This window comes from Pseudoalteromonas sp. SG43-8, assembly GCF_014164245.1.
Lineage (GTDB): Bacteria > Pseudomonadota > Gammaproteobacteria > Enterobacterales > Alteromonadaceae > Pseudoalteromonas > Pseudoalteromonas distincta.
The window spans coordinates 1-57,671 of sequence record NZ_JACJEX010000014.1 but is presented as its reverse complement, the minus strand read 5'-3'; the positions used below and the strand labels follow the sequence as shown (position 1 = coordinate 57,671).

Sequence of the window (57,671 nt, the reverse complement as noted above, 5' to 3'; positions counted from 1 at the left end):
TGTTGATTTATGTCGTGAGTATTATCAAAAAGATAATCAAGATGTATTGCCACGTGCTATTGCTAACAAAACAGCCTTTATGAATGCAATGGTTGTTGATATTGCAATGGGTGGCTCGTCAAATACGGTATTGCATTTACTTGCTGCAGCGCAAGAAGCGGGCGTTGATTTTGATATGTCGCACATTGATGCGCTCTCTCGTAAAACACCATTTTTATGTAAAGTTGCACCAGCGACACCTGAATATCACATTGAAGATGTGCACCGCGCAGGCGGCATGATGGCAATCGTACGTGAACTTGGCAAAGCAGGCTTAGTTGATATGTCAGTTAATCATGTTGCTGGGTCAACTATGGCTGAGCTCGTTAAAAAATGGGATGCAACAGATCCTACTAACGAAGCGGCGCGCAAATTTTACCGTGCTGGCCCTGCGGGCATTCGTACCACTAAAGCAATGAGCCAAGAGTGTCGTTGGGACGAGGGTGATAACGACCGTGTTAATGGGTGTATCCGAAGTGTCGAACACGCTTTTCGTCAAGATGGTGGCTTAGCTGTACTTTCGGGTAATTTAGCAGTTGATGGCTGTATTGTTAAAAGCGCTGGCGTTGTTGATGAAATGCTACATTTTGAAGGTACTGCAGTCGTGTACGAATCACAAGATGATTCTGTAGAAGGTATTTTAAACGATGAAGTAAAAGCCGGCGATATCGTGGTTATTCGTTACGAAGGCCCTAGAGGCGGCCCAGGTATGCAAGAAATGCTATACCCAACTAGCTACTTGAAATCAAAAGGCCTAGCTGAAAAATGTGCACTTATTACTGATGGTCGCTTTTCGGGTGGTACTTCGGGTTTATCAATTGGTCATGTGTCGCCTGAAGCGGCAAGTGGTGGTGCAATTGCTTATGTTGAAAATGGCGACAAAATCATTATTGATATCGCAACCCGTGAAATTACGTTAGCGTTAAGTGATGAAGAGCTTGAAGCACGTAAACAAAAACAATTAGCACGCGGAAAACTGGCGTACAAACCAGTTGATCGTGAGCGCTATGTATCGTCTGCTTTAAAGGCTTATGCATTACTTGCAACAAGTGCTGATAAAGGCGCAGTGCGTGACTTAGCTAAATTGGAGGCGCTTAGTTAATTATGGTCTCTCAAGAGCTCGATTATTTTCGCGCTATTATTCAAGCAAACATGGAGCCTTTGGCTAAAGTTACCGAGGTCAGCGAAATGGCTGAGCTTGGTGCTAAATTAGGTAACCATGTTTGGTTAAAGCGTGAAGACCAACAGCCCGTGTATTCATTTAAATTACGCGGTGCGTATAACAAATTAAATAAATTACCTAAAGGCTCAGTGGTTATAACTGCTTCAGCGGGTAATCATGCTCAAGGCGTTGCACTAAGTGCTTCTCACTTAGGGCATCAAGCCACAATTGTAATGCCAGTAACAACGCCTGAAATAAAAGTAAGTGCGGTACGTGCGCTTGGCGTTGAAGTTGTGCTACATGGGCATCATTTTGATGCCGCAAAAGCACATGCGCTTGAGCTTACAGAGCAACGAAACGGTATATTTGTTCCACCATTTGATGACCCAGACGTGATTGTTGGTCAAGGTACTGTAGCACGTGAGCTTATGCAGCAATTAAACGAGCTCGATGCGGTGTTTATTCCTGTTGGCGGCGGCGGTTTACTTGCTGGGATGGCGGTTTATATTAAATCGCTGCGTCCAGATATAAAAGTAATTGGTGTAGAAGCCGACGAAAGTGCATGTTTACAAGCGGCACTTAAAGCAGGCAAACCGGTAGAGCTTGAACGCGTTGGTAGTTTTGCTGATGGCGTAGCGGTTAAAATTATTGGCACTGAAACATTTCGCTTAGCGCAAAAGTTTTGTGATGAAGTTATAACCGTCACCAGCGACGAAATATGTGCTGCCATGCAGGATATTTTTGTATCTACCCGTGCAATAGCAGAACCTTCAGGTGCACTTGCAACGGCAGGGCTTAAAAAATGGAGCCAGCAGTCGGGTTTAAAAGGGTTACATTTAGCGGCTGTTTTATCCGGTGCTAATTTAAACTTTGATCGCCTGCGTTATGTTGCAGAGCGCACTGCGCTGGGTGAAAAAAACGAAGCGTTATTAGCGGTTACTATTAAAGAAGAAAAAGGCAGCTTTAAACAGTTTTGCGCTTCTTTAGGTGGCCGTGCTATTACTGAGTTTAACTACCGTTATGCAGGACCTGGTGAAGCACAAATATTTGTGGGTATTGCCCTGCGCCAAGGCGAGCAAGAGCTTAATGAGCTAAAGCAAGACCTAACAAATAATGATTACCAATTTTGCGATCTGTCGGATAACGAACTCGCTAAATTACATGTGCGCTATATGGTTGGCGGAAAAGCACCCGAGCAATTACATGAGCGCTTACTTCGCTTTGAATTTCCAGAGTATCCAGGTGCGCTTGCACGCTTTTTAGATACTTTAGGTAGTAATTGGAACATTACCTTATTTCATTATCGTAATCACGGTGGTTCGATGGGGAATGTACTGGCAGGTTTTGCTATTGAGCCGAGTCAGTATGAGATGTTTAACGAGCACTTAAACCGTTTAGGTTACAGTGTACAAGATGAAACACAAAATCCGTGCTTTAGCCAATTCTTAACATCAAAGCCCCAAGCAGAAAAAGCCGAAAAACTCGCCTCAGTATAATCCTTCTTTAAAGGCAGGCACCTAACTAGGGTGCTTGCTTTATCGCACGTTTTACATATAGTTACAGGTAATCGTCATACTTTTTGAGGGCACCTAGTTGCTATTTAAAGGATTAATCATTGGATTGTGCTTTTTTTGTAGCCATATCGCGGCGCAAGAATCAGTCACATTACAGCTAAAATGGACACATCAGTTTCAGTTTGCTGGCTACTATATGGCAAAGCAAAAAGGCTTTTATAATGAAGCGGGCCTTGATGTAACCATTAAGCAAGCTAATCCAATGAAACCTGATACCTTTGCTCCTGTCGCCAGTGGCGAAGCACAATTTGGTGTAGGGCATTCTGGTATTTTACAGCAACGTATAAATGGACAACCTCTTGTTGCTATGGCTGCCTTATTGCAATTTTCACCTTACTGCTGGATGGTTAAAGACACGTCTGATATTTTTCATCCACGTGACTTTGTTAATAAACGTATCACTGCGGTAAGCAAAAATGATGGCACTGAACTACTTATTATGCTTAAACGCAGTGGCGTTGATGTGGATAAACTCAAAGTTTACGATGGCGAAAACCCAGGCCAGGCTTGGATTGAAAACAAGCTAGATGCTATGCAAGTGTATGTTACTACAGAGCCTTATTATATGACTCAACAAGGCGTAGCTCATCGACTTGTTTGCCCACAGCGTTATGGTATGGACGTATACAGCGACATTTTATTTACCAACGAAAACATGCTTAAGAAAAATCCTCAAACGGTCGAAAAATTCTACCAAGCGAGCCTAAAAGGGTGGCGTTATGCAATGATGAACATGGATGAAGCCATTGCAGTCACCCAGCAAAACTATGCACCGGGTAAAAGCTTTTATCAGCTCGCTTTTGAGGCTGAAGTACTAAAAAGTTATATAACCCCACCCACCACCAGTTTAGGGCATATGTCGATAGCAAAGTGGCGCTTAATTGCGGACTTATATGGCATACAGCAAAACGAATTTGACGAAGTAAAATCTCACTTTATTTATAAATACCAAGAACCTGAAAAGATGCAGTTATCGTGGATGCTCATGGCAGCTATTTTGGTAAGTATTATTTCAATACCTTTGTATTTACGGCTTATTTTTAGTAAAAATTAACTGCTTAGGTAATTCACGAAACTGATATAATTAATTGTCTTTTTTATTTTTTAAGCTGTTATGACTTTAGCTGAGCAATTTTTAGCACTTGATTCACTTTTAATGCGTCATCGTCAGTATTGGCAGTGCACTGCATTTGATTTTGACACTATACCTTGGCCAGAGCTACAAGGCATACTTAGCGAACTAACTGATGATCAGGTAAGCGTTCTTGATAACGATCAAAACCAGCTATACCAATTTTTTAGCCAACATATAAGCCAACTTGATGAACTTGCAAAGTTATGCGAGTTACCTAGCTCAGCTCACTCTCAAGCTGATTATCCATTTTGGATAAGTAACGGCATTAAAGGTCGTAAGTTTGCACAGTTACAAGATTTTGTATCTGCACTACCTAATACCAAGCAACCTGTTTTAGAGTGGTGCGCGGGTAAAGGGCACTTAGGTCGAATGCTTGCGTTTAATGGCGCAAGTAATGTACATAGTATTGAACTGCAACAAAGCTTATGCGAGCAAGGACAAAAAAGTGCACAGCAACAAGGCTTAGCAATGCACTTTAGCCAAGCAGATGTATTAAAAGACGATATCACTCAATTTTTTAATACAGATATGCATGCTGTAGCACTTCACGCATGCGGTGGCTTACACCAAGCATTTATGCGCCAAGCAAGTTTAGCGAAAGTACAGCAAATTAGCTTTTCACCTTGTTGCTACCATTTATTTACGGCTAATGAGTACCGTGCAATGAGTGAGGTTGCTAATAAAAGTGAGCTTAATCTAACGCATCGTGATTTAAAGCTCGCATTACAAGAAACTGTCACAGCGCCTTCTCGCCTGGAAAAAGTACGTAAAACAGAACTTGAGTGGCGACTTGGTTTTGATGCACTAAGAAAGTCGATCACTGGCGAGCAATATTACGTAAGCGTACCTTCGGTCAACAAAGCTATATTCTCAGATTCGTTTAAATCGTTTTGTGCATGGGCTGCAGATGAAAAGGCAATAAAATTAACCCAAGATATTGATTATATTAAATATTTAGAGGTTGGGGTTGCTCGAAAAAAAATAACTGACCGAGTTGAACTGGTTCGACATGTGTTCAGAAGAGCAATTGAAGTTTGGCTTGTGCTCGATCGTGCTTTATATTTGCAACAGCAAGGTTATCAAGTAAGCGTTAAAACGTTTTGTGAAAAGCAGTTAACGCCTCGTAATATTTTGATTCTTGCTAATGTCCATTAAATTTCCGTCCTCGACTTAATAAGAGATGCAATGAGAAAGTTAAAAAATTTATTCGATAACAACAAACGTTGGGCTGCTCGTACAAGTGAAGCAGACCCTGAGTTTTTTAAAATTTTATCTATGCAACAAAATCCAGAGTATTTATGGATTGGTTGTTCAGACTCTCGTGTACCTGCAAATCAAATAGTTGATTTATTACCAGGCGAATTATTTGTACATCGTAACGTTGCTAACGTGGTTGTACACACTGACCATAACTGCTTATCGGTTATGCAGTACGCTGTAGAGGTTTTAAAAGTAAAACATATAATGGTAGTAGGTCACTATGGTTGTGGTGGCGTACAAGCCGTTTTAAACAATGCTAAATTTGGCTTTATTGATAATTGGCTACGCCATGTAGGAGATGTAAAAGAAAAGCATCTTGAACAACTTGACGCAATGCCAGAAAGCGAACGCTTAAGCCGCCTTATTGAGCTAAATGTAATTGAGCAAGTACGTAATGTGTGTCGTACTAACATTGTGCAAGATGCCTGGGAGCGCGGCCAAGAACTAAGCGTTCATGGTTGGGTTTATGGTTTAGAAAACGGCCATCTTCATGATTTAGAATCTGTAGTAACGTGCGCGAGTGAAGAAACGCAAAGCTACAAAAAAGCAGTGCAACACGTATTTAAAAAAGTGGGTGAAAATAAATAAATCCATGACTAAAACGGCGGTGTTGATAGGTGCTACAGGCTTGGTCGGTAATGAGTTGCTCCATAAGTTACTTAATAGCGATCGTTATACAAAAGTAGTTACGTTAAGCCGTCGAGTTCTGCCTGTCACACATGCAAAGCTAGTTAATCACGTTATTGATTTTGAAAAATTAACTCAATATGTTGAGCTTTTTAAAGGTGATGTATTGTTTTCGTGTTTGGGCACAACCCGTAAACGAGCGGGCTCGATACACGCTCAGCGTAAAGTAGATTTTGATTATCAGTTTATAGCGGCGCAGTTAGCGGCATGTAATGGCGTTACACATTATTGCTTAGTGTCATCAAGCGGGGCAAATACACACAGTAATAGTGCTTATTTGAAAATGAAGGGAGAGCTTGAGCAACATATTAAAGCACTCCCTTTTGATAAAATAAGTATTTTACAACCATCTTTATTATTAGGTGATCGTGAGCAATTTAGAGTGGCAGAAAAGGTAGGCAGTATTATTTTTCCTGTTATTACACGATTTGCGTTTTTAAAGCGTTACAAACCAATAACTGGCGAACAAGTTGCTCAAAAAATGCTGAGTGTGAGTTTAGCTCAGCAGGCTAAGTTGTCTTATTATGTACTTGATGAGCTATTTGAATAAACTTGGTAAAACGCAAAAGGCAGCCTAAGCTGCCTTTTTTGTACATTAAAATAATACCAATTTTATTAAAAAAATGATCATCCTAGTGTATTAAATAACTCACTAACTACGTTAAAAATTATTTATATAGAACAACTATGTACCATAATTTTAGCCTTGTTATTGAGCTATTTTCTTATCGCTATAATAAAACACTAATTTAATGCAATTGGTATAATTATTCAGCGTCAGTTTTAGCGCTAAGTTGTTGCTCAAGCAATGAAACTTTAGCTTCAAGTTCGGTTAACTTTTCGCGAGTACGAATAAGTACTTGGCTTTGCACATCAAATTCTTCACGGCTCACAAAGTCCATCTCAGCAAGCTTGTTTTGTAGAACTTGCTTTGTTTTACCTTCGAGTGTGTCTGCTAGGTTTTTTACGCCTTGTGGCATATTGCTAGTAATTTGCTTAGCAATTTCTTCAAGTTTTGCTGGGTTGATCATATTTGTCCCTTCGGCATTGCCTAAATGATAATAACTAATATTACCTTATACCCGCGGTATTTAACACATGATCATCTTTACCTTAATTAATTAAGGCAATTGCTATGCTCGCTGTAATGGTTACGTTAAAATTGCGCGTCTTTTAAATTTCTTTGGTCGTTATGAAACTCAATCCTAAACAAGATGAAGCCGTAAAATATATTAGTGGTCCCTGCTTAGTACTCGCGGGCGCAGGCTCTGGTAAAACCCGTGTTATTACGAATAAAATCGCTTATTTAGTGAAAAAATGTGAGTACAAAGCGCGAAATATAGCCGCTGTTACTTTTACCAATAAAGCAGCCAAAGAAATGCGTGAGCGAGTACTGCAAACACTCGGTAAGCAAGACGCTAAAGGTTTATGGGTATCAACGTTTCACACACTCGGTTTAGAAATAATAAAAAAAGAATTGAGTACATTAGGGTTTAAACCCGGCTTTTCGTTATTTGATGATCAAGATACCAATCAGCTTCTTAGTGAACTCACCGAAGATGAGCTCAAAAAAGACAAGGACTTACTCAAACTACTTAAAATGGAAATTGGTAGTTGGAAAAACGAATTAGTACTGCCAGAGCAAGCAATACGCGAAGCGCGTGATCCGCAAAAAGCATTGTTCGCGCAGTTATATGGGCGCTATCAAAACCAGCTGCGTGCTTATAATGCACTGGATTTTGATGATTTAATTATGATCCCTACTTTGTTACTTACTAATAACGCCACATCTCGTGAGCGCTGGCAGCAACGCTTTAAATACTTGCTGGTGGATGAGTATCAAGATACCAATACAAGCCAATATCAACTTGTTAAATTGCTAGTAGGCGAGCGTGCCCGTTTTACTGTGGTAGGTGATGACGATCAATCAATTTACTCATGGCGTGGTGCTCGCCCGCAAAACTTAGTGTTATTAGGTAAAGACTACCCAGGGCTTAGACTTATAAAGCTTGAACAAAACTATCGAAGTGCAGGGCGAATACTAAAAGCGGCTAACATTTTAATTGCCAATAACCCACATGACATAGAGAAAAAGTTATTTAGTGAACTAGGTTACGGTGAGCCGATCAAAGTAATAGGGTGCCGCGATGAAGAGCATGAATCTGAGCGTGTGGTTGCTGAAATAATTTCACATAAGTTTATGAAGCGAACCAGCTATAAAGATTACGCGATTTTATATCGTGGTAATCATCAAGCACGTGGCTTTGAAAAATCACTAATGAGTAACCGTATCCCTTATAAAATTAGTGGCGGTATGTCGTTTTTCGCTCGCTCAGAAATTAAAGATATTATGGCGTATTTACGTTTGCTAGTTAATCAAGATGATGACAATGCATTTTTACGTATCGTAAATACACCGCGACGCGAAATAGGCACGGTTACCCTTGAAAAGCTTGGTACGCTTGCTAATGAAAAGCACGCGAGCTTGTTTGCTACCTGTTTTGATAACGATTTAGGCTACAGGCTAAAAGGGCGTGGCTTTAATGCGCTTGCTGGGTTTGCACGCTGGGTTGTTGAGCTATCTGATAACGCAGTACGCGGTGATACGCTCGAAGCTGTTAAAGACTTAGTGCGTAATATTAATTACGAGGCATATTTGTACGAGTCGTCACCGAGTGCAAAAGCCGCTGAAATGCGTATGAAAAACGTATCAGAGCTGTATCGTTGGATAACAGATATGTTGACCGGTGATGCCGACAACGAACCAATGACATTAGCCGAGGTTGTAAGCAAGCTAACCCTTCGCGATATGCTTGAGCGTAACGAAGAAGAAGATGAAACCGATGCAGTGCACTTATCAACACTACATGCATCAAAGGGCTTAGAGTACCCGTATGTATTTATGGTGGGTATGGAAGAGGGTTTACTTCCGCATCAGGTAAGTATTGATGAGGACAACGTAGATGAAGAACGTCGCTTAGCTTATGTTGGTATTACTCGTGCGCAGCAGGAGTTAACACTTACTTATGCAAAAATACGTCGTCAATTCGGTGAAACCTCGCAAACTGAATTAAGCCGATTTGTACAAGAGTTACCGCAGGACGATCTTGCGTTCGAAAACAAAAAGGCGCCAAATACCCAAGCAGAGCGCATGGAAAAAGGCCAAGCAAGAGTCGCTAACCTTCGCGCCATGTTTAAAAAGCCTGAGTAATACCTCAGGCTAACTTTATAAAGACTGGGTTGCTTGCACTTCAGGTAACTCAGAGCATACTAAAGCGTGTTGTTTACCTACAAAAAATGCCAAACCGTGTTTATCTAATAAAGCTCTAAAATTAAGTATTGATGGGCCTTTAGCAATGACTTTCATTGCTTTGAGCTTTGTAATTGCAAGCACGCCCTGTAGCTGAAAATCGTAACTTTCTTGTTGTAAAACACGTTTACTAAAGGTCGAGCTAAGTAGTAAATAATCAAAATTAATATCGGTTAGTAAATTAAGTTCGCACCTGTCTTTAGCAAAATTGTTTAAACCAATTGAATAACCAAGTTGTGATAGCGTTTTGAGGTTTTTTATTTGCGTTGCGCATGCGTGGCGAATTTCTTGTTCATCAAATAATAAACAGAGTTGGCTTTGTCCTTGTTGTTTATTTAGCGTATCTGTAAATAAAACAAATTCGTGTTCCTCAAGTAGCAAACCAGAGCAAGGAACCAATGCCATAGCTACATTTGCAGTAATTGCTTGTGCATAGGCGCGTTGTAATAGTTGTAACTCTACTTGCAGATGCTGCTCTTTATCTGATGCAAACTTTTTCAAAATATCAAAGCTAGTAAAGCCAAGTATTGGGTGTTCACCAAATGCTTCAAATAAAGATTCAGACTGTTGTTGCTCATCAAGCGTAATTATTTCTGAGCTTCTAAAACTCATAGGTAATATATCAAGGTGATGTTGTGCTTTTAGAGTCTGCGCAGGTATTGATTGCGTTAATAGCGGATGAAATAACTCGTAACGATTTTTTCCTGAGTTTTTGGCGTGATACATGGCGGCATCGGCATCACGAATAATTTCATCTGTATGCGTATAGCTTTTCTTTGAGTAGGTTATCCCTATACTTGCGCCACTTTGTAAAGACTCACCTTTGAGATAAAAGGGTTTTTTCGTTAAATCTATAATACGATTTGCAACATCTTCTGCTTGTTGAGGCTCAGTTAAATGGGTTAATAAAATAACAAATTCATCCCCGCCTAAACGTGCTAGTAAATCATGCTCGCGTATACATTGGGCAAATAACTCACTCACGTTAATTAAAAATTGATCGCCTGCATGGTGGCCAAGCTGATCGTTAATATCTTTAAATTTATCTAAATCGATAAACAAAACAGCAAAGTGGTGCTCAGGAAAACGTTGATAATGTTGTAGTGTTTTTTCGAGCTGAGTTAAAAATAGACTACGATTAGGCAAGCTCGTTAGTGAATCGTGATGTGCATCATGATAAAGCTGCTGCTCTATTTTTTTTCGCTCATCTATTTGCATTTGTAAGTGCAGATTAGTTTGACGCAATTCTTTGGTTTTTTCGTTTACTCTAAATTCGAGTTCTTGATGGCTTTTTGCAATTGCTTGATTGACGAGCTTTGTTTGTAAAACAGCTGCAATTTGATGCGATACAAAGGTAATTAACTCGCAATCATCTCGGCTGAAAATATGTTTGTTATCGTAGGCTTGGCAAACAATAAGGCCGATAACACCTTGAGCTGTTTTAAGTGGAGCGCCTAACCAGCTAGTGGCCATTTGCTCTTTTGGTACAGGTGCTGAACGTTGTACCACACCGCTTTCTATTAATTCTTTTGCTCTACATGGGTGTATTAGTTGTGTTTCTTCGGTGCTTATTACCAGTTCGCTATAACCTTTAGCAAAGCGTCTTGGCTGTGTATTTTCTTTAAATTCATCTACACAATATGGAAAACTAATCCACCCTGTTTCTTTATCATAAAGTGCAATATATAAGTTTTCTGCGTAGGTAATTGTTTTTATTATTTCGTGTATTTTAAAATAAGCGTCATCAAGGTTTTTAGCTTGTGTTGCTATCTCAGATATTTTAAATAGAATTTGCTGGCGTTGAAGTGCGTGTTTACGCTGCTCTATTTCAAGGTTTAGTGCCTCGTTACTTTGAGTGAGTGCGCGGGTGCGAATTTTAACTTCTGACTCAAGGAGTTCTCGTTTTTTTACACGCTCTATTGCTGTTGCCAAATAAAGCGACATAAACTCGAGTAATTGTATTTGCTGTGAGCTATAGCCTTGTTTTGTATCGTAACTTTGAGCTGCTAATACACCGATAATATTGTGTTCTTGGTAAACAGGTACGCCTACCCAGTGTTCGGCAGGAGTGCCTAATGCTTTAAATAAACCTTCTGCTGCAGCATCTTGCATTTGCTGCTTGGTAAAACATGTGGTTTTACCCTGTTTAAATACATAACCCGTGGCGCCTTCATCAAAGCTATTTGATTGGTTAAGGGCGACGGCAATACCATCTTTTTCATCTGAAAAGTAAGAAAGTTCTAGTGATTGACTGTATTGATTTAGCAGCACCACATAAAAACTTTTACTAGGTACGTACTTTTGTAAAATGTCATGGATGGCGGGGTATAGCAGGGTTAGCTCGGCCACAGTACTTGCCTGCTCTGATAATTGGATCAGGGCATTTTGTAAGTGATGTGATTGTTTGTATTTTTCGAGAAGCGCTCTAAGGCGTTTATTTTGATACGCCAATTTACTCGATACTGATAGTTTATCTTCCAATGATCTAACCGGCTATTTTTATTGTATAGTTATTAGCCTTATACTTTCACTTTTAGTGCTTATCGTCAAGTTGATATTCCTACTAAAGCAGTAGCTAGACACACTATTTTAGGCATTAAAAAAGGCTTACCGAAGTAAACCTTTTTTGTATATTTCAATCGAGCTTATTTAGATGTCATAAAGTCGATAGCAGCGCTAATTTCATCATCAGAACAATCCATACACGTGCCTTTTGGAGGCATAGCATTAAAGCCATTTAGTGCATGCTCAAGTAAAGTGTCTTTACCTTTAGCAATACGTGGAGCCCAATCGTCAGCCGATTTAGGCGCGCCTAGTGCACCAGTGCCGTGACATGCAAAACATGCACCTTGATATACTTGCTCACCAGAGCGAGGACCTGTAGGCGCCGCTGCAACTGCAGCTTTATCGCCTTCAAGGTATACAGCACCAACCGGCGCGAGACGTGCTTTAATTGCATCTTCAGTCATAGAGTTATCATATGGCTGTGCGTATGCAGTGGTTGCTAGCAATAATAATGCTGCAGCTGTTAATTTTTTCATTTTGCCTTGCTCACTTCGATTTGAACGTGATCAATCACGATTAAAGATGACGGAAATTAAACCGATTATAACTCTCTGAGCCAATTTATAAAATGCTAAGAGCCGTTTTTATTAATAAAACTGACTACTTTTTGCGTTAACGCAATAAAATTTAATTATTTACTGTTTTTTGTTAAGCAATTTAATAAGCGTAATCAGTCATACAATTAACTTTTTAGATCCTAAGATCAAAATCAATTTATTGATAATACGCTACTAACTAGTTTTGCGATCCCTGCGTCGGCTTCAAGAATCGATTCTGCCAACATGTAAGCAGGGGTGGTAACTAACTTATTTGGCTCATCGATAACTACACCGTCAACCGCACAATCTATATGTTTAGCGCCTAATGTGCTTAGCGCTTGTGCTGTCTCTACATCGTTACCAATAGTAAGTGCGGCGTTATCGTAAATAAATGGGATCAATGCGGGTGCAATACACATATAACCTGCAGGCTTATTTGCTTTTGCAAATGATTTACAAGCATTAAGGACGTCCTGATTGATATTTGCTTTTGCGCCTTTAATTGCAAAATCGCATAAGTTTTTTGCAGCACCGAAACCGCCAGGTACAATTAATGCGTCAAACTGAGTCACGTCTAGTTCAATCAGTGATTTAATGTCACCTCGTGCAATGCGAGCAGCTTCTGTTAATACATTGCGTTTATCAGACATTACTTCACCTGTTAAATGGTTAATGGTATGAAGTTGCTCAATATCTGGTGCAAAACACTGATACGTTGCGCCATTTTTGGCTATATGTAATAAAGTTAAAATTGCTTCATTAATTTCACTACCATCGTACACACCAGACCCTGCTAATATTACTGCTACGTTTTTCATGCTTTTGTGCCCCTAAAGTCTTTTTTATAAGTCGATCGGATGAAGTTTAACATGCTCAAAATTTCTCGCGAAAATAAATTTTTAGTACAAAAATCATTCGCAGTGCAAGTCGTTTTGCGGTTTATGCCATTTGCGATCACTTTGCCTTTAAAAAAATTATAAAGGATCGCTATGATCTTCGATCCATTGTGCTAGAATACTCCTCCGGTTATTTAAATGGACGCGAATAATCAAAGTGAATAACAACAGAAGTAGTCGTTAGAAAACCTTTTTCCACATTGGTTTAAAATAATAAAAAAAGAACCTCGTATTATCTTTTTTAAATTAAAACATACAGTTAAAGTATTTTCTAGGCATTTTATAATGCTTTGGAAGAATAGCTCGTGGCTGTTATCTACACACTTATCCACAGCTTGCTCTAGTTTTAATAACACGATAAACAGTAATTCACAGTCGTTTTATTTACTACCTTATGGCATGCTTATAATTACCTTAATTTTTTGCATTTAGGATCCAAATTCACCATGGCTCAGATCCCCGAAAACCCACTTATTTTAGTTGATGGCTCGTCATACTTATTTCGTGCTTATCATTCTCCGCCGCATTTAACTAATTCTAAAGGTGAGGCTACGGGCGCTATTTATGGCGTGATCAACATGCTTAAAAGCTTGATCAGACAATATGATCCTTCACACATGGTGGTTATATTTGATGCTAAAGGCAAAACGTTCCGTAACGATATGTATAGCGAATATAAGGCAAATCGCCCGCCGATGCCGGATGACTTACGTACGCAAATAGCACCAATACATAGCATTATCAAAGCGATGGGTTTTCCGCTAATTAGTATCGAAGGCGTTGAAGCTGATGATGTTATTGGCACATTTGCACGCATTGCAACTGAGCAAAAACGGCATGTCCTTGTCTCCACTGGTGATAAAGATATGGCGCAACTTGTAAATGAACACGTTACATTAATAAACACGATGACCGACAGTATTTCAGACCCTGTTACCGTAGTTGAAAAGTTTGGTGTAGGCCCCGAACTTATTATCGATTACTTGGCACTAATGGGCGATAAGGTCGATAATATCCCAGGTGTTGAAGGCTGTGGTCCAAAAACGGCCGTTAAGTGGTTAGAGAAATATGGCTCGTTGCAAGGTGTAATGGATCACGCAAGTGAGATTAAGGGTAAAATAGGTGAAAAGTTAGCTGCAGCTCTCGATCATCTGCCTTTAAGCTACGAGCTTGCAACAATTAAGTGCGATGTTGAAGTTGAATCTGATCTTGATACGTTCAAATTACAAGAGCCAAATAAAGACGAATTAATTGCACTATATGGTGAGTGCGAATTTCGTCGTTGGTTAGCTGAGTTACTAGATAACCCTAAAGATGCAGAAACACATCTAGCTGTACCTACCGAAGCCACTGAATTACCAAAAGTAGAAGATGCTCATTACGAAACTATTTTAACGCAAGCGCAATTTGATACGTTAATAGAGCAATTAAATAGTGCCGAGTTATTTGCATTTGATACAGAAACTACCAGCCTTGATTATATGAAAGCGCAATTAGTGGGTATGAGTTTTGCCGTAAAAGCGGGTGAAGCTGTGTATTTACCTCTAGCGCATGACTACCCGGGTGCGCCTGAGCAACTAAGTCTTGAATTTGTAATGCAAAAGCTAGGTCCAATTTTGGCCGATGAAAACAAAGCTAAAGTAGGGCAAAACCTTAAATACGACAAAAGTGTATTAGCGAATGCAGGTTTTGCGCTAAACGGTATTAAGTTTGACACCATGCTTGAGTCATACGTATTTAATAGTGTGGGTACACGCCACGATATGGACTCACTAGCACTTAAATACCTAGGTCATAAAAATATTAGCTTTGAAGATATTGCTGGCAAAGGTAAAAAGCAACTTACCTTTAACCAAATTGAACTTGAAAAAGCTGCGCCTTACGCTGCAGAAGATGCCGATATTACTTTGCGCCTACATGAAGTGCTTTGGCCAAAAATAGCGGCTGATGAAAAGCTAAAATCGGTATTTGAAGATATAGAAATGCCACTTGTTAGTGTGATTTCTGATATTGAACGAACCGGCGTTGCAATAGATAGTAATATGCTTGCAGCACACAGTATGCGTTTAGGCGAGCGTTTAATTGAGCTTGAAAAAGAAGCATTTGAAATAGCAGGCGAACCATTTAATTTAAGCTCTCCTAAGCAACTACAAGTACTGTTGTTTGAAAAGCTTGGCTTGCCTATTATCAAAAAAACACCTAAAGGTGCACCTTCTACCGCAGAAGAAGTATTGCAAGAGCTTGCTCATGATTATCCACTACCTAAAGTAATTATAGAGCATCGTGGTTTATCAAAGCTTAAATCAACTTATACCGATAAATTACCATTAATGGTGAATGAGAAAACCCAGCGTGTACATACGTCTTATCATCAGGCAATTACAGCAACGGGGCGCTTGAGTTCAACCGATCCTAATTTACAAAATATTCCTATTCGTTCAGAAGAAGGGCGTCGAATTCGTGAAGCGTTTATAGCTGCAGATGGTTATAAAATTGTCGCTGCCGATTACAGCCAAATTGAGCTGCGTATTATGGCGCACCTTTCACAAGACAAAGGTCTATTAAATGCATTTGCTAACGGCTTAGATGTACACAGTGCAACTGCCGCTGAAGTATTTGGTGTAGAGCTTGATGATGTAACTACCGATATGCGCCGCAAGGCGAAAGCAGTAAACTTTGGCTTAATTTACGGTATGTCGGCATTTGGTTTAGCACGTCAACTAGATGTGCCACGCCATGAAGCGCAGCATTACATAGATAAGTACTTTGAGCGTTTTCCGGGTGTATTAGAGTACATGGAAACAACACGTGAAAAAGCGGCTGAAAATGGCTATGTTGAAACAATATTTGGTCGCCGCCTACATTTGCCGGAAATAAACGCACGTAATGGCGCGCGCAGAAAAGGAGCCGAACGTGCTGCTATTAATGCGCCAATGCAAGGTACTGCTGCTGATATTATTAAAAAGGCAATGCTGAGCGTTAACCGCTGGGTACACGAACAAGCGCCAAATACGATTAAGTTACTTATGCAAGTACACGATGAATTGGTATTTGAAATTAAAACAGACTGCGCACCTGAATATACAAAACATATTTGTGAGCTGATGTCGCAAGCTGCAGCGCTTGATGTGCCGCTTATTGTTGAAGCCGACGAAGGTGACAACTGGGAACAAGCCCATTAATGCAATTTGAGCATTTTAATTAAAGCGCCTTTTGGCGCTTTTTTTATGTTTAATAAAAAGGGCGAATAACAGCTATTTAATTAGCTATATGCAAGCTTTAGTTAAAATAAGGTTAATTTAAGCAACTATTTGTATTAAATAGTTATATGTTCGTCAATTCGAGCTGTTTTACAGGAATATGATTGTATTTTAATGCGTGCTTTTGTTAAAGTCCCGCCTGTCCTATCCTGTAGGACATCCTGTTGATGATGCATCTGAAAGGGTGCAACAAATTGATAGCTTCTCCCCAGTTTGCTATACCGGCCTACCAACTTGTTTGGTGGGCCGTTTTTTGTTTTATGCCTAAAAATCCTATCTAATTAATTCTTTTTTGCGCTATACCAATTGTATTGTTCATTCGTCACTTCGAGGTGGTTTGGGTACATCGCAGGTGATACCATCGAAGTGCTATCATTTTTATTCTTTTCATTTTATTACTAAGGAGTGCGTTATGTTTAAAGCATTAGCTATTGCAGGTTTTTCTTTATCAAGTTTAGTTATTTCTAATGTTGCTCAGGCCAATTGGCAGCTAGTGAATGATAAAAGCCAACTAAGCTTTGTTTCAATTAAAAAAGATTCGATTGCTGAAGCTCACCATTTTACTAACCTTGAAGGTATGCTTTCTGATAAAGGAGAGTTTAGCGTTAATGTTGATTTAACATCAGCCGAAACTCTAATCCCTATTCGTAATGAGCGTTTAGCTACATTTTTATTCGAAGCGGCTAAATTCCCCAATGCTGTTTTAACTGCAAATTTAACTAAAGAGCTAAGTAATATCAAAAAGCCTGGTCAATATGTATTGAAGGGTATTAAAGCTGAGCTTGATTTTCATGGTAATAAAAAACCATTGGCAATTGATGTACTCGTTAACAGCACGCAAAGTGGTGATTTAACGGTATCATCATTAACACCTATTATTATTAATAGTGATGATTTTGGTGTAACCGAAGGCGTTAAAAAGCTGCAAGAGTTAGCGGGCTTGCCTTCAATTGCCACAGCTGTGCCTGTTACATTTGCAATAACACTTAAAAAGCAGTGATTTCTTTAAGTGAGCTTAGCAAGCGATTAAGCAAGCCAAACAAACCTTTTGATAGTTGGCAGCCTAACCATTGTGGGGAGCTGCCAATTGTTATTAATAATGAAGGGAAATGGTTTTACGATGGCAGCGAAATAACACGCCCAGCCATGGTGAAGCTGTTTGCTTCTGTATTGTGTAAAGAAGATGAGCAATTTTATTTAAAAACCCCTGTCGAAAAAATAACAATAACGGTTGAAGATGCGCCGTTTATTATTGTTGATTGGCTTTTTGAAAATACAGCGCAAGGGCAAGTGTTGTGTTGTATTGATAATTTAGCTAGGCAGTGGCTAGTGAGCGCTCAGCAGCCCTTGCATATAAAAGACTACAATGGTTCAAAGGTGCCTTATTTAAAGCTACCGTATGGTTGTAGTGCGCGAGTTTCACGCAGTGTATTTTATCAGTGGGCTGAAAAAGCCGAGTTTGATAAGCTCGGCTATTTTATTAAATCTGCAGGAAAGCAGTTTTATTTATCGTAACGCCAGCGTTTAAGTCTCTGGGTTTGTTTCGTCTGTGATTGTTTCATCGGTAGGTGGTACAGCAATAATAGGACCTAAAAACCATTCATCTAGCTTTTTAGCTACTTCTGGTAAACCGGTGCCTTTTAATGATGAAAACGCATGAACTGTAATATCGCCATCAAGCGTGCTTAATTCACGACGAACTTGCAGTACTTGTGATTTACGAGGGCCTTGCTTTAGTTTGTCGGCTTTAGTTAATAGTGCCAATACTGGAATTTCACTACCAATTGCCCAGTTAATCAAATCACGGTCTAAATCTTTTAATGGATGACGAATATCCATTAAAATAACAATACCTTTTAAGCTTTGACGCTTTTGCAGATATTCACCTAACGACTTTTGCCATTTCTTTTTCATTTCGATTGGTACTTTAGCAAAGCCATAGCCTGGTAAATCGATAAGGCGCATATCGTCAACATCCGCTAAATCGAATGTATTGATTAGCTGAGTACGTCCAGGTGTTTTACTTGTACGTGCTAGCTTCTGATCGGTTAATGCATTTAATGCACTCGACTTACCTGCATTGGAGCGACCGGCAAACGCAACTTCAATTCCCGTATCAGCAGGTAATTTAGTAATGTCGGGAGCGCTTGTTACGAAAGACGCAGTATTATATTTGATACGAGATTTGAGCACAGGCTCTCCTAAAACTTAAAAAAATAACATTGAGTAAACCAAATTCACTCAGGGCGCGTATTTTATACTATAAAGGATGTATTAAAAAGCGTATTTAACCACCTAAAAACAGCACCTATGGTACATTTAAAACATGTTAAAGCTTAATCTAAGTCAAAACCCTGTAAATTATAAGCTTAATATGTGTAGAAAACGTGCCAGAGAATTTATTATCGTGTAGAATATATGTATTACAACATCACGATTGTAGATGATACAGGGTCGGAAACAGAGAATTCACCATGAAAAAAATAGCACTATCTTTAACAATATTGCTTGGTGCGTTGTCAGCAAGCAACGCAACAGCATTTGATGGCGATGTAAACGCAGGTAAAGAAAAATCAGCAACGTGTGCGGCTTGTCACGGCCCAGACGGTAATGCGCCGGTTAATATTTACCCTAAAATTGCAGGTCAACATCCAGATTATATCCTTAAGCAACTTCAGGATTTAAAATTAGGTATGACGTCAGGCGGCAAAGAAGGGCGTATGGATCCAGTAATGAGCGCTATGGCTATGCCACTTAGCGAGCAAGACATGAAGGATCTAGCTGCTTATTTTTCTTCAATCAACATGACTGAAGGTGCTACACCTAAAGATGTTGTTGAAGTTGGCGAAATGCTCTTTAAAGCAGGCGATGCGGAGCGTGGGATTCCATCATGTGCAGCATGTCATGGTCCACGTGGTAACGGTTCATCACTTGCTAAGTTTCCAAAAATTTCTTTTCAGCATCCTGGATATATCAAGTCTCAACTTGAAAAATTCCGTGATGGAACTCGTCACAATGACTTAAATGGCATGATGGGCGATATAGCGAAGAAATTAACAGATAAAGATATTGAAGTACTTTCTCAGTACTTAGGTGGTTTACACTAAAGTCGTATTTATTTAGCAATTAATAATAAATACACTACAATGTTTTACAAAAAGCAGCCTAGGCTGCTTTTTTTGTGTGCAAAATTAACGATATCACCCGTTTAAATGTAAGACATTGACCATGCGTTAGTGTGAGAAAAGTCTTCTTTTTATTTTTTATTCATCATTAACCTATTGTATTTTATTGTTTATTTTGTTTTAAAATGTAATAAGTATAATAAAAGTTATATAAACCAGTTGTAACAAAATCATTAACGAGTAAATTAACCACTGTCGCAAAAGAACAATAACAAAACGGAAACAAGCTATAAGGAAAGTGGCGCGGCATGACTACATAGCACAAGATTGGTGCTACTAAAGGAAATAATAAAAAAGTGTCAGGATGACCGAAAATAATAAATACTCATGGAAGTTTAATAACAAAAACAAAATGGAATGTAACAAGGAACGTAAAAATAATAACAATACGGACTGATAATAATAAAAATAATAAAGACTAAAAAAAGTCGAAGGGAGAAGTGTCCAGATAATGGCGCTCAGATTAGCAGGCGGTAGAGATGTTTTCTCTACCGCCTTTTTATTTGTCCTGTTACAATACCCACCGTTTAAAATTAGCGATTAATTAGCTAAGGCGCTTTTAAATGAGAAACCCAACCTCTATAGCGCAAACTGAATTCTTCTGGCTAGGCCAGCACTGCGATGCCCATTAATTTGCGCTTCGCTCAAAACCTCTTAAGTGAGATGATCAAGATATGAGTAGAACTAAAAAGTCACGCAAAAGCCCAGCAAACGGACCTGTTCGTTTAAGCCAAGATAAGCTTAAAGAAATGCGCGCATTAAAAGAGCAGCGAGTTAAAAAAACCAAAGGCGCAAAGCCCGGTTCTCGTAATGCGCCAGATTTACTAGATAGCGAAAGCCAAAATAGTAATCACGCGCCTAAAGATAAGCGTGTAGGCAGTAAAAAGCCTGTGCCGTTAATCGCAACCGCGCCGGAGCCTAAAGTTGAAATGAAACGCAACTTAAAGCCAACTATTGAGCTGAAAAAAGTAATCGAGCCTGAATTTACACCTGAACAAGAGCTAGAAGCACTTGAGAATGATGAACGTTTACTTAAATTAGTAGAGCGTCATGAAAAAGGTGAAATGCTAACAGGTAAAGATGCTAAGTACTTTAATAGTCGCATTGCCCGTCATCAGGCGTTATGTGAAATTCTTGGTATTGAAGATGAGGACGAAGACGAGTTTGAAGATGACCTTGAAAGCCAAGGCAATTCTGATTTCGATCAATACTTATCTGATGATTTAGCCAACGAATGGTTAGATGAAGACGATAAATAGTAAGGATAAATAATGAGTACCTCGGTAATTTTAGCCTTACTTTTAGGCGCTGCTATCATAGCTGGTTTGGCATTTTATGCGGGTCAGTTGCTGTATAAGTTAAATGCGCAAAAAAAGTTAATTGCTAAAACGCAGGCTGAACAAAAGCAAAAGCTTGAAAAGTCGCGTTTAAAGCGAAACGCAAAACTAGCCGATAGTATTCATTTAATCGCACGTGCAATGAATGAAGAGCAGTGTGAGTTTTCTGAAGGCTGTTTACGTATTTGGGTACTTATGTCTCAGTATGCCTTTGAAAGCGAGCGTGATTTAACGACGCAGTATCCTGGTATTTATAAAATGTATCAGGTAGTTAAAGAAATGCCGACGCACGATGCACGTAAAAAATACTCTAAAAAAGAGATTTTTAAGCTAGATAAGGCTCGCTGGCAAGCTGAAAAAACACTTAAAGATGAAGTTAAAGCGGATTGCGCTAAAATTATCATCGAGTTTAAAGCCGCTCCAGGTAGCGATAAAGTCGTTTTTAATTAAAGCTACAACTTAAATACAAAAAGCAGACCTAGGTCTGCTTTTTTTGTGTCGATGTATTTATTATCCAGAGTTCAGGCTAAATCACTCTTGAAAAGCGCGTTGCGTTAATTTGTTTTTGTAAGTGAGCATCGAAGCACATACAAATAATACGAATGAATAAGTTACCGCGTGGTGTTACGCTAATTTTATTATCAATTATAGTTACTAGTTCATCTTTTATAAGTGGCGCCAGCGCTACTAATGCATCCTCAAAGTAGTCATTAAATATAAGCGCGTGTTTTTCACTAAAGCCTTGTATATCTAATTCAAATTGGCAAATGAGCTGTTTAATTGCATCAGCACGAGTTACATCATCATGTGTTAAGTGCATTCCTTTATTAAGAGCACTGCCGCTTTGTGTTTCTAAGCTGTGGTAATAATGTTTTAATTCTTTTTGATTTTGTAAAATGGCGGTGCCAATTTGTGAAATTGATGACACGCCTAAACCTAATAAATCACAATTTCCATGGGTTGTATAACCTTGAAAGTTACGATGTAACTTGCCTTCATTTTGCGCAACAGCTAGTTCATTATCAGTTTTTGCAAAATGGTCCATACCAATAAATTGATAGCCTGCTTGCGTCATCTGCTCCAGCGTATTTTTAAACATGGTGAGCTTATTATGAGCACTGGGTAAATCTGCATCTTTAATCTTACGCTGTGCAGCAAAGCGCTCTGGTAAATGCGCGTAGTTAAACACTGATACTCTGTCAGGGCTTAGCTCAATGAGTTGCTCTATAGTTTGTTTAAAGCTTTGTGGTGTTTGCAGAGGAAGCCCGTAAATCATATCTGCATTAATAGATTGAAATCCCAGCTCGCGAGCTTGTGTAATTAATTGCTTAACGGTATCTGCATTTTGCGGGCGATTAACAGCAAGTTGCACGTCATCGTTAAAGTCTTGAATCCCAAACGAGACGCGGTTAAAGCCAAGCATCCTTAAATCAACAAGCATATTATCGGCAAGTGAGCGTGGGTCTATTTCAATGCCGCGCTCTGTCGTGCGTGTAAAATTAAAGTGCTGCTCTAAAAGCTTAATTAAACGGGTCATTTGTTTTGCGGTTAAAAAGGTGGGAGTACCGCCACCTAAATGTAATTGCTCAACCGTGTAGCTTTTAAATAAAGGCGCTTGGGCAGTAATTTCTTTTGCTAAAAAGTCGAGATACGTATCTGCCTTAGATTGATGACGGGTAATTATTTTATTACAGCCACAGTAGTAGCAAAGCTGACTACAAAACGGGATGTGAATATATAAAGAAAGAGAGCGACTTGTTGACGATTCTATAGCGCTTAGTAGGTCTTGTTGCTGATATCCGTCACGCAGTGATAAAGCCGTGGGATAAGAGGTATAACGCGGACCAGACACATTATATTTGTTTATTAGGGTTTCATCCCATTGTGGAAGTTTAATCATCACGCGCACCTAAGTATTTATTTAGGAGGGATTATAAAAAAGTACTCAGGAAGGCGGTTTGATCTATAACAAAAAAGGTGCCGAAGCACCTTTTTTAATAAAATATAACTTAATACGACCTAATTAATACGTAATAGTATGAGCATCTTTAAGGTATTGAAATAATTCTTTATAACCTTTACCTGGCTTTTCAGCTTTCGCTTCTTTTGCTGCATTACGAACTAATTGGCGCATCTGTTGACGATCAAGAGATGGAAACTGCTCAATAGTCTCATTGATAAGGTCATCACCTTGCTCAATTAAATCTGAACGTAATTGCTCAATTTTTTTGACCAATACTTCAGCTTGGTTATTTTTATTAAGCATCACATCGATAATCGCTTTAATATCATCAATGTTTTCTACAGTACGCAGTGTTTTAGCGATGTAATTTAAGTGGCGGCGGTACGCGTCGCTTTTGTTACTTATTTTATCAGCAACAACCATCGCTTCTTTTAAATCGTCATTTAATGGCAGGCGTTCGCGCTGTTTTTTACCCATTTTGGCAATTTCAGTACCTAACTGATGAAACTCTTGCGCTTCGCGTTTAAGCTCCGTTCTTGATACATATTCAATTTCTTCTTCAATTTCAGCAGGCTTGCCTTTTTTCTTTGCCATGGGGTGCTCTTAAATAAAAATAACTTTTGCCATTATACATGAATATGATACTTAGGAATATTAGCTGATGTGATGCATTGAGTGTGTTAGCATTTAAATATAAGAAATGCGTGCATTATGCCTCTAAGGCTCAGGACTTAATTTATGAAAAGCCAACAAAACGATCCAATTTATTCTCAAATATCGCAAGTTAAAGATGCGGTAGCAGAAGTACTCGAACATGCTAAAAAATTAGGCGCTACAGCTGCAGAAGCTGCGATGTCTAGCACGTCTGGTTTATCGGTTAGTACACGAATGGGTGAAGTAGAAACCATTGAGTTCAACCAAGACGGCGGCTTAGGCATTAGTGTATATGTTGGTAATAATAAAGGCTCGGCGTCAACTGCTGATTTAAATCCAAAAACATTGCGCACGGTAGTCGAAAAAGCGATTGATATAGCCAAATTTACATCTGATGACCCATTTAACGGCGTTGCTGATAAAGAGTTACTTGAATTTAATCCTAAAGATTTAGATTTATATCATCCTTGGGATGTAAGTCCTGAGGAAGGCATTGAGCTTTGTCATGCTGCTGAGCAAGCTGCATTAAATGCAGATGAGCGCATTGTTAACTCTGATGGTGCGAGTTTTTCATCGCATCAGGGATTACGTGTTTATGGTAACAGCCACGGTTTAATTGCAGGCTTTCCACGTACGCGCCATAGTATTAGTACTATGGTAATAGGTAAAGATGGCGAACACATGCAGCGCGACTCTGCTTATACAGTTGCTCGCGATCAGGCTGGTTTAAATGATGCGGCGGCAGTGGGTCTTGAAGCGGCAGCTGAAACCTTAGCTAAATTAAACAGCCAAAAGTTAGGCACAATGAAAGTGCCTGTTATTTTTAGAGCAGATATTGCAAATTCATTGTTTGGTCACTTGGTGTCGGCAATTGGTGGTGGCGCGCTTTATCGTAAATCAAGTTTTTTACTTGATAGCTTAGGCACTCAGGTATTTAGTAATTGTGTGAATATTGCTGAGCGCCCACATATTTTAAAAGGGTTGGCATCGTCACCGTTTGATAGCGAAGGTGTTAAAACATTCGATAGAGAAATAATTCAAGGCGGCGAGTTACAAACTTATTTATTAGCAAGTTATGCTGCGCGTAAAATGAACATGACCCCAACAGGGCATGCGGGCGGTATACATAACTGGCTCGTTGAGCAAACTCATAACGATTTAACTGCACTATTAAAAACCATGGGTACTGGCTTATTAGTTACAGAGCTAATGGGGCAGGGCGTAAATACCGTAACGGGTGACTACTCTCGTGGTGCTGCAGGTTTTTGGGTTAAGAATGGTGAAATTCAATATCCGGTAAGTGAAATTACTATTGCTGGTAATTTAAAAGACATGTTTAAAGGTATTTCTGCCATTGGTGGTGATATAGAACGCCGTGGTGGTATTCAAACAGGCTCAGTACTAATAGAGCAAATGCAAATAGCCGGCGCGTAGTATTAATACGCAGTGTATACTTAGACCCAGAGTATTATCTCTGGGTCTAAGTGAGTTTTTACGAGGTGTAAAATGGCTAAAGATAGATATGCACCAAAACCGCTAACCGATATTATGGCGGGGTTAAATAATCGTTTATCGGCTTATGCAGGCAAAAGCCAAGCACTTGATACACAGCAAACACTATTAAAAGATTTTTTAGGCCCTAAATTGGGTGATAAATGCAGAGTTAGTAATTACCGAGACGGCACGCTAATGATAGAGGCGGTATCTGCGCCTATCGCACTTAGGCTTAATTATTTAAAAATGGATATGCTTTCACACTTTAGAGCTGCTGGAATGGCAGAGCTCGGGCAAATAAAAATAACTGCAAATCCTCAAGCAACTCAGCGATTAAGTACCGCGAATAAATCGGGCAGCCCTACAGTTACCAACTCACGGAAAATGAGTGAGCAAACCGCTAATTACTTAAATGCGATAGCGGCTTCTGCCCCCCCTTCATTAAAAGAAAAACTAGAGCGTTTAGCGCTCCACGGAAAGAATAAAAGTTAGCCTTAGCCACCCACTATATTGTTATTGGTAGGGCTATTTTTGCAGCTCACCGCATTCAAAATACTTTGTTACATATTCCATTTTATTGTTGGTCTAATGAGGTTTATGATACTGCGTGGTGTGCTTTATTATTTAAAGCTCCCTTGATACCCATTCCATTAAGTAAAAGCGTACAGGCAGTGCTATTTTTACTCCTGCTATATTCAAGAATTTAATGGAGTTGGTATGTGATACCAACCTGCATAAATCTTTGATCAATTTAACGAATTAAATTGCACTATAACGTCGTTAAAAATTTTTTATTTAGAACAACTAGATACAAAAACTTTTGCCTAGTTCTAGCGTAATTTTCTTAACGTTAAATAGACCCCATGCATAAGCAGATTGGTATGATTTAATTCTAACTAACAAACGGAATCATTATGAACAAAGTAACAATGGCCGCTGCGAGCATAGCGCTTGCACTTGGTCTAGTAGGTTGTGGTGAAAAACAACAAGAAGCTAAAGTAACCGATACTCCTGTAGTAACAGCACCCGCTGAAAAGCCACTAGAGCTTGGTATTGAACTAGCGAATATGGATAGTTCAGTACGCGCACAAGACGATTTTTATTATCATGTAAATGGACAGTGGTTAGCAAAAACTGAAATACCAGGTGATAAGTCTAACTACGGTTCTTTTTCGCAGCTATATGATGAGTCACAAAAAGCGATGAAAATTGCCCTTGAAAACGCAGCCGCGAATAAGGCCGCTAAAAAAGGCAGTGATGAGTATAAAATTGGCGCATTTTATAAAAGCTACATGAATCAATCTGCGCGTAATGAGCTAGGTATTACGCCATTACAACCGTCATTAGATACGATTGATAGCGTTAAATCTAAAGCTGACTTAGTGGGTTTAATGGCTAAAATTCAAAAACAAGGCGGCACTTTACCGTTTGGTTGGTTTGTAAATAACGATGCTAAAAACTCGAGCGAGTATGCATTGTATTTATCTCAGTCGGGTCTTGGTTTACCAGATCGTGATTATTACTTAAATGATGACGAAAAATTCACTAAAATTCGTGCTTCTTACGAGCAATACATCACAGATGTTTTAGCAAAATCAGGCGTTAAAAATGCAGCAGAAGCTGCCAAGAGCGTACTTGCATTTGAAAAAACACTAGCTGATGCTCAGTGGAGCCGTGTGCAAAGCCGTGATGCAACTAAATCTTATAACAAGATGACAGTAGCTGACGCAAGCAAGTTGATGGGCGACCTTGATTTAGCTGCATTCTTTAAAGATGCAGGTGTGAGTGCAAGTGATATTATTGTACGTCAACCAAGCTACTTAGAAGCACTTGCTACTATTTACAAAGACACTGATTTAGCGACGTGGAAAAACTACTTAAAATTTCATTTTGTAAGTGGTTATGCAGAGCTACTTAGCGAAGATTTAGTTAACCTTAACTTTGACTTTTACAGCACAACACTTCGTGGCGTAGAGGAACAAGCACCTCTTTGGAAGCAAGCGGTTGATGCATCTAACAGTGTACTTGGTGAGATTTTAGGTAAGGTATACGTTAAAGATAACTTCCCCCCAGAAGCGAAAGCACGCATGGAAGAGTTAGTTGATAACGTAATTAAAGGTTATGGCGTTGCTATCGAAAATCTTGAGTGGATGAGCCCTGAAACAAAGCTTGCAGCGAAAGAAAAATTAGACAAATTTACGCCTAAGATTGGTTACCCAGACACGTGGAAAGATTACTCAGAGCTAGAGATTAACTCAGACGAGCTAGTAGGTAATTACATCCGTTATAGCGAATGGGCATACGCAGACATGATTGCTAAATTGGGTAAACCAGTTGATCGCTCTGAATGGCACATGACTCCGCAAACAGTAAATGCGTATTACAACCCAGTAAACAATGAAATTGTATTTCCAGCCGCTATATTACAACCACCATTCTTTAATTTAGAAGCGGATGATGCTGTAAACTACGGCGCAATTGGCGCGGTAATTGGGCATGAGCTGGGTCACGGTTTTGACGACCAAGGTGCTAAATACGACGGTGACGGTAACTTACGTAACTGGTGGAGTGAGACTGACCTTAAGCAATTTGAAGAGCGTACAGCGGCTTTAGTTGCACAGTATAACGAATATAAACCGTTTGAAGATGCAAGTGTTAATGGTGAGCTAACGCTTGGCGAAAACATTGGTGACTTAGGTGGTTTAACCGTTGCGCATAAAGCGTATATGCTATCTTTAGGTGATAAAAAAGCACCCGTGATAGATGGTTACACAGGCGATCAACGCTTCTTTATGGGTTGGTCACAAATCTGGCGTCGTAACTACCGCGATGAAGAGTTACGTAATCGTTTATTAACAGACCCTCATTCACCAAGTCACTACCGTGTAATCGGTATCTTGTCGAACATGCCTGAGTTTTACGAAGCGTTTGACGTAAAAGAAGGTGATAAAATGTATATCAAACCAGAAGATCGCGTAAAAATCTGGTAATTGCATTGCTATAAATAACAAAAAACCAGTAAGTTTTTAGCTTACTGGTTTTTTTGTATCTTGAATTTGTTTATCGACTAAGCACGCGTGCATCCATTCTTCGTTACTCAGTATGTTTTTATAAAGCGCGAGTTGGTTTTGTGCTCGCTTTAAATTATGCTCTGCATGAGCTACTTTAAAGTACACATCGTTATTTAAGTAATCAGTTAAAAAGCGCACACTTAACATGAGTGGCATTATTTTAGCGCCTAATAATAAGCTTTCTTGCTCTAGTATACTCATGCTGCTTTTTAATGGCGTTACATAGCCTTTAACAATGGCTGAAAATATATCTTTTCGAATAACAACGTTGTGTAAGTTTGTTGAATCCTCGGCTTCGGGGGAGCAAAATGTACGTACCATGTCGCCAAAGTCATAAAGCCAAAGTCCTGCCATGCAGGTGTCTAAATCAATAACTGCTTTTGCTTTGTGAGTTGTATTACAAAACAGCATATTATTTATTTTTGTATCGTTATGACACACCCTAAGGGGTATGTGTTTAGCTACCTGACTAAGCTCAGTAATTAAATGCTGCTGCGTTAAGCAATACTCTATTTCACCATTGCAGTGCTTTACTCTATTAACTACGTTGTTAGTGATTGCGGTATCTAATTGCTCAAAGCGCATCGCTAAGTTATGAAAATCAGGAATTACAGTGTGTAGCTGTTGCGCATCAAAATCTTGTAATGCATGAGTAAATACGCCAAAGGCGTAAGCCGCTTGCTCGCTCTGCTGGGTATTTTTAACAACGTCTTCGCTGTAGCTACCGCTAATATAGTTAAGGACGCGATAATACGCATTATCAATTTTTATTAAGTGTTCGTCGCTTTGTGTCGCTATATGTTTGATTATTTCAAGCGGGTAATTATTTTGCAGTTGTTTAGCATTTAAATGCTGCTCAATTAGTTTTGCGTTACTCACTAACTGAGCAGGGTTTTTAAATACCTCAGTATTTAGTTTTTGCACAATAAACTGTTTATCAATACTTGTAAGTAGCCATGTACTATTTATATGACCGCTACCAATCGCACTAACTTGAGTTAACTCAGTGGGCAGTGCTAACAGTTCGCTTAGCTTATTTTGTATTGAGATATTCATTGTGCTCACTTATGCCCTTTTTTTATGCGTATCGGGCAACTATTTTTTCGATAATTTCAGCATTCGCTTCAGGAAAATCATAATTTTCTAATTCACTAATTGCTACCCATTCGCTAGGTTGCCCTTCAGCGCCATGTGCCTCACCGCTAAAGTTACTTACTACGTGTACATCTAATTTAACGCATTTATCGCCGTAGTCATGTTCAATCACCATCAATTGGCTAGAGCTGTGAATGGTTAGTCCAACTTCTTCAATAAGCTCGCGTTTAAGTGCAACAAACACACTTTCTCCAGCTTCGACTTTACCACCAGGAAATTCCCATAAACCGCCTTGATGTTGTTCATCTGCACGTTTACAAATGAATATAGCGTTATTTTTCTTAATAACACCAACAGCTACATGTACAATTTCTATAGTCATTACTTTAAAACTCCATAAAAAAAAGCGACGCTAGCGCCGCTTTTTAATAAGCTACTGACAATATTGGGTTATTTTAATTTACCGCAACACTGTTTGAATTTTTGACCTGATTTACAAGGGCAAGGGTCATTACGACCTACTTTTGGTTCTGTACGAGCCATTACTGTCGCTGTTTCTGGCGCTTCGCCACCTACGTGCTCAGCTTCTTCATGTTGGTATTCGCGAGGAGCATTTTCACTTTTACGGTGTTGCTCTTCTACTTTTTCAACATCTTCTTCTGCGCGTACTTGTACTTTACTTAGAATGCTTACAACATCTACTTTCAAGTTTTCAAGCATTTCGGAGAACAGCTCAAACGATTCACGCTTGTACTCTTGCTTAGGATTCTTTTGCGCGTAACCACGTAAATGAATACCTTGGCGTAAATGATCCATTGCAGCAAGATGATCTTTCCAATGCTGATCAAGGCTCTGTAGCATAATCGCTTTTTCGAATTGACGTAAAACAGAATCGCCAACTTGCTCTTCTTTTTGCTTGTATGACTGCTCAACCGCCTGCTCAATACGCTCACGAAGTTTTTCTTCGTATAGTTTATTGTCATCTGCTAACCACTGAGTAATAGGTAACTCAATTAAGAAGTCTTGTTTTAAACGCTCTTCAAGGCCAGGAATGTCCCACATTTCAGCAAGGCTTTGCGGTGCAATGTACTGATCAATTGTATTGCTAAGTACGTCACCACGAATTGCAGTAATAGTTTCTGAAATATCGCCTTCTTCAAGTAGTTCGTTACGCTGAGAGTAAACAACACGACGTTGATCGTTTGCTACATCATCGTACTCAAGTAGTTGCTTACGTACATCAAAGTTACGTGCTTCTACTTTACGCTGTGCATTTTCAATCGCACGGTTTACCCATGGATGTTCAATTGCTTCACCGCGTTGCATACCGAGTTTACGCATCATGTTAGTCATGCGCTCACCGGCAAATATACGCATTAACGCATCGTCCATCGATAAGTAAAAACGGCTTGAACCAGCATCACCTTGACGACCAGAGCGACCACGTAATTGGTTATCTATACGACGAGATTCGTGACGTTCAGTACCTATGATATGTAAACCGCCGGCATCAATTACTGCATCATGGCGAATTTTCCAAGCTGCTTTAATTTCAGCAATTTGCTCATCAGTTGGGTTTTCAAGTTTTTCAACTTCACTGTTCCAGTTACCACCAAGCACGATATCGGTACCACGACCGGCCATGTTTGTTGCAATTGTTACTGTCCCTGGTAGGCCAGCATCTGAAACGATGTCAGCTTCTTGCGCATGAAATTTAGCATTAAGTACGTTGTGCTTAATTTTTTCTTTGCGTAAAAACTGCGATAAATACTCAGAACTTTCAATTGAAATAGTACCAACAAGCACCGGTTGTCCACGGTCTTGGCAGTCTTTAATATCAATTAAAATAGCTTCGTATTTTTCTTCTTGCGTTAGGTAAACTAAATCGGCGCGATCATCACGAATCATCGGCTTATTAGTTGGCATAACAACAGTATCAAGGCCATAAATAGACTGAAATTCAAATGCTTCAGTATCGGCTGTACCTGTCATACCTGCTAACGTTTCGTATAAACGGAAGTAGTTTTGGAACGTAATAGAGGCAAGTGTTTGGTTCTCGTTTTGAATTTTTACACCTTCTTTTGCTTCAACAGCTTGGTGTAAACCTTCTGACCAACGACGACCTTCCATTGAACGACCAGTATGCTCATCGATAATAATTACTTCGTTTTCTTTTACAACGTAATCAACATCTTTTTGGTATAGCTTATGAGCACGAAGGGCGGCATAAACATGGCTTAGTAGCGTAATGCTTGCTGCTGAATAAAGCGAATCGCCTTCTTCAATTAAGCCGCGCTCAGTAAGTAGCTCTTCTACTTTAATTTGACCACGTTCTGTTAAATGAACTTGCTTAGACTTTTCATCAATCGTGTAATCGCCATCGCCTTCAATACCTTCTTCGTCTTCTTTTTCTTGAAGCTCAAGTAAAGGAACGATGGTGTTTATTTCAGTGTATAGCTCAGAGCTATCCTCAGCTGGGCCTGAAATAATCAGCGGGGTACGTGCTTCATCTATTAAGATTGAATCCACTTCATCGACTACAGCATAGAATAATGGACGTTGAACTCGTTCATCAATGCTAAAAGCCATGTTGTCACGAAGGTAGTCAAAACCAAATTCGTTATTAGTACCGTATGTAATGTCGGCAGTATAAGCGAGCTTCTTTTGCTGCGGCATCATACCTGGTACGTTACAGCCTACTGTAAGGCCTAAAAATTCAAATAACGCACGGTTGGTTTCAGCATCACGTTTAGCAAGGTAGTCATTCACGGTAATTACGTGAACACCTTTGCCTGTTAAGCCGTTTAGATAAGCTGGTAGAGTAGCTGTAAGTGTTTTACCTTCACCGGTACGCATTTCTGCAATGCGACCTTGATGTAAAACCATACCACCTAATAACTGCACGTCGAAATGACGCATGCCATTTACACGCTTTGACGCTTCACGTACCACAGCAAAAGCCTCTGGTAGAATGTCGTCAAGGCTTTGTCCGTTATCGTAACGTTCTCTAAACTCAGCTGTTTTAGCTCTTAAATCTTCATCAGAAAGCGCTTCAAGTTGCGTTTCTAGCGCATTGATTAGCGCGACCGTCTTTCTTAAGTTTTTAATAGTGCGGTCATTGCGACTACCAAAAAGCTTGGTAAATAAATTAGATATCATGATAAAACCGTTACAATGTATTCTTTGTCAGCCGAGTATCGGCTAACCCATTTTTAACAATTGGTAATTAATATGTGCTTTTAAGTAACACTTAGAACATATTAATTAGCAATTTTGTATTAAACCGTTCAAAAAGCACTGTTTATTACGTGCGCTACTATACCAGACTCTGCCAAACAACAAACTATCTCAATAAAAAGATCGGTGTATAAAATCGAAAAATTTGATCTGGTTCGTAAAAATCACTTTGTATTACTCAATTACAGTAAAAATAGCAGCGAACTGTAAAGATATGGTGCTAAATAAATTAAAAACAAGGGTTATAGTTGCGCTTAAGTTTTACGCTTAAACACAACTATTAAATACAAGTTTTATAATTTAAATTGATTAACCGTTTTGTTAAGCGCCGCAGCTAAATCACTTAAGTCACGAGCTTCGTCAGCGAGGGTGTGCGCATGGTCAGCGGTACTGTTCACTAAGTTATTAATTGCCGAAAGGCTCGTATTAATATCCTCAGCAACAACAGTTTGCTCCTCGGTAGATGTGGCTATTTGATGACTTTGGTCTTGTACTTTAGTAACCGACTGCGCAATATTGTGAAGTGAGCTAAGCACTTCTTTAGTTTGAAGCACTGAGCCCTCGGTTTGATCTTGTCCTTGTTGCATCATTACTGAGGCTTGTTGAGCTATTTGCTGCAAGCGCGAAATCATATTTCGAATATCGTCTGTTGATTCTTGTGTGCGACTTGCTAGTGAACGTACTTCATCAGCAACAACAGCAAAGCCTCTACCGTGTTCACCGGCACGAGCAGCCTCTATAGCCGCATTAAGTGCAAGTAAGTTGGTTTGATCAGCAATGGAATTAATTACATCGACTAATGCACCAATGTTATTACTTTCTTGCTCAAGACCTGCAACCACTTTAGATGCTTCGCCAATATGTAATGCCAGTTCAGTCATTACTGTTTGCGCCTGTGTAGAACGGCTAGCTCCTTCAGCTGTAATTGCTTGTACTTCTTCAGCTGCGTTATTTGTGTGTTGTGCGTTACGTGATATTTCAAGCACAGTAGTCGCCATTTCAGTTACCGCTGCGCTCACGCTATCAACTTGCTGCTTCTCTTGCTGAATTTCAGAATTTGTTTTCTCAGAAACACTTCTTAGCTGGGCCGCTGCATTACTTAGTTGTTCTGCTTGCGCTGCGGTATCAAGCATCATGGCGTGCAACTTATCAATAAAAGTGTTCATGTGGTTGGCCAGCTGTCCCACTTCATCTTGACTATTAATATAAATTTTTTGAGTAAGATCGCCTTCGCCCGATGCTATATCACGCATAATGTGCGTAAGCGTTGTAATGGGTTTTGAAATCATGTGGGTAGCCCATAAAATCATGGCTAATATAATGATTAAGATAATAATTACCGCCGTTGTTGTAGCGGTTACTGCAGCATTTACGGGCTCTTCAATCATAGTAGTTGGGATAAGTAGACCTACATACCAATCTATATAAGGCTGCTCTAGCTGCAGACGATGGTAAACCACATAAAACTGCTCACCTTTAAAAGTAACCATTTGGCTGCCTTCAAGGTTATTTCGCATTTGTGTATTTAACTCTTTAAAGCCTGCTGTATTTGTAAATTGTTGCTCAAGCGCATCGAGCCCTTCTTTACCGTTTGCACCTTCATCTGTAATTGAAAGTTTATGCCCAGTGGCCTTTGAAAAATGAACTACTTTTTGATTACCATCGAGTAAAAATCCATAACCTTGGCCGTTAAAGCGAATATTTTCGACCATGTCGTTAATTTTGTTTAATTGTAAATCAACACCGCCCATACCAATGAGTTTTCGCTGAGCGTTATAAACAGGTTGTTGTACTACTGCGGATGCTACGCCTGTGGTTAAATCAACAGAGATTGGACCTACGTAAAGCTTGTTAACTTGCATGGCTTCTTGCCACCACCCACGCTTGTAAGCGTAATAAGGCTGGCCGTTGTAGTGACTTGTACGCTCGTTTTCTTTAAAGTATTCACCGGTGGTTGCTGAGGCAAAAAAGGCCGATAAAATGTTTTCGTCATTTGAGCTTAAACGCACAAAGTCTTGGTTTACTTCGTTGTAACCTGGCGCGCTTTCGAGTGCTTGATCGCGTGTATCCCAATTTTCAAAAAAGTTGATTAAATGTGGGTTATTAACAAAGGTTGATACCATTTTACCGTACATCGCGAAGTAACTTTGCATTGAAAGTTGCTCGGTCTGTAGATAACTTTGTGCTTCGTTTTCTATGTTTTCTCTAGAGAGATTGGCAATGTGTTTAACAAAAAATGTTGAGGCGATAATTAGTAAAACGGTAATTGTTCCACCAATCAATAATAATATTTTCTTCCGTAATGATAAATTATTTAGCATGAGTACACATATTTTTATTATTTATGAAATTATATCTAATCATATCTTACTTAAAATCTCTATAAAGTTAGATAGAAAGAACTAATTATGCGTTTAAAATAAAGGCTTATACAAAAATGACAAATAAAAGTAATAAATTAGTAGTATTAGGTGCAGGCTGGTTAGGACATGCTTTATGCGTAAGTGCACAAAAAGCTGACTGGCAAGTACAAGGAACGCATAGAACAGATATACACGAGTTTGACTTTGAGCGTCAGTTTACACTTGAAGATGGACAATTAAGGCATCAAGTTGATTTACAAGGTGCTTATTGGGTATGTGCTATTCCACCACGTAGCAGGCACAGTGAAAGTAATTATCCTGAAACACTCACCGCAGCGCTTAAGCTTTCAAAGGAGCTAAACGCAAAGGGCTTTTTATTGTGCTCATCAACCGGGGTGTACGATCAAGAGCCTGGTGTATATAGTGAAAGTAGCGATATTTCATGCACAAACGAGCGCCAAATAAAGCTTTACGAAGCTGAAGAGCAAGTGCTTGAGCAAGATGGCAAAATACTTCGTTTAGCTGGCTTACTAGGGCCTAATAGAGAACCGGGGCGTTTTGTGGCAGGTAAAGAGCTCAATACATCAAGTGAGCAAGTGGTAAATATGGTGCATCAACAAGATGTAATTAATGCTATTTTTGCGGTGATAGAGCACTGGCAAGTAGGGCAAAATATTTATAATGTGGTTAATCCTGCGCACCCCACAAAAGCTGAATACTACGCTATGAAGTGTCAGCAACATGGTGGTGAAATGCCAACGTTTACAGGAACTGATTCGGCTGAGCGAAAAATATTAGGCTCAGCCATTGAAGCCTTAGGGTTTAGCTATCAGCACGGTATTTAATATGCTGAAGGCAGGGGACTGCTCTCTATAAAGTCGCATAGCTTACCTTCACTTAGTAATGTATTAGCAGCTTCGATATCGGGAGCAAAGTAGCGGTCTTTATCATAATAACTTACATGCTCGCGTAACAATGCTTTAGCGCTTTGCACTTTATCTGATGGTTCAAGCGGCTTTCTAAATTCTAGCCCTTGAACCGATGCTAACCATTCTATTGCCAAAACACCTTGGGTATTATTGGCCATTTCATCTAAGCGCCTTGCTGCAAAGGTTGCCATAGAAACATGATCTTCTTGATTTGCAGATGTAGGCAAGCTATCAACCGAAGCCGGATGCGCTAATGATTTGTTTTCTGATGCAAGCGCTGCTGCGGTAACTTGGGCAATCATAAATCCAGAATTTACCCCGCCGTTTTCAACTAGAAATGGCGGCAATTTGGATAGGTTTGAATCGATAAGTAATGCAATTCGCCTTTCTGCTAATGCGCCAATTTCGGCAATTGCGATTGCTAAGTTGTCAGCGGCCATTGCAACGGGCTCTGCATGAAAGTTTCCTCCCGATATTATGTCGCCTACATCGGCAAAAACTAGCGGATTATCGGTTACACCGTTCGACTCGCATAGCAATACTTCTGCGGCTTGGCGTATCTGAGTTAGGCAAGCACCTAGCACTTGAGGCTGGCAGCGAAGGCAGTATGGATCTTGTACTTTTTCACAATTGACGTGGGAGTTACTAATTTGAGAGTGCGTATCGAGTAGCTCTCTAAATACTTGAGCGGTGTCTATTTGTCCGCGCTGTCCGCGAATTTCATGAATACGTGCATCAAATGGCGCGCGACTGCCCATTGCAGCTTCTATGCTTATTGATCCGATAACGCAGCTTTGTGCATATAGGTTCTCGCTTCTAAATAGGCCTTGTAGTGCAAACGCAGTCGACGCTTGTGTGCCATTTAATAATGCTAAGCCTTCTTTGGCTGCAAGGGTAAGGGGTTCAAGTCCCGCTATTTTTAACCCTTGTGCTGCGCTAATTATTTCTCCTTTATGTCGCATTTGACCTTCAGCTAATAAAGGTAGACACATATGCGCAAGAGGGGCTAAATCTCCCGATGCCCCCACGGAGCCTTTTTTAGGCACGCATGGATATACTTCGCTACTAAGCAGCTGCATAAAAAATTGGATTACTTGCAGGCGAATGCCCGAATAGCCACGTGAAAGCGAGTTTACTTTTAAGGTGATCATTAACCTTACTGTGCTGTCATCCATGTATTCGCCAATACCCGCAGCGTGTGAAAGCACAATGGAGCGCTGTAATAATTCAAGTTGGTCGTCGGCAATTTTAGTATTGGCTAATAATCCAAAGCCGGTGTTAATTCCATATACAGTGCGGTGTTCATTAATAACATTTTGAACGGTTTGCGCGCTGGCTGCTATTTGCGACTCGGCATGCTTTGCAAGGCTTAACTTTACCGGTGAATTATTAATTTTTCTTAGTGTGTTTAAATCAAGTGATCCGGGTGTGAGAGTAAGTTCGAACATGATCATTCCTCGTTTAACATAGGTAGGTCTAAATTTTGTTCTTTAGCGCAGTTTTTTGCTATGTCGTATCCGGCATCAGCATGGCGCATTACACCTGTTGCAGGGTCGTTCCACAGTACGCGAGCAATACGCTCTTTAGCTTCATCAGTACCATCGGCAACAATAACTACACCAGAGTGCTGACTAAATCCCATGCCTACACCGCCACCATGATGAAGCGACACCCAAGTAGCGCCACTTGCGGTATTAAGCAGTGCGTTGAGTAATGGCCAATCTGATACTGCATCTGAGCCATCTTTCATGCTTTCTGTTTCGCGGTTAGGGCTGGCAACTGAGCCAGAGTCGAGGTGATCGCGACCAATAACTATAGGGGCTTTAAGTTCGCCATTTTTAACCATTTCGTTAAAGGCCAGTGCAAGGCGTGCTCTATCTTTTAGGCCAACCCAGCAAATGCGTGCAGGTAAACCTTGGAATTGTATGCGTTCCCGCGCCATATCAAGCCAGTTATGTAAATGTGCATCATCAGGAATAAGCTCTTTTACTTTAGCGTCGGTTTTATATATATCTTCAGGGTCGCCTGATAATGCTACCCATCTAAATGGTCCAATCCCTTCACAAAATAAAGGGCGAATATATGCAGGCACAAATCCAGGAAAATCAAACGCGTTGGTAACACCCTCATCAAACGCCATTTGACGAATATTATTACCGTAATCAGTAGTGGCGGCACCGGCTTTTTGTAGTGCTAGCATAGCTTTAACTTGGACTGCCATTGATTGTTTAGCGGCTTTTACTACGGCTTTTGGATCTTGCTCACGCATTTTTGCTGCGTACTCCATTGTCCAGCCTTGTGGTAAGTAACCATTTAATGGATCGTGAGCAGATGTTTGATCTGTGACTACATCAGGGGTAATGCCTGTTTTAACCAGTGTACTAAATACATCGGCAGCGTTACCTAGTAAACCCACTGAGAGGGCTTTACCTTTAACACATGCATCGGTTATTAATTGCAGTGCGTGTTCAAGACTTGTTGCTTTTACATCAACGTAGCCTGTTTTTATACGAAAATCGATACGGCTTTCATCACATTCAACAACCAGTGCACTAAACCCAGCCATTGTAGCTGCAAGTGGTTGCGCACCGCCCATACCACCAAGACCACCTGTTAATACCCATTTACCACTAGCGCTACCTGCAAAATGTTGCTTTGCCATAGCTACAAAGGTTTCGTAAGTTCCTTGTACTATGCCTTGCGAGCCAATATAGATCCAAGAACCCGCCGTCATTTGCCCGTACATCATCAAGCCTTTTTTATCGAGCTCGTTAAAGTGCTCCCAATTTGCCCAGTGTGGAACAAGATTTGAGTTAGCAATAAGCACGCGAGGAGCATTACTGTGGGTTTTAAATACACCAACGGGTTTTCCTGATTGTACAAGCAGGGTTTCGTCGCTTTCGAGTCTATCGAGGGTTTCTATAATTTTGTCATAACTTGGCCAATCACGAGCTGCTCGGCCAATACCACCATATACAACAAGTGCATGAGGATGCTCTGCAACGTCAGGGTCTAAGTTATTCATTAGCATGCGCTTAGCAGCTTCTGTTTGCCAGCTTTTAGCACTTATTTTATCTCCATGAGGTGCACGTATTACGCGACTTGTGTCGAGTCGGTTGTTCATGTTTTGCTCCTGTTGTATATACAAGGTGATTTGTTATAAAAAAAGCGCAGTAAGCGCTATTGTTTGTTATTTTTTAAATGTTAAGTGGCCGCCTAAGCGATATTTACTGCCAGGTGATACAAGGCGCGCAAAGCTTACAATGCCTTTAACAGACCAGGTGCGTCGGATCACTTGTAAGCATGGCTCTTCATTATATAAATTTAACCATTGGCACATTTCGCTGTTTGGCATAATGGCCTCTACTGTATGCCTTGCTTGGGTAAGTGGGGCAACACTAGATAGATATTCATGTGGTGTAAGCGTGCTGAAGTCTTGTTGTAAGTAGCCAGTCGCAAGGGCAGGATTTACAAAACGCTCTTCTAGCTGCAAAGGGCTGTCATTTTCGTTATGCACAAGTACACTTCGATATACAACACTGTCAACCTCAACACCAAGTGCAATGGCAATAGGTGCTACTGCATTTATTGATTCGAGTATGAGTACACTACAGGTGTAGTTGCCGTTACGCTCTTTTACTTCATCAGCAATATTTTTTATTTCAAGTAACGATGACTGCGATTTAAATGTAGCTACAAATGTACCTAACCCTTGGCTGCGGGTTAAAATACCTGCCTCAGTTAATTCGCTTAGTGCTCTGCGGGCTGTCATCCTGCTTACACTAAATTGACTACTTAGTTCGTTTTCAGAGGGAACACGTTGGTTTTCTTGCCACGTACCGCTGCGTATTTTATCAACAATGAATTGTTTTATTTGCGCAAATTTAGGTGTCATCATTAAATTTATGGTTACATTAAAAATAAACTATATAAATAAGATGACACAATTACCTTGTATATACAAGATGGGTTGTTAGACTATATTTTCATCACTCGCGGCGTAAAAAGGGCTAAAAAATGCAAAGCACAACACAAAATTATGAGTTAGAAGAAATCGACTTACTTTTAACTGATGCCAATATTGCCACTATGGATAGCAATATAAATGCCCCTTATGGCGCAATCGAAAATGCTGCTATAGCCATTAAAAATGGTAAAATTGCGTGGATTGGAGAGCAATCAACATTGCCTAGTTTTGATGTGTTTGCAACGCCGACATTGAGTGTAAAAGGACAGTGGTTAACGCCGGGCTTAGTAGATTGCCATACTCACTTAGTATTTGCAGGTTCAAGATCGCAAGAGTTTGAACAGCGTTTGCAAGGCGTAAGCTATGAGCAAATCGCAGCACAAGGCGGTGGCATAGCAAGTACGGTTAAAGCCACAAGAGCAGCCGACCGTGAACAATTGTTTGTAGATGCAAAAGATCGCTTAAATACGTTGTTAAAAGAAGGTGTAACCACCGTTGAAATAAAGTCTGGTTATGGGCTAGATACTGAAAACGAGATAAAAATATTAGAAGTCGCTCGTTTATTAGGTGAACATCACCCTATTGATATTAAAACTACTTTTTTAGGGGCGCATGCTCTACCGCCTGAATACAAAGGCCGTGCTGATGAATATATTGATTTAGTGTGTACTGACATGCTTGATCAGGTAGTAGCTAATAATCTTGCTGATGCAGTCGATGTATTTTGTGAAAATGTTGGGTTTAGTTATTCGCAAACCAAACGTGTTTTCCAGGCGGCTAAAAAGCATAACCTCCCAGTAAAATGCCATGCTGAGCAGTTATCTAATCAACAGGGTGCTAAGCTGGTGGCGCAGTTTAATGGCCTTTCGGCTGATCATATTGAGCATCTAGATGAAGAGGGTGTAAAAGCCATGGCAGACGCTGGGACGGTAGCGGTGTTATTGCCAGGCGCATTTTATTTTTTAAGAGAAACTAAATTCCCACCTATTGAATTACTTAATCAATATAAAGTACCGATAGCTATTGCGAGTGACTTTAATCCAGGTACTTCACCGCTGTGCTCAGTGCACTTGATGATGAACATGGCATGCACATTGTTTAGATTAACACCTGAGCAAGCATTAGCTGGTGTTACTCGAAATGCAGCTAAAGCACTAGGTTTAGACGACCGTGGTATTTTAAAGGTTGGCGCAAGAGCTGATATTGCGCATTGGCAAATAAGTCATCCATCACAATTAAGTTACCAATTTGGCGTAAATAAACTGTTAAATTTATGGATTTTGGGTAGAATTAATTAGTTTGTATTATTTTTACCCACATATAACTTGGTTTAAACTTTTTTAGCGAATACGGATGCCGTTAATTTGAACATACTAACCGACAGTAATTTCCCAATATTTTTTAGTGGTGCACTATTAATGGCGATGATCGCCACTTTATTTGCTGTTAAAAATACCAGTATTAAATTTAGTTATTTATGCACAGCTGCTGTTGGTTTAGCTATCTTAAGCAGCGGTGCGGCTTGGCTTGCTATTTTACTAGCCTTTGGGTTTTGTTTTCACTTATGGCAAGCATTTGAGCGAAATAATTGGAGCATGATAATTACCAGCTCAATGGCTGGTCTTTTATTTGTTGTTCTATTTTCAGCTCATTTATTATTGGAAGTTCCGCTATTTTGGGTTGTGTTAGCAATATTATTATTAGCTATTGTAGGTTTTTTAAATGATGAAAGTGCTGAAATAGAAGTCGTTATAGAGCCAGAACCTGAAGGTGATGCATTTGTTGAAGAGTCTCCGCTTTCAGTTTTTGCAGATAGAAAACAGTTACGTCAAGGTTACTATACATGGTGCGACAACAAACAAATAAGCGCAGCGTTAATCGTTATTCGCCTTGAAGGCTTTGAGCAAGTTAACCAGCATATTGGACGCGACTTTGGCGATATACTGTTAGCGCAATCGGCTAATCGAATAAAAGAGCTACTTTCAAGTGACGAAATAGTGACTTTAACTGGACAAGAAAAGCTAGCCCACTTAGGGGGTCTTAACTTTGCATTTATTTGTAGTTTCGCGAATCAAAAACACTTACATGAATTAGTTATTGACCAAATACTGGGTGCAACGCTTAAGCCATTTAATGTTGCTAACTGCACTGTAGAAGTAAAAGCGAGAGCGAGTTATGTTGATTGTAATGAGCAAGATAACAACTTTGATAATTTAATATCGTACGCATATCTGGCACTCGATAGCCACCCAGATCGCAAGGTTGTGCCTTATCATCAACAAATGATGATTGAATTGCGAGAGCAACAAGCGCGACTAAAGGAATTAGCAAATATTGATTTTTCGAGCGAGTTAGAGCTTTATTTTCAGCCTATTATTTGTAACGAAAACGGTCAAATTGAGTTTTTAGAATTACTACTGCGTTGGCAGCACCCTAAGCAAGGGATTTTATCCGCTAACAGGTTTATCGACGACATTAGAATTGCAGGGCTTGGTTATCCACTCGCTAAATTTGTAATAGAGAGAGCTGCTGAGCTTGCAATGGCGCTTAGAATAGAAGGTATTTCTATACCGCTTAGCATTAACGTATTTGGTCCTGAAATGCTTAACGAAGAGTTTATTGAATTTGTTGATGTTGTTTTAAGTGAGCATCACTTGGAAGCTGGCGATTTAATTGTTGAATGCCCTTTGCATATTTTTGCGGGACTAGATGATAAAGGCAGAGGCATGATCGCAAGGCTTAATAACATAGGCTTAAAAGTATGTGTTGATGGACTTGGTGATAACCCGGTACTGCTTTCTAAGTTACCAAGCTTAGCGGTAGAGTATATTAAGGTTTCACCTTCACTCACTGCTGACTTTAGTAATCAAAACAATATACGCAGTTTAGTTAGCGGAATGGTTGAAATGCATAACCAACAAAAAACAAAAGTGATTTTTGAAGGGGTAGAAACACTTGAGCAACTTAAGTTTGTAAAAAGCTTAAAAGGTTATGCTGCCCAAGGTTATTACTTTGGTCACCCGCTAAGTAGTATTGGTTTAATGAGCTGGCTAAAAGAGTGGCGATTAGTTCAACAGCGCTAAGTGTTTTCTTTGGCTTGTAGATAGCTATTCACAAGTGCACTGATCACTTGTCCTACATGGGCAGCACCGGCCTCAACTCCGTTAGGGTGCTGGCTAGGCGCTGCTTCACATAAATGTAAGTACTTAGAGTCGCGATGGTTTGCTGCTAAATGCACAAAGTGCTCAGTGTCATTCACACTAAATCCGCAACATGTGTACGCACTCACCGGCATGTAAGTAATACTATCTAAATCAACTTCAATACCCAGTGGTAAATCGTTAAAATTACTTAATGCGTTTTCAATTGCCTGCGTGAGTGTAGTTTTTCGCTTAACTTGTATTGATTGATAGCTATCAAACGTAAAGTTAGCTTCACTCATTGCATCTATAATTGCTTGATTGTTTTTTATCTCATGTAAGCCAATAACGTGGTAATTACTTAGATGTTGCTCGTTATAAGCGTAGCGAAAGCCATTGCCGCTATGGCGACCTTCACATTCTCTAAAGTCGGCATGAGGGTCAAAGTTGATAGCATTAATAGGTGTATTTTTTGACTTACTCAGGGCACGGATAATTCCCAAGCAATTGTTATGACCTCCGCCAATAACGATTGGCTCAAGCCCCGCTTTAAAAATAAGGCTCAATACCGACTCTACGCGTTCATCAAGCTGTTGGCATAAATCTCGTAATTGAGTTAACTGCTGGCCTTGCTGATTATTAAGCTGGTTGCTTTGCGCCATTAAATCATCAGTATTAACTTCACCCAATAAAAGCACTTTTTGAGTGGCAATAAATTGATTGTGAGGTTGGTTTAAAAAGCGTTTTAAAAAAGCCGGCCATGCTTCGTTTGCACCGCCATTTCCTAAGTTTGCTTTTGGGCCGATATCTTCGCAAATACCCAGAAGTACATAGCGGATACCAAATTGAGCAGCGTCAACAAGTGCTTGTTGCAGGTTTACTTGGGTGTCGAGCAAGGCCATTGATTGCCATGCCTTTTTCTCATTTGCGCGGGTAGAGCAAAGTGTTCTAACCGCGCTTTCATCATATACTTTTAAATGGGAAGTCACGTTATACTTCTACAACTTCCAACTCTAATTCTTCTGCAGATAAAACAATGCCTGTGCTATCAGCATAAATAAAGTCGTCATCAAAAAATGATACCCCAGCAAAGTTAACGCCTATAGCATCTTCACCAGCACCTTCGCTGTCGGCTGCAACAGGGATTGAAGCAATTGCTTGAATGCCTAAATCAAGCTCTTCAAGCTCATCAACGTGGCGTACTGCGCCGTAAACAACAATACCATTCCAGTTGTTTTCAAGTGCTAGCTCAGCCAGTTCAATGTCGATTAGTGCGCGACGAGTTGAGCCGCCACCATCAATAAGAAGTACTAGGTCTGTACCATCTTGAGAAAGTAATTCGCGGATGAGTTCATTATTTTCAAAACATTTAACCGTTTTAATGCGGCCACCAAAGCTGTGTCGACCACCAAAGTTGATGAACATAGGCTCTAGCACGTCAACCACGTCAGCAAAGTGGTCGCATAAATCAGAAGTGCTGTAATCCATTATTTTATCCTCAAAAGGTACATTAATTTATATCTCAGTATACCCTCCTTATAAGCAATAACAACGACTTAATCGCAGTAAATTTAGGCAAAACAAGCGCTAAATCATTAATCGCAATAATAGTGTATTAAAAGCGTCACTCAATTGTTATTTACAACACATAAGCTAAATCGGTGTTCATATGTTATGCGATGAGGGATGGTGATGAATAATAATATGCTTAAAAAGGTAACTCAGATAGATGAGCAATTATTTTTAACTTTGTTTAATTGCAATTCACCGAGGTGGTTTAAAACAATGGCCTTTGGTTTGTCTAAAAGCGGTGATGGTGGGCTTTATATATTAATATGCTTAGCAGTGTGGTGGCTTAGTAATAATGAACAGCACCAATTATTGCCTGTCACTATATTAATTGGTTTTGCTATAGAAAGACCTATTTACCTACTAGCTAAAAATAGATTTGCTCGGATCCGTCCATGCGACTGCTTAGTAACAAATGCCTATATAGTACCAAGCGATAAATTTAGTTTACCATCGGGTCACAGTGCTGCTGCCTTTTTAGTGGCAATTATATTAAGCCATTTTTTCCCAGAATATGCATTACTACTATTTAGTTGGGCTACCGGCGTTGCTATGTCTCGTGTGGTATTGGGTGTGCACTTTCCTGCTGATATTATAATAGGCGCAACGATTGGTAGTTTTTGTGGTTTATTTGCGTTAGCACTCGTGGTGCCTGCATGAAAATATTGTATGGAGTACAAGGTACCGGTAATGGTCATATAACGCGCGCTCGGGTTATGGCAAGCTGCTTTAATAAGCTCGGTATTGATGTTGATTATGTGTTTTCAGGGCGCGCAAATAAAGATTACTTTGATATGCACGAATTCTCAGATTATAAAGCGTATCGTGGTTTGTCGTTTAGCACTGAAAATGGGCAAGTTAAAAATTTAAAAACACTTAAAAACATGCGAATTTGTAAGTTGGTGAGTGATATAAAATCGCTTGAGATAAAACAGTACGATTTTGTACTTAACGACTTTGAGCCTGTGACAGCATGGGCTGCAAAACGGGCAGGTATACCCGTTATTGGCATTAGTCACCAAGCAGCATTTTTGTCAGATAACGTACCTATGTTTGGTCGTGGCGTACTGAGAAAATCACTTATCAAGCATTATGCACCAGCGACTACCTACTTAGGCGTGCACTGGCAACCATTTGCAAATAATATAATACCGCCTTTTATTGCTCATCATAATCACGACAACCCTGTAGCAGTAATGAACAAGGTATTGGTATATTTACCTTTCGAAAACTTAGATAGCGTTGTTGATTATTTAAAAGACTTTCCCGAAAAAGAATTTTATTGTTATCACCCAAATGCCACCAATCAATCTTTTGGACATATACATTTACGTGCCCCTTCACGCTCTGGTTTTTTAAACGACTTAGCAAACACAAGTGGCGTTATTGGTAATGCGGGATTTGAGCTTGCCAGTGAAGCGCTTAAGTTAGGTAAAAAGTTACTATTAAAGCCTTTAGATGGTCAGTTTGAGCAAGCAGCAAATGCACAAACTTTATTTGCCATGGGCATGGCGCATGTTATGAACTATTTAAACCCACAAGCCCTTGATGATTGGAATAGCGCGCCGCAAAACAAGCAGATAAATTACCCCAGCGATCCCGCGCCTTTAATTGATTGGTTGGTTAAACAACAATGGAATAACACACAATCGTTACATAAAGGTTTGTGGGATAGTGTCGCCTTATAGCCATCACATTTAAACTGTTTAGAATTACCAATAATAAAAAGTTAAATTAATTAGTCGCTTTTGATCTATTAGCTATAATAAAAATGCATATTCAAAAAAGGCGTTAGCGATGAATTTTTTACAAAACCTAACAATTAAACGACGTTTACAACTAAACGCAGTCGTTGTTGGTTTAGCAATGGTGGTCCTTTTATGCGTGATTATTTTTGAATCACGTACAACCTTGAGCTTAAACAAGACTATTCAATTAGCAGAAGAGCTCAACGTACATGCATTAGCATTGCGTAAACATGAAAAAAACTTTTTGTTTTATAAACAAGAAGACGCGTTAACTGCATTTGAAACGGATTTTGAGCAGTTAAGTGATAAAGTAAAAAAGTTACAACAGTTAATGGCTAACCAAGGTATTGCACAGGAGCAGGTCCAGCGCTTTGAGCAACTAATAAATAGCTATAATAATGATTTTGAAACTGTTGTTAAGCTTCAAAAAGAGATTGGTTTAACCCCGACCGACGGGTTATATGGCAAGCTTAGAAGCTCGGTTCATGAAGTTGAGCAACTATTAAAAGAGCAGCAAAATTACCAACTGCTGTCGTCAATGCTGCAACTAAGACGCTCAGAAAAAGATTTCATGCTGAGATTTGATATTAAGTACCTAGGGCGTTTTAATGAGGGAATTAATACATTTAAGCAGCAGATAGCTGCAGCACAGCTGCCAAGCGACTATAAAGCACAAATTAATCCTTTGATTGATATATACCAAAGCGAATTTCAAACACTTGTGCAGGCCCAAACTAAGCTAGGGCTAGATCTTGAGTCAGGCGCACTTGGAGTAATGCGTGACAGTGTAGATAAAAGCGACGCCATTGTTTCTAAAATCGTTAAAGACACTAAGTTACAAGTAGAGCAAAGTGTAGAGCAGGCTCAATTTTTAGCTATTTTGGTATTTGTGATTGCAGGTGTGGTTGTATTAGCGCTAGTTTATTTTACAAGCCACTCCATTATTGTACCTATTGAGCGGGTTTATCACACTATTAATGATATTCGTCGTAATAATGATTTGAGCGTGATGATAGAGCAAACAGGTAAAGACGAAATTACCACCATGACTGTCGACTTTAATAGCTTAATAGGCGATTTTAAGAACTTAATTAACGAAGTTAATGGTGCTTTAAACACCCTTAATGTAGCAACCGAGCATTTATCACAAAGTACCGCAGCAACAAGCTCTGGTATGCAAGAGCAACTACATGAAGCAGACATGGTAGCGACAGCTGCAACGCAAATGCAGGCAACTATTCAAGATATCTCTCATAATACTGAAGCCGCAGCTAAAAAAGCAGAATCAACCAACTTAAGCGCACAGCAAGGGCGCAGTGAAGTTGACTCAACGGTTAAACATATTAGAGATTTGTCTAGTTCGTTAGGTAATGCATCAAGTGTTGTATCGCAATTAGAAAAAGACGGCGAAACCATTGGCTCAGTGCTTGATGTAATTCGAGGGATTGCAGATCAAACCAACTTATTAGCGCTTAATGCTGCAATTGAAGCGGCTAGAGCTGGAGAGCAAGGGCGTGGTTTTGCAGTAGTGGCAGATGAAGTTCGCTCACTTGCTCAGCGCACGCAAGAATCGACTAGTGAAATAGAGGGGATTATTAATACCCTGCAACAACGCACTCAAGAGGTGGTTAGTATTATGCACCAGTGCCGCTCGCAAGGAGATGAAAGCGCGTCTCAAGCAATTAAAGCGGGTGAGCTACTTGGTGATATAACCGAAGATGTACAAACTATCATGGAGATGAGTACTCAAATAGCAGTTGCGATTGATGAGCAAAGTCAGGTAGCGTCTGAGGTAAATAAAAACGTAGTACGTATAAGAGATATTGCACAAGATGCTTCGGGACATGCTGCTAATAATGCGCAGACAAGTGAAGAAGTCTCTGAGCAGGCTCGTGTTCTATTCACTGCAATTGATAAGTTTAAGGTGTAATAACCCCTAATAGTGCGGGTCTATAAAGTTTAAGGAACAAACTTTATAGGCACGCTATCTTTACTTTTTTCGTGTTCAGTTACCCGCACTAAATATTCACTCCACAATGTATCTTGTTGCTGTTGTAGTTTTTCAAAGTAGCGCCAGCTAAATAGTCCGCTGTTATGGCCATCGTCAAAATCTAAACGAAGTGCGTAATGCCCAACAGGTACAATACTTTTTATTCCTACAGCTTGCTTATTAAGTACTAGCTTCATTGGGCCAGAGCCATGGCCCTGCACTTCAGCTGAAGGGGAGTGTACACGTAAAAACTCACAGCTAAATACAGCTTTACTGTCATCATCAAAGTAAACATCTAGATTTTTACTTACACTGTGGTAATGCACTTTTGTTACGTGTTTCATTTAATATATCCCATTAAAAAGCCCCCAATCTGGAGGCTTTTAGTATAACGTTTATATTCGTTTTATAGAATAAAGCGGCTTAAGTCTTCATCTTCAACAAGTGCACCTAAGTGTTTTTCAACATAAGCGGCGTCGATTACTAATGACGAGCCTGCTTTTTCAGAAGCATCGTATGAAATTTCTTCCATCAATCTTTCCATTACAGTGTGTAGACGACGGGCACCGATGTTTTCGGTTTTCTCGTTAACTTGCCAAGCTGCTTTGGCAATACGTTCAATTGCATCGTCGCTAAACTCAATCGATACCTGCTCAGTTTTAAGCAGCTCTCGTTGTTGCTCGGTAAGCGATGCATGAGGCTCTGTAAGGATGCGTTTAAAGTCATCTGCAGTAAGTGCTTCAAGTTCTACTCGAATCGGTAAGCGGCCCTGTAGCTCTGGGATCATATCTGATGGCTTTGCCATCTGAAACGCACCAGAGGCAATAAACAGCATATGGTCAGTTTTAACCATTCCGTGCTTAGTATTTACAGTTGAACCTTCAATTAGCGGTAGTAAGTCGCGCTGAACACCTTCTCGGCTCACATCTGGACCTGAAGAATCGCCGCGCTTACAAATTTTGTCTATTTCATCAATAAACACAATACCGTTTTGCTCTACTGCAAAAATAGCTTGCTCTTTTAGCTCTTCAGGATTTACTAATTTAGCGGCTTCTTCTTCCGTTAATAGTTTGAAGGCTTCTTTGATTTTTAGTTTACGCTTAGTGCGCTTATCGCCGCCCATGTTTTGAAACATGCTTTGTAGCTGGTTGGTCATATCTTCCATACCAGGAGGCGCCATAATTTCTACGTTTGGTTGTGCTTGTGCTAAATCGATTTCAATTTCTTTATCATCTAGCTGACCTTCACGTAGCTTTTTACGGAACGTTTGGCGAGTTGATGAGTTATCATCACGCTGCGTTTCGCCGTATTGATCTTTCGCTGGTGGTAAAAGGGCATCTAAAATGCGCTCTTCTGCTGCTTCTTCGGCGCGATGTTTAAATTTCTTAGTCTGCTGTTCGCGAGTCATTTTAATTGATACATCGACTAAATCGCGGATGATAGTCTCAACTTCTTTACCAACATAGCCAACTTCAGTGAACTTAGTCGCTTCTACTTTAATAAAGGGTGCGTTAGCAAGTTTTGCTAATCGGCGGGCAATTTCTGTTTTACCTACACCGGTTGGACCAATCATTAAAATGTTTTTTGGTGTTACTTCGCTGCGTAAATCTTCTTTGAGTTGCATGCGGCGCCAGCGGTTACGAAGTGCGATAGCCACTGCTTTTTTTGCTTTAGCCTGACCTATAATGTGCTGATCTAGCTCGTGAACAATTTCTCTTGGGGTCATATCAGACATGATAGTTCCTATTATAATTCTTCGATTGTTTGGAAGTTATTAGTAAATACGCAGATGTTGCCTGCAATAGTTAAGCTTTTCTCTACTATTTCACGAGCGCTTAAATCTGTATTTTCTAAAAGGGCGGTTGCAGCTGATTGTGCAAAGTTACCACCACTGCCAATTGCAATTAGGTCGTTTTCAGGTTGAACCACATCGCCATTACCGGTAATAATTAAAGAGGCTGTTTCGTCTGCAACAGCGAGCAGAGCTTCGAGTTTTCGAAGTGCACGGTCGCTGCGCCAATCTTTAGCCATTTCTACTGCGGCTTTAGTTAGGTTTCCTTGGTGCATTTCTAATTTGCTTTCAAAGCGTTCGAAAAGAGTGAAGGCATCAGCAGTACCGCCGGCAAAACCAGCGATTACTTTGCCATTATAAAGACGTCGAACTTTACGGGCGTTGCCCTTCATTACGGTATTACCAAGAGACACTTGGCCATCGCCGCCAATTACAACCTTGTCGCCACGGCGTACACTTACGATAGTAGTCATGTTATTCCTCATCATCGAGCTGCAGAGGCAACTCGTAAAAAACGATTATGAAGAGGTTATATGGGTGAATGGTTTATTTTCAAGTCCAGCCCCAAATTCCGCAGCCGACTATTTTTACACGTTTAAGTTTGTTTTTATCACTTTCGGCTTGGCGTTTGGTTTTATAAGGGCCTAAGCGCACTTTATACCAAGTACCATTGCTGCCTTCAGCCTGTTTTATTTCAGAAATGAGGCCTGCAAATGCTATTTTAGCTTTTAGCGATTCCGCTTGTGCGTGGGTTTTAAACGAACCACACTGCATAACGTAAGGGCCTTTTTGCTCAAGTTCTTTCACTTCAACTTGAATCTCGTGGTTTCTAATTTCTTTAATAAACTCTGGTGTGCGTGGAATAACCACTTCTACTTTTGCGGGCGCAGTGGGGTTTGCTTGTTTTTCGACAAGTTTTGGATCTGCATTACTTTTAATAAACCATAATGTATAAGCAAAACCACTGACGAGTAAGATGGCTATGACAGCTAAAAGAATAGGAAATGGTTTTTTAGCGGGTGCGTTTTTTTTACTGTTTCTGCCTGCAGGCTTTTTGTTAATATAATCGTGCTGTGCCATGGTGTTATTTTGGCCTTAACCTAAATCATGTCTATAGGGTCTACGTCTAAGCTCCAGCGTACTTTTTGTGCAAGTTTACTTGAACTTAAATAATCAACCATTTGCGCAAGGTACTGATGTAATATGCGGCGATCTTGCGCTTGAATATGTAATTGAAAACGATACATACCTGCGACTTTTTCAAGTGGAGCAGGGATCGGACCGAGCAATTGTATACCAGATACCCCATTCACAGGAACCAAATCCGTCAAAAAATCGACGACTAGCTTAATGCTGTGTCCTTGTGCACGGACAATAGCCATATTTGTAATGGGTGGTAAGTCTGCATCATCGCGTTCACTCAGTGCAAAGCGAGCAAAGTCTTGGTAACCATTATTAACTAAGTCTTGTAAAAGCGGGTGTTCTGGAAAGTGTGTTTGTAATAATACTTGCCCAGGTTCCCCTGAACGCCCAGCTCGCCCCGCGACCTGAGTAACTAACTGTGCTAAATGCTCTGTCGCCCTAAAGTCGCATGAGTATAAACCGCTATCTACGTCTAAAATTATAACAAGGCTTACATCTGCAAAGTGATGGCCTTTGGCAAGCATTTGTGTGCCAACTAAAATGCGTGCACCGCCTAGGTTTATTTCATCTAGTGCTTTTTCAAGGCTGCCTTTACGGCGAGTTGAATCGCGGTCTATGCGAGTAACGGGTGTATCTGGAAACTCGGTCGATAAAAACTCTTCAATTTGCTCTGTACCTTTGCCATTTGGAAATATTTGCGTACTTCCACAATCAGGACATTGGTGAGGAACAGGGTATTGATCGCCACAGTGATGACAAATCATTTGCCCAATCGCTTTATGAAATGTGGCGCTGGTACTGCAGCGTTTACATTCACTTAGCCAGCCACATTCATGGCAAATAAGAGTGGGTGAGAAACCTCGACGATTTAAAAAAACCATAACCTGTTTACCGCGATTTAAGTGTTGGCGCATAGTTGCAAGGCTTGCATGTGCAATACCTGCTTGGTCGGGTTGGCCTTTCATATCGAGTAACTTAAATTGGTTATCTGTCGCAGTTTGCGCGCGCTCGGTTAAACTTAGTAGCTGATATTTGTTATTAATTGCTTTGTGAAGTGTTTCAAGTGCGGGTGTAGCACTGCCTAATATAAGTGGTATTTTATGCTGAAAAGCTCTGTATGCGGCCAAATCACGAGCATGGTAACGAAGGGTATCTTGTTGCTTAAATGATGAATCGTGCTCTTCATCGACAACGATCATACCGAGTTTTAAAAATGGCAGAAAAATACTCGAACGTGTGCCTATAACTATTGCACAACTGCCTTTTTCGCAAAAACGCCATGTTTGCAATCGCTCGTTGTCGGTAAGGGCTGAATGCCAAAGCATAATGGGTGTATCAGGAAAGCGGCGACGAAAACGGTTTACAGTTTGTGGCGTTAAGCCTATTTCTGGCACTAATACTAATGCTTGCTCGCCACGTTTGAGTACTTCTTCTAGGCACTGTAAATACACTTCTGTTTTACCACTGCCAGTTACGCCTTCTAATAAAAAGCTGCTAAATCCACTACTTTGATTTATTGCCGTACAGGCAACCGCTTGTTCTTTATTAAGTACTGGTTTACTACCGACAGTTGGAGCAACACTTTGCCATTGGTTATCGTGCTCAATAGTTTGTGTTATGAGTTCTTTATCTATTAGGCTATCGATTGTTTTTTTACTAAAGCCAAGAGCTTTTAATTCGGTTAACGATGATTTCCCCGATTGCGATAACTGCTTTAATAAATTGAGCTGTGTTTTAGCTTTTAATGACGGTACTTTTGCACCTTTTTCTGTCAGGGCAACCATATTAATACTGGTTTTATCTGGCGATTCACCTTGGCGAAGTGCACTTGGTAGCGCTATGTGAATAGTTTCGCCTAAGGGATAGCAATAATAGCGGGCAGTAAAGCTAAGGAGTTCTAAATGTTGGGCGCTTAAAATAGGGGTATCGTCTATTACCTCTATAATATTCTTAATTTTATCTAAAGGGACGTCGGTACTGTTTTTAATACCCAGAACAACAGCTACTTTTTTTTGATTACCAAAAGGTACTAAAACCCGCATACCCGGTAGTATGGGTGTTGATAAGCCACTGAGCTGCTCTTCTATTTTATAATCAAAGGTGCGTGGAAGCGGGACTTTAATAGCAACTTCAACAAAACTCATAACAACTCAACCCGTAAAATTAATGCTGTAATGTACTAAAAATACCGCTAAAAACCTACTAGCAATAGTACTTGAGAAAGAGATTGTTCACTTTTTTAGCGAAAAGATAAATAAATACTTGTGCAGGGGAAGGTTGTTGGATAAAATCCGCCACCAACAAATTTGTTTTAACGACGTATGGTGCCAGACTTCGGGTTTGGAGAGCGATGCGGCCTTAACTAGAGGTTCCTATGAAAGAAGGTATTCACCCTAAGTACGAAGTAATTTCTGCAACATGTTCATGCGGAAACAAATTCGAAACTAGCTCAACTCTTTGTAAAGATATTCACTTAGACGTATGTTCTGCGTGTCACCCGTTTTACACTGGTAAGCAAAAGATTTTAGACACTGGCGGCCGTGTTGATCGCTTCAACAAGCGCTTCGGTGCACTTAGCAGCAAGAAGTAATTATTGCTGTTTAGTTAAAAAAAGCACCTTAGGGTGCTTTTTTTGTGTCTAAAATTTACCACTTCTTATCTTATTTAGCTTGCTCGAGCTACATCACACCTTGCATAACTATTTCCTATTCTTATTCTGAGTATGCATAAACCTTTGCAGACAAATTGATAGATATTCTCTATATTTTAAATAGTACAAATTTTAACTAGGTTGATAAAAGTAGCTAACGTGGGCTTATCTGTTTTTAAAGTAGTGTAGTAGGCTGTTATTTTAAGTTTATGATGATACGTTAAACATACATTTTTTTAATATTTTAATAGACATAAACGCACCTCAAAACTTACTTTTTTGGTGAATTTTTATTTATCAAATGTTTATATAATCCTGCAAAGTTACTGAAAAACCTCTTAAAATTAAAGGATATAGCATATAACAGGATAGACCTGATATTGCTTGGAATTTAAAAATAATAAGGGTATCGTACCCCAAGACTCCACCTCTCACTTTAACTTAAATTGCAGGATACCATCGCGTTATGTCTGACTTTCGTGAACAAGCACTACATTATCACTCACATCCCGTACCTGGTAAAATTAGCATTGAGCTAACAAAACCAGCTGAAACAGTTCAAGACTTAGCCCTAGCTTATAGCCCAGGTGTCGCTGAGCCTGTACGTGAAATTGCCGCAGATCCTGCAAATGCATATAAATATACCGGTAAGGGTAACATGGTTGCGGTTATCACTAATGGTACTGCAATTTTGGGCTTGGGTAATTTAGGTCCTTTAGCGTCTAAGCCCGTAATGGAAGGCAAGGCGTTATTGTTTAAACGTTTTGCAGGGCTTGATTCTATTGATATTGAAGTAAAGCACAAAACAACAGAAGACTTTATTAACACGGTTGCCAATATTGCTGACACATTCGGTGGTATTAACCTTGAAGATATTAAAGCACCAGAGTGTTTTGAAATTGAAAAAGCATTAATAGAGCGTTGTAGCATTCCTGTTTTTCATGACGACCAACACGGCACCGCCATTGTGACGGCTGCCGGCATGTTAAATGCGCTAGAAGTACAAGGTAAATCAATTGAAGATGCAATAATTGTATGTTTAGGTGCAGGCGCTGCTGCAGTTGCGTGTATGGAACTGTTAATTAAGTGTGGTGCACTGCGTGAACACATTTATATGCTTGACCGTAAAGGTGTTATTCATACTCGTCGCGATGATTTAAATGAATATAAACAGCTTTTTGCTAACAATACCGATAAACGCACATTGCAAGATGTAATTGCAGATGCTGATGTGTTTGTTGGTGTTTCGGGTCCTAACTTGTTAGCTGCCGAAGATTTAAAACTAATGGCAGAAAAACCGGTCGTGTTTGCATGTTCAAACCCAGATCCAGAGATCGATCCTGCACTTGCTCACGGCGCACGCAACGATTTAATTATGGCAACAGGGCGCTCTGATTACCCTAACCAGGTTAACAATGTTTTATGTTTTCCGTTTATTTTCCGTGGTGCACTTGATGTACGTGCAAGCGCGATTAACGATGAAATGAAAATTGCTGCAGTTGAGGCTATTCGTAGTATTGCCAAAGAGCCTGTACCTGCAGAAGTTTTAAAAGCCGCAGGCGTAGATAAGCTAGAGTTTGGTGCGCAGTATATTATTCCAAAACCAATGGATCCGCGTTTACTACCGCGTATAGCTAAAGCTGTAGCACTTGCTGCGGTAGAGTCGGGTGTTGCGCAAATTGACTTGCCTGAAAATTATATGGCGTAATATATAACGCTTAAACAAAAAAACCTCAGCAATGCTGAGGTTTTTTGATTAAAAAGGTAACGATTTATTCTTCGTTTAAAATAGGCACTTCTAAACCCATTTCTTGCATTATCTTTTTAACTTCTTCTGGTACTTTTTCTGCGTTGTCTTTACGTAGGTCATCGTCATTTGGTAAAGGTTGGCCAGTAAATGCATGCAAAAACGCCTCACATAGCAATTCACTATTTGTTGCATGGCGAAGGTTGTTGATTTGACGACGCGTACGCTCATCCGTTAAAACTTTTAATACATTTAGCGGGATCGAAACGGTGATCTTTTTAACTTGCTCTGATTTTTTCCCGTGTTCTGCGTATGGGTGAATATACTCACCATTCCATTTAGCCATAAGATGTATCGTTGCCTCAGATTATTAATTTCTCACACGGTATAAAAAGCGTGTAAATATGCGTGAAATTCTATCGATTTAAAAAAGATAGTCAAATAATAGATACCGATCTATCTTAATAAGCCTATTTGGGATGTAAAAATAAGCTCACTTTTGTGAGCTAAAATGTGGTACTAGCAAACGCCTTTCCTAACTTTAGCCATCTAGAGCTTTAAAATACTTTGACTTATTAAAACGGATAACTTACTCTTTTAGACGTCTAAACATCCAAATTAATCAGGTGACGAATATGAGCGAAAAAAACAAAGCGACCATTGCTGTACGTAACGGCGTTGATGCTGATAAACATCATGGTGCAGTGGTGCCGCCAATTTATTTATCAACGACTTATTCGTTTGCCGACTTTGATACTAAGCGTGAGTATGATTATGGCCGCAGTGGTAACCCTAATCGTGATATTTTAGCAGAGACGCTTGCTAAGCTTGAAGGCGGCGCTCGTGGCATAATTACGGCCACTGGTATGGCTGCCGTGCATTTAGCTACTCAGCTACTTAACAGTGACGACACGTTAGTAATTCCACATGATTGTTATGGTGGTAGCTATCGTTTATTTACATCGTTACAAAAACGCGGACTATTGAAGCTTGAAGTATTAGATTTAACAAAAGAAGAAAGCCTTCAACAAATTTTAGCAATTAAACCTAAGCTTATTTGGATAGAGACTCCAAGTAACCCAGTACTTCGTTTAACCGATATTAAAGCGGTTACCGATGTTGCTAAGCAATGCGGTGCATTGGTTGCCGCAGATAACACGTTTTTGTCTCCTGCCTTACAAAACCCTATTAAGTTTGGTGTAGATATTGTGGTGCATTCAACTACTAAATATATTAACGGGCACTCAGATGTAGTGGGCGGCGCTGTTATTGCTGCAACACAAGAGCTTGGTGATGAGCTTGCTTGGTGGGCAAATAATATTGGTATTACGGGCGCCCCTTTTGATAGTTATTTAACGCTTCGTGGTCTACGTACTTTAAATGTGCGCTTAAGGCAGCACCAAGAAAATGCGCTAGCAATAGCTAAGTACCTTGAAAGCTCCAATTTTGTAAGCCAAGTTTACTATCCAGGACTTGAGTCACATCCTCAACATGAGCTTGCTAAAGCACAACAACTTGGCTTTGGTGGCATGGTTAGTTTTGATATTAAAGGCGATATAAACGACGCTGCAGCATTTTTAACTAGTCTTAAAACGTTTAGTTTAGCTGAGTCACTAGGTGGCGTAGAGAGTTTAATTTGTCACCCTGCAACTATGACGCACGCAGGCATGGAGGCAAAGGCACGTTTAGAAGCGGGTGTGGGCGACACGCTTATTCGTATTTCGGTTGGGATTGAAGATATACACGATTTAATAGCTGACTTTGAACGAGTATTTGAACTTGTAAAACCAGGGCAAAATAAAAATGTTGGCCGTGTAGGCAAAGGTGCTGGCACTTCTGGTGGAAACGTTAAATTAAGTGCAGCCCGTCCAGCGCTTTGGTAAGTAATACCAATCCGCAATAATACCTAGGGCGTGTTGATCTTTGGTGGGTGAATTTGCAGCAGTATGTTTGGTTTTTAGGCAAGGCGGAGCCTATGTAGTGTGGTTATTCCCCATGAATAGGCGATAACGCAGCATAAATACCAAACATGCGCTGCCCTTTGAGTTCTTTCTAGGGACGATTAACTCTTTGTTGCTCGGTTTTTACTTAGCCCACTAGGTTACAAACCTCGCGCCGCGATTTAATCGCCCCTAGATTGAACAAATTTCAATCCACAAAGATCAACACG

The 57,671-nt window shown here is 39.9% G+C and carries 47 protein-coding genes (1 of these 47 running past the window's edge); 25 read left to right on the top strand and 22 right to left on the bottom strand.

Translation table 11 applies throughout. The annotated features are described in order from the left end of the window. The 6 genes from ilvD to H5122_RS17695 all read left to right on the top strand — a co-directional run. Positions 1 to 1,141, top strand: the 3' portion of a protein-coding gene (ilvD, locus tag H5122_RS17720) for a dihydroxy-acid dehydratase (RefSeq protein WP_024596945.1). 716 nt of this gene lie to the left of the window's left edge; only the last 1,141 of its 1,857 coding nucleotides appear in the window; the start codon falls outside the window, past its left edge; its stop codon occupies positions 1,139 to 1,141. A gap of 2 nt (positions 1,142 to 1,143) precedes the next feature. After that, the gene (gene ilvA / locus H5122_RS17715) at positions 1,144 to 2,697 is read left to right on the top strand and encodes a threonine ammonia-lyase, biosynthetic (protein WP_182682801.1); all 1,554 of its coding nucleotides are present in this window, start codon (positions 1,144 to 1,146) and stop codon (positions 2,695 to 2,697) included. A gap of 97 nt (positions 2,698 to 2,794) precedes the next feature. Next, complete coding sequence (locus H5122_RS17710) at positions 2,795 to 3,829, top strand: ABC transporter substrate-binding protein (protein WP_182682802.1); 1,035 nt, start codon at positions 2,795 to 2,797, stop codon at positions 3,827 to 3,829. 60 nt (positions 3,830 to 3,889) lie between these two features. Further along, positions 3,890 to 5,065 carry a methyltransferase gene (locus H5122_RS17705; RefSeq protein WP_182682803.1) on the top strand — a complete coding sequence of 392 codons (1,176 nt, stop codon included), beginning with the start codon at positions 3,890 to 3,892 and terminating at the stop codon, positions 5,063 to 5,065. 30 nt (positions 5,066 to 5,095) lie between these two features. Then, positions 5,096 to 5,758, top strand: a complete 663-nt coding sequence (gene can / locus H5122_RS17700) for a carbonate dehydratase (RefSeq protein ID WP_002959903.1) — start codon at positions 5,096 to 5,098, stop codon at positions 5,756 to 5,758. Between the two features lie 4 nt (positions 5,759 to 5,762). Next, entirely contained in the window at positions 5,763 to 6,407 is a 645-nt protein-coding gene (locus H5122_RS17695) for an NAD(P)H-binding protein (protein ID WP_182682804.1), read from the top strand. A 217-nt stretch (positions 6,408 to 6,624) separates the two neighbouring features. On the opposite strand, the gene H5122_RS17690 is transcribed toward H5122_RS17695, so the two are convergent. Beyond that, positions 6,625 to 6,888, bottom strand: coding sequence for a ubiquinone biosynthesis accessory factor UbiK (locus H5122_RS17690; RefSeq protein ID WP_002959905.1), 264 nt, complete (start codon positions 6,886 to 6,888; stop codon positions 6,625 to 6,627). Between the two features lie 161 nt (positions 6,889 to 7,049). Here H5122_RS17690 and rep point away from each other — a divergent pair, with 161 nt between their 5' ends. After that, a complete protein-coding gene (gene rep, locus H5122_RS17685; RefSeq protein WP_024596949.1) occupies positions 7,050 to 9,068 on the top strand; it encodes a DNA helicase Rep in 2,019 nt (672 codons plus the stop codon). 15 nt (positions 9,069 to 9,083) lie between these two features. On the opposite strand, the gene H5122_RS17680 is transcribed toward rep, so the two are convergent. From H5122_RS17680 to elbB, 3 genes are all read right to left on the bottom strand, one after another. Beyond that, on the bottom strand, positions 9,084 to 11,648 hold the full coding sequence (locus tag H5122_RS17680) for a diguanylate cyclase domain-containing protein (RefSeq protein WP_182682805.1): 2,565 nt from the start codon (positions 11,646 to 11,648) through the stop codon (positions 9,084 to 9,086). A gap of 164 nt (positions 11,649 to 11,812) precedes the next feature. Then, positions 11,813 to 12,208 (bottom strand): cytochrome c5 family protein, encoded by a 396-nt coding sequence (locus H5122_RS17675; protein WP_002959908.1) that lies wholly within the window; start codon positions 12,206 to 12,208, stop codon positions 11,813 to 11,815. Positions 12,209 to 12,441: 233 nt separating this feature from the next. Continuing rightward, entirely contained in the window at positions 12,442 to 13,089 is a 648-nt protein-coding gene (gene elbB / locus H5122_RS17670) for an isoprenoid biosynthesis glyoxalase ElbB (protein ID WP_182674157.1), read from the bottom strand. A 524-nt stretch (positions 13,090 to 13,613) separates the two neighbouring features. On the opposite strand from elbB, the gene polA reads away from it, so the two are divergent. The 3 genes from polA (at position 13,614) to H5122_RS17655 (ending at position 17,942) form a co-directional block, all read left to right on the top strand. Continuing rightward, positions 13,614 to 16,349, top strand: a complete 2,736-nt coding sequence (gene polA / locus H5122_RS17665; RefSeq protein WP_002959914.1) for a DNA polymerase I — start codon at positions 13,614 to 13,616, stop codon at positions 16,347 to 16,349. 490 nt (positions 16,350 to 16,839) lie between these two features. Beyond that, positions 16,840 to 17,427 (top strand): YceI family protein, encoded by a 588-nt coding sequence (locus H5122_RS17660; protein ID WP_024605301.1) that lies wholly within the window; start codon positions 16,840 to 16,842, stop codon positions 17,425 to 17,427. Beyond that, positions 17,424 to 17,942, top strand: coding sequence for a DUF1285 domain-containing protein (locus H5122_RS17655; protein WP_182682806.1), 519 nt, complete (start codon positions 17,424 to 17,426; stop codon positions 17,940 to 17,942). Before H5122_RS17660 ends, H5122_RS17655 begins: the two co-directional genes overlap by 4 nt. Positions 17,943 to 17,951: 9 nt before the next feature. Here the strand turns inward: H5122_RS17655 and yihA are convergent, their stop codons facing one another. Beyond that, positions 17,952 to 18,620, bottom strand: a complete 669-nt coding sequence (gene yihA, locus H5122_RS17650) for a ribosome biogenesis GTP-binding protein YihA/YsxC (protein ID WP_182682807.1) — start codon at positions 18,618 to 18,620, stop codon at positions 17,952 to 17,954. Positions 18,621 to 18,901: 281 nt separating this feature from the next. Between yihA and H5122_RS17645 the strand changes: the two genes are divergently transcribed. The 3 genes from H5122_RS17645 (at position 18,902) to H5122_RS17635 (ending at position 21,399) form a co-directional block, all read left to right on the top strand. Further along, positions 18,902 to 19,534, top strand: a complete 633-nt coding sequence (locus tag H5122_RS17645; RefSeq protein WP_182682808.1) for a cytochrome c — start codon at positions 18,902 to 18,904, stop codon at positions 19,532 to 19,534. A 752-nt stretch (positions 19,535 to 20,286) separates the two neighbouring features. Further along, positions 20,287 to 20,871 carry a Der GTPase-activating protein YihI gene (gene yihI, locus H5122_RS17640; protein WP_002959924.1) on the top strand — a complete coding sequence of 195 codons (585 nt, stop codon included), beginning with the start codon at positions 20,287 to 20,289 and terminating at the stop codon, positions 20,869 to 20,871. Between the two features lie 12 nt (positions 20,872 to 20,883). Beyond that, positions 20,884 to 21,399 carry a DUF2489 domain-containing protein gene (locus H5122_RS17635; protein WP_002959926.1) on the top strand — a complete coding sequence of 172 codons (516 nt, stop codon included), beginning with the start codon at positions 20,884 to 20,886 and terminating at the stop codon, positions 21,397 to 21,399. A 76-nt stretch (positions 21,400 to 21,475) separates the two neighbouring features. On the opposite strand, the gene hemN is transcribed toward H5122_RS17635, so the two are convergent. Both hemN and yjgA read right to left on the bottom strand, forming a co-directional pair. Beyond that, positions 21,476 to 22,849, bottom strand: coding sequence for an oxygen-independent coproporphyrinogen III oxidase (gene hemN, locus H5122_RS17630; protein ID WP_182682809.1), 1,374 nt, complete (start codon positions 22,847 to 22,849; stop codon positions 21,476 to 21,478). Between the two features lie 123 nt (positions 22,850 to 22,972). Then, entirely contained in the window at positions 22,973 to 23,506 is a 534-nt protein-coding gene (gene yjgA / locus H5122_RS17625) for a ribosome biogenesis factor YjgA (RefSeq protein WP_002959930.1), read from the bottom strand. 144 nt (positions 23,507 to 23,650) lie between these two features. Here yjgA and pmbA point away from each other — a divergent pair, with 144 nt between their 5' ends. From pmbA to H5122_RS17610, 3 genes are all read left to right on the top strand, one after another. Next, entirely contained in the window at positions 23,651 to 25,000 is a 1,350-nt protein-coding gene (gene pmbA, locus H5122_RS17620) for a metalloprotease PmbA (protein ID WP_182682810.1), read from the top strand. 72 nt (positions 25,001 to 25,072) lie between these two features. Then, complete coding sequence (locus H5122_RS17615) at positions 25,073 to 25,552, top strand: DUF721 domain-containing protein (RefSeq protein ID WP_002959934.1); 480 nt, start codon at positions 25,073 to 25,075, stop codon at positions 25,550 to 25,552. Positions 25,553 to 25,974: 422 nt separating this feature from the next. After that, positions 25,975 to 28,050 (top strand): M13 family metallopeptidase, encoded by a 2,076-nt coding sequence (locus H5122_RS17610; RefSeq protein WP_182682811.1) that lies wholly within the window; start codon positions 25,975 to 25,977, stop codon positions 28,048 to 28,050. 36 nt (positions 28,051 to 28,086) lie between these two features. Here the strand turns inward: H5122_RS17610 and H5122_RS17605 are convergent, their stop codons facing one another. From H5122_RS17605 to H5122_RS17590, 4 genes are all read right to left on the bottom strand, one after another. After that, on the bottom strand, positions 28,087 to 29,187 hold the full coding sequence (locus tag H5122_RS17605; RefSeq protein WP_182682812.1) for a phosphotransferase enzyme family protein: 1,101 nt from the start codon (positions 29,185 to 29,187) through the stop codon (positions 28,087 to 28,089). Between the two features lie 22 nt (positions 29,188 to 29,209). Then, positions 29,210 to 29,608 (bottom strand): 8-oxo-dGTP diphosphatase MutT, encoded by a 399-nt coding sequence (gene mutT / locus H5122_RS17600; protein ID WP_007582062.1) that lies wholly within the window; start codon positions 29,606 to 29,608, stop codon positions 29,210 to 29,212. 68 nt (positions 29,609 to 29,676) lie between these two features. Further along, a complete protein-coding gene (gene secA, locus H5122_RS17595) occupies positions 29,677 to 32,385 on the bottom strand; it encodes a preprotein translocase subunit SecA (RefSeq protein WP_039485905.1) in 2,709 nt (902 codons plus the stop codon). 371 nt (positions 32,386 to 32,756) lie between these two features. Then, entirely contained in the window at positions 32,757 to 34,784 is a 2,028-nt protein-coding gene (locus H5122_RS17590; protein ID WP_182682813.1) for a methyl-accepting chemotaxis protein, read from the bottom strand. Between the two features lie 116 nt (positions 34,785 to 34,900). Between H5122_RS17590 and H5122_RS17585 the strand changes: the two genes are divergently transcribed. After that, positions 34,901 to 35,671, top strand: a complete 771-nt coding sequence (locus H5122_RS17585) for an NADP-binding protein (protein WP_182682814.1) — start codon at positions 34,901 to 34,903, stop codon at positions 35,669 to 35,671. On the opposite strand, the gene hutH is transcribed toward H5122_RS17585, so the two are convergent. From hutH to hutC, 3 genes are all read right to left on the bottom strand, one after another. Beyond that, on the bottom strand, positions 35,668 to 37,203 hold the full coding sequence (gene hutH, locus H5122_RS17580) for a histidine ammonia-lyase (protein ID WP_182197460.1): 1,536 nt from the start codon (positions 37,201 to 37,203) through the stop codon (positions 35,668 to 35,670). The genes H5122_RS17585 and hutH overlap by 4 nt on opposite strands. Positions 37,204 to 37,205: 2 nt before the next feature. Continuing rightward, on the bottom strand, positions 37,206 to 38,879 hold the full coding sequence (hutU, locus tag H5122_RS17575) for a urocanate hydratase (RefSeq protein ID WP_182682815.1): 1,674 nt from the start codon (positions 38,877 to 38,879) through the stop codon (positions 37,206 to 37,208). Positions 38,880 to 38,945: 66 nt separating this feature from the next. After that, the gene (hutC, locus tag H5122_RS17570; protein ID WP_182682816.1) at positions 38,946 to 39,653 is read right to left on the bottom strand and encodes a histidine utilization repressor; all 708 of its coding nucleotides are present in this window, start codon (positions 39,651 to 39,653) and stop codon (positions 38,946 to 38,948) included. A gap of 119 nt (positions 39,654 to 39,772) precedes the next feature. On the opposite strand from hutC, the gene hutI reads away from it, so the two are divergent. Next, positions 39,773 to 41,020, top strand: coding sequence for an imidazolonepropionase (gene hutI, locus H5122_RS17565; RefSeq protein WP_165742855.1), 1,248 nt, complete (start codon positions 39,773 to 39,775; stop codon positions 41,018 to 41,020). A gap of 120 nt (positions 41,021 to 41,140) precedes the next feature. Then, positions 41,141 to 42,805 (top strand): EAL domain-containing protein, encoded by a 1,665-nt coding sequence (locus H5122_RS17560; RefSeq protein ID WP_182682819.1) that lies wholly within the window; start codon positions 41,141 to 41,143, stop codon positions 42,803 to 42,805. Here H5122_RS17560 and H5122_RS17555 read toward each other — a convergent pair. Both H5122_RS17555 and rraA read right to left on the bottom strand, forming a co-directional pair. After that, the gene (locus tag H5122_RS17555) at positions 42,802 to 43,851 is read right to left on the bottom strand and encodes a formimidoylglutamase (protein ID WP_165723716.1); all 1,050 of its coding nucleotides are present in this window, start codon (positions 43,849 to 43,851) and stop codon (positions 42,802 to 42,804) included. The two genes, H5122_RS17560 and H5122_RS17555, sit on opposite strands and share 4 nt — an antisense overlap. A gap of 1 nt (position 43,852) precedes the next feature. Then, a complete protein-coding gene (rraA, locus tag H5122_RS17550; RefSeq protein WP_002959955.1) occupies positions 43,853 to 44,350 on the bottom strand; it encodes a ribonuclease E activity regulator RraA in 498 nt (165 codons plus the stop codon). A gap of 201 nt (positions 44,351 to 44,551) precedes the next feature. Between rraA and H5122_RS17545 the strand changes: the two genes are divergently transcribed. The 3 genes from H5122_RS17545 (at position 44,552) to H5122_RS17535 (ending at position 48,109) form a co-directional block, all read left to right on the top strand. Continuing rightward, positions 44,552 to 45,091 carry a phosphatase PAP2 family protein gene (locus tag H5122_RS17545; RefSeq protein ID WP_024596307.1) on the top strand — a complete coding sequence of 180 codons (540 nt, stop codon included), beginning with the start codon at positions 44,552 to 44,554 and terminating at the stop codon, positions 45,089 to 45,091. Beyond that, complete coding sequence (locus tag H5122_RS17540; RefSeq protein ID WP_154903919.1) at positions 45,088 to 46,119, top strand: MJ1255/VC2487 family glycosyltransferase; 1,032 nt, start codon at positions 45,088 to 45,090, stop codon at positions 46,117 to 46,119. Before H5122_RS17545 ends, H5122_RS17540 begins: the two co-directional genes overlap by 4 nt. 109 nt (positions 46,120 to 46,228) lie before the next feature. Then, positions 46,229 to 48,109, top strand: a complete 1,881-nt coding sequence (locus H5122_RS17535) for a methyl-accepting chemotaxis protein (protein WP_182672768.1) — start codon at positions 46,229 to 46,231, stop codon at positions 48,107 to 48,109. A 29-nt stretch (positions 48,110 to 48,138) separates the two neighbouring features. On the opposite strand, the gene H5122_RS17530 is transcribed toward H5122_RS17535, so the two are convergent. The 5 genes from H5122_RS17530 to priA form a co-directional block, all read right to left on the bottom strand. Beyond that, on the bottom strand, positions 48,139 to 48,513 hold the full coding sequence (locus H5122_RS17530) for a gamma-butyrobetaine hydroxylase-like domain-containing protein (protein ID WP_024596309.1): 375 nt from the start codon (positions 48,511 to 48,513) through the stop codon (positions 48,139 to 48,141). Positions 48,514 to 48,575: 62 nt separating this feature from the next. Beyond that, the gene (gene hslU / locus H5122_RS17525; RefSeq protein ID WP_024596310.1) at positions 48,576 to 49,904 is read right to left on the bottom strand and encodes an HslU--HslV peptidase ATPase subunit; all 1,329 of its coding nucleotides are present in this window, start codon (positions 49,902 to 49,904) and stop codon (positions 48,576 to 48,578) included. Positions 49,905 to 49,915: 11 nt separating this feature from the next. Continuing rightward, the gene (hslV, locus tag H5122_RS17520; protein WP_002958366.1) at positions 49,916 to 50,434 is read right to left on the bottom strand and encodes an ATP-dependent protease subunit HslV; all 519 of its coding nucleotides are present in this window, start codon (positions 50,432 to 50,434) and stop codon (positions 49,916 to 49,918) included. 79 nt (positions 50,435 to 50,513) lie between these two features. Beyond that, positions 50,514 to 51,041, bottom strand: coding sequence for an SPOR domain-containing protein (locus H5122_RS17515; protein ID WP_182682817.1), 528 nt, complete (start codon positions 51,039 to 51,041; stop codon positions 50,514 to 50,516). A 20-nt stretch (positions 51,042 to 51,061) separates the two neighbouring features. Next, positions 51,062 to 53,248, bottom strand: a complete 2,187-nt coding sequence (gene priA, locus H5122_RS17510; protein ID WP_182682818.1) for a primosomal protein N' — start codon at positions 53,246 to 53,248, stop codon at positions 51,062 to 51,064. Positions 53,249 to 53,478: 230 nt separating this feature from the next. Here priA and rpmE point away from each other — a divergent pair, with 230 nt between their 5' ends. Together rpmE and H5122_RS17500 are read left to right on the top strand one after the other, a co-directional pair. Continuing rightward, positions 53,479 to 53,694, top strand: coding sequence for a 50S ribosomal protein L31 (gene rpmE / locus H5122_RS17505; RefSeq protein ID WP_002958369.1), 216 nt, complete (start codon positions 53,479 to 53,481; stop codon positions 53,692 to 53,694). Positions 53,695 to 54,220: 526 nt separating this feature from the next. Beyond that, positions 54,221 to 55,462 carry a malic enzyme-like NAD(P)-binding protein gene (locus tag H5122_RS17500; protein ID WP_002958370.1) on the top strand — a complete coding sequence of 414 codons (1,242 nt, stop codon included), beginning with the start codon at positions 54,221 to 54,223 and terminating at the stop codon, positions 55,460 to 55,462. Positions 55,463 to 55,526: 64 nt separating this feature from the next. On the opposite strand, the gene metJ is transcribed toward H5122_RS17500, so the two are convergent. Further along, the gene (metJ, locus tag H5122_RS17495) at positions 55,527 to 55,847 is read right to left on the bottom strand and encodes a met regulon transcriptional regulator MetJ (RefSeq protein WP_002958371.1); all 321 of its coding nucleotides are present in this window, start codon (positions 55,845 to 55,847) and stop codon (positions 55,527 to 55,529) included. Between the two features lie 289 nt (positions 55,848 to 56,136). Between metJ and metB the strand changes: the two genes are divergently transcribed. After that, positions 56,137 to 57,384: a cystathionine gamma-synthase gene (gene metB, locus H5122_RS17490; RefSeq protein ID WP_039485856.1), complete on the top strand. Its 1,248-nt coding sequence runs from the start codon at positions 56,137 to 56,139 to the stop codon at positions 57,382 to 57,384. The last annotated feature ends 287 nt before the right edge of the window (positions 57,385 to 57,671 follow it).

What these genes read in the sequence shown, in the direction of transcription:
- ilvA (WP_182682801.1), top strand. Translation starts at nt 1,144, where the DNA reads ATGGTCTCTCAAGAGCTCGATTATTTTCGCGCTATTATTCAAGCAAAC.
- H5122_RS17705 (WP_182682803.1), top strand. Translation starts at nt 3,890, where the DNA reads ATGACTTTAGCTGAGCAATTTTTAGCACTTGATTCACTTTTAATGCGT.
- can (WP_002959903.1), top strand. Translation starts at nt 5,096, where the DNA reads ATGAGAAAGTTAAAAAATTTATTCGATAACAACAAACGTTGGGCTGCT.
- H5122_RS17695 (WP_182682804.1), top strand. Translation starts at nt 5,763, where the DNA reads ATGACTAAAACGGCGGTGTTGATAGGTGCTACAGGCTTGGTCGGTAAT.
- H5122_RS17690 (WP_002959905.1), bottom strand. Translation starts at nt 6,888, where the DNA reads ATGATCAACCCAGCAAAACTTGAAGAAATTGCTAAGCAAATTACTAGC.
- rep (WP_024596949.1), top strand. Translation starts at nt 7,050, where the DNA reads ATGAAACTCAATCCTAAACAAGATGAAGCCGTAAAATATATTAGTGGT.
- H5122_RS17675 (WP_002959908.1), bottom strand. Translation starts at nt 12,208, where the DNA reads ATGAAAAAATTAACAGCTGCAGCATTATTATTGCTAGCAACCACTGCA.
- elbB (WP_182674157.1), bottom strand. Translation starts at nt 13,089, where the DNA reads ATGAAAAACGTAGCAGTAATATTAGCAGGGTCTGGTGTGTACGATGGT.
- polA (WP_002959914.1), top strand. Translation starts at nt 13,614, where the DNA reads ATGGCTCAGATCCCCGAAAACCCACTTATTTTAGTTGATGGCTCGTCA.
- H5122_RS17660 (WP_024605301.1), top strand. Translation starts at nt 16,840, where the DNA reads ATGTTTAAAGCATTAGCTATTGCAGGTTTTTCTTTATCAAGTTTAGTT.
- H5122_RS17645 (WP_182682808.1), top strand. Translation starts at nt 18,902, where the DNA reads ATGAAAAAAATAGCACTATCTTTAACAATATTGCTTGGTGCGTTGTCA.
- yihI (WP_002959924.1), top strand. Translation starts at nt 20,287, where the DNA reads ATGAGTAGAACTAAAAAGTCACGCAAAAGCCCAGCAAACGGACCTGTT.
- H5122_RS17635 (WP_002959926.1), top strand. Translation starts at nt 20,884, where the DNA reads ATGAGTACCTCGGTAATTTTAGCCTTACTTTTAGGCGCTGCTATCATA.
- hemN (WP_182682809.1), bottom strand. Translation starts at nt 22,849, where the DNA reads ATGATTAAACTTCCACAATGGGATGAAACCCTAATAAACAAATATAAT.
- yjgA (WP_002959930.1), bottom strand. Translation starts at nt 23,506, where the DNA reads ATGGCAAAGAAAAAAGGCAAGCCTGCTGAAATTGAAGAAGAAATTGAA.
- pmbA (WP_182682810.1), top strand. Translation starts at nt 23,651, where the DNA reads ATGAAAAGCCAACAAAACGATCCAATTTATTCTCAAATATCGCAAGTT.
- H5122_RS17615 (WP_002959934.1), top strand. Translation starts at nt 25,073, where the DNA reads ATGGCTAAAGATAGATATGCACCAAAACCGCTAACCGATATTATGGCG.
- H5122_RS17610 (WP_182682811.1), top strand. Translation starts at nt 25,975, where the DNA reads ATGAACAAAGTAACAATGGCCGCTGCGAGCATAGCGCTTGCACTTGGT.
- H5122_RS17605 (WP_182682812.1), bottom strand. Translation starts at nt 29,187, where the DNA reads ATGAATATCTCAATACAAAATAAGCTAAGCGAACTGTTAGCACTGCCC.
- mutT (WP_007582062.1), bottom strand. Translation starts at nt 29,608, where the DNA reads ATGACTATAGAAATTGTACATGTAGCTGTTGGTGTTATTAAGAAAAAT.
- secA (WP_039485905.1), bottom strand. Translation starts at nt 32,385, where the DNA reads ATGATATCTAATTTATTTACCAAGCTTTTTGGTAGTCGCAATGACCGC.
- H5122_RS17590 (WP_182682813.1), bottom strand. Translation starts at nt 34,784, where the DNA reads ATGCTAAATAATTTATCATTACGGAAGAAAATATTATTATTGATTGGT.
- H5122_RS17585 (WP_182682814.1), top strand. Translation starts at nt 34,901, where the DNA reads ATGACAAATAAAAGTAATAAATTAGTAGTATTAGGTGCAGGCTGGTTA.
- hutH (WP_182197460.1), bottom strand. Translation starts at nt 37,203, where the DNA reads ATGTTCGAACTTACTCTCACACCCGGATCACTTGATTTAAACACACTA.
- hutU (WP_182682815.1), bottom strand. Translation starts at nt 38,879, where the DNA reads ATGAACAACCGACTCGACACAAGTCGCGTAATACGTGCACCTCATGGA.
- hutC (WP_182682816.1), bottom strand. Translation starts at nt 39,653, where the DNA reads ATGATGACACCTAAATTTGCGCAAATAAAACAATTCATTGTTGATAAA.
- hutI (WP_165742855.1), top strand. Translation starts at nt 39,773, where the DNA reads ATGCAAAGCACAACACAAAATTATGAGTTAGAAGAAATCGACTTACTT.
- H5122_RS17560 (WP_182682819.1), top strand. Translation starts at nt 41,141, where the DNA reads ATGGCGATGATCGCCACTTTATTTGCTGTTAAAAATACCAGTATTAAA.
- rraA (WP_002959955.1), bottom strand. Translation starts at nt 44,350, where the DNA reads ATGGATTACAGCACTTCTGATTTATGCGACCACTTTGCTGACGTGGTT.
- H5122_RS17540 (WP_154903919.1), top strand. Translation starts at nt 45,088, where the DNA reads ATGAAAATATTGTATGGAGTACAAGGTACCGGTAATGGTCATATAACG.
- H5122_RS17535 (WP_182672768.1), top strand. Translation starts at nt 46,229, where the DNA reads ATGAATTTTTTACAAAACCTAACAATTAAACGACGTTTACAACTAAAC.
- H5122_RS17530 (WP_024596309.1), bottom strand. Translation starts at nt 48,513, where the DNA reads ATGAAACACGTAACAAAAGTGCATTACCACAGTGTAAGTAAAAATCTA.
- hslU (WP_024596310.1), bottom strand. Translation starts at nt 49,904, where the DNA reads ATGTCTGATATGACCCCAAGAGAAATTGTTCACGAGCTAGATCAGCAC.
- hslV (WP_002958366.1), bottom strand. Translation starts at nt 50,434, where the DNA reads ATGACTACTATCGTAAGTGTACGCCGTGGCGACAAGGTTGTAATTGGC.
- H5122_RS17515 (WP_182682817.1), bottom strand. Translation starts at nt 51,041, where the DNA reads ATGGCACAGCACGATTATATTAACAAAAAGCCTGCAGGCAGAAACAGT.
- priA (WP_182682818.1), bottom strand. Translation starts at nt 53,248, where the DNA reads ATGAGTTTTGTTGAAGTTGCTATTAAAGTCCCGCTTCCACGCACCTTT.
- rpmE (WP_002958369.1), top strand. Translation starts at nt 53,479, where the DNA reads ATGAAAGAAGGTATTCACCCTAAGTACGAAGTAATTTCTGCAACATGT.
- H5122_RS17500 (WP_002958370.1), top strand. Translation starts at nt 54,221, where the DNA reads ATGTCTGACTTTCGTGAACAAGCACTACATTATCACTCACATCCCGTA.
- metJ (WP_002958371.1), bottom strand. Translation starts at nt 55,847, where the DNA reads ATGGCTAAATGGAATGGTGAGTATATTCACCCATACGCAGAACACGGG.
- metB (WP_039485856.1), top strand. Translation starts at nt 56,137, where the DNA reads ATGAGCGAAAAAAACAAAGCGACCATTGCTGTACGTAACGGCGTTGAT.